Source organism: Streptococcus sp. Z556, from assembly GCF_053010225.1.
Genome location: NZ_JBRKNU010000005.1, coordinates 1 through 57,671 on the forward strand (window position 1 = coordinate 1; position 57,671 = coordinate 57,671).

The following is a 57,671-nucleotide window of genomic DNA, read 5'->3' on the forward strand; positions in this document are numbered from 1 at the left end:
GCCGTGAAAAGGCGGTGTCTTAACCCCTTGACCAACGGACCTGAGCTTTTCGACTCTTTCTATTATACCTTCTTTTCTCCCTTTGTCAATAGGTTTGTTAGATTTATTTTCGACTTTTATAATAAATTTTTTGAAGAGGTTATCCTAAACATTACTATCTTCTATAGTATTTTAGTCCCCTAGAAAGAACTTACAAGCTTTTTCGTTTCACCAACTTCACGACCGCTTCTGTCCGTGCAGTGTGGGGAAACATATCGACCGACTGGATATACTGGAGGTCATAGACTTTTACTAGTTTAACTAAATCTCGTGCCAAGGTTGAAACATTGCACGATACATAGACCATTTTTTCTGGAGCATAGGTCAGAATGGTATCCAGTAGCTTATCATCTAAGCCTGTACGAGGAGGGTCGACTATCAGGGCATCTGCTCGGTATCCTTCTTTGTACCAACGTGGAATAATCTCTTCTGCAGTCCCAGCTTCATAATAGACGTTATCAAATCCCATTCTCTGGGCATTTCGCTTGGCATCTTCAATGGCTTCCGGGATAATGTCCATTCCTCTGAGGCTCTTGACCTTCTTCGCAAAAGCAAATCCAATCGTTCCAACACCGCAATAGGCATCAATCAAATGATCTTCTTCACTAACATCTAGGGCCTTAACCACTTGACTATAGAGAATCTCGGTCTGCTCAGGATTGAGCTGATAGAAGGCTCGAGGGGAGAGAGAAAACTCATAGTCGAGTACTCCTTCTTGAATACTCTTTTGGCCCCAGATAATTTCTGTCTTTTCTCCATAGATTTCACTTGTTTTTGCTGTATTTGTATTGACTGCAATCGTGACAACTTCTGGAAAATCATTAACTAGGTCTTTGACTAGGTGATTCAAATTCAACTGGCGGTTAGTTACGACGATAATCTGGACTTGTCCAGTCTTTCTTGCTCGACGTACCATGATGGTGCGAACACCTAGTATTTTTCTCTCATCTGTAATTGGAATTTGGTGGTAAGTAAGAAGTTCAGCTAGGCGATTCGCAATCACTTGGGTTTCCTTATCTTGCACCAAGCAGTCTTTCAACTCTACGAGGTAATGAGAGTTTTGTGCATACAAGCCTGCCTTGACCTGATTGTTGAATTTTCGTGTTTGAAATTGCAGTTTTGCTCTGTAATATTTTGGTTCTGACATCCCGATAGTTGGACGTATTTCATAGTTTTCATATCCTTCAGGAGCAAATTTTTTCAAGGCTTGGTGGAGCAAATCCGTTTTGAACTCTAACTGTTTATCATAGTGAAGGTGCATGATTTGGCAACCACCACATTCATTATAAATCGTACATGCTGGTACGACTCGAAACTTGGACTTTTTATTTACTTTGAGTAACTTTGCTTCAACAAAGTTTCTTTTAATAGAAGTAATCTGACAATAGATATCTTCTCCCTTGAGGGCACCTGGCACAAAAACGAGGGTTTTCTGGTAAAAACCGATTCCCTCACCATTGATGCCCATACGCTTGATTTTTAAAGGTATTTTTTGTTTGACTTTTAGATTCATATGTCTATTATACCACGTAGTTTCTCAATGGTTAAGAATATGTTACAATAAAACCATGAATACAAAGACATCTCATTTTTCCCCATTAGATTTTCCTGAGCAATTACGAACTTATATAGAGGGAGCAACCCTTTCTGACAGCTCTTCTCATTCAGGCGCAACGGTTCTCTATCTTGATTCAGGTTACTATTTGAAAATTGATCAAAAGGGCAGATTAGAGCGAGAAGCTGCCATTGCAAGGTGGTTTGAAACTAAAGGACTGGGAACTCCAGTTATCGACTACTTATCTACAGATAAAGACTACCTTTTAACAAAAGAAGCGCCTGGCAAAGATGCCCTTGCCTTTCTGGATCAGCCAGAAACAATTTGCCGAACCATGGCACATGCCCTTAAAAAACTTCACAACTTACACCCACACAATTTTCCATCAGAAAATCATTTACAGACCTATAAAGACAGAGCTTTGAAAAACTATGAAAAAGGCGAGTTCTATTCCAAGGCCCTCCTACCCCAATTTCAGATTAATAGTCGCGAAGAGGCCTTCCAACTCATCCAAGAACAAGGACACCTTTTAAAGACTGATGCCTTTATTCACGGTGATGCCTGTCTACCGAATTTTATTCTCAAAGATGCGGACCACTTCTCTTGCTTTATTGATCTGGGCTTGGCTGATTTTAGTGATCGTCATATCGATCTCTTTTGGGTAGTTTGGTCTCTCAACTATAACCTAGATAACCCTAAATACGCTGAACTGTTTCTTGACTATTACGGCAGAGAAGAGGTCGACACAAACAAACTTCGACTCGTTGCTGCCTTTGAAGCATTTGGATAAAAGGTAAACCATGAAAATCACAAAACTTGAAAAGAAAAAACGCCTCTACCTGATGGAGCTAGATCATCAGCAAACCTCTTATATCACTGAAGATACCATTGTGCGTTTTATGCTATCTCGAGATAAGGTCATTAGTAAAGAGGAACTGACCGAGATTCAGGATTTTTCCCAGTTTTCTTATGGTAAGAATCTTGCTCTCTACCATCTATCCTTCAAGGCCCGTACTGAAAAAGAAGTGCGAGAGTATCTGGACAAGTATGATATTGAAGATACAATCGCTAGTCAAGTTATCGCTAATCTAAAAGAAGATAACTGGATTAATGACCATCAGTATGCTTATTCCATCATAAATGCCAATCAACTTTCTGGAGATAAAGGACCCTATTTACTAACTCAAAAACTAACTCAAAAAGGAGTTGCTAAATCAACTATTGAAGGTGTTCTAAAGGATTTTGACTATACAGAAGTTGCTCAACGTGTAGCTGAGAAACTGCTTAAAAAATACACCGGAAAGCTTCCTGTGCGCGCTTTGCAAGAAAAGATTATCCAAAACTTGACGAACAAGGGATTCTCCTATGCTGATGCTAAAAGTGCCTTTGATGACTTGGATAGTCAAGTCGACCAAGAAACGACTCAAGAACTCATTTTTAAAGAGCTAGACAAACAATATGCTAAGTATGCTCGAAAGTATGAAGGATACGAACTTAAACAGCGTTTAACCCAAGTTTTAGCTCGAAAAGGCTATGATTTTTCGGATATAGCTAGCGCTCTCAGAGAATATCTTTAATATTTTCGTGTAAAATTCAAAAAAATTAGACCGATTTATGATATAATAGTAAACGATAAACTTATAAATTGTAGAAAGTTGGTTAGTTATGAAACTTCCAAAAGAAGGCGACTTTATTACAATTCAAAGTTATAAGCATGATGGGAGTCTTCACCGTACTTGGCGGGACACCATGGTACTAAAAACAACAGAGAACGCCATTATCGGCGTCAACGACCACACACTTGTTACCGAAAGTGACGGTCGTCGTTGGGTGACTCGAGAACCGGCTATTGTTTACTTTCACAAAAAATATTGGTTTAATATCATTGCTATGATTCGCGATAATGGGATTTCCTACTATTGTAATATGGCCAGCCCCTACTATCTAGATGAGGAAGCCCTGAAATACATTGATTACGATTTGGATGTCAAGGTCTTCACTGATGGTGAAAAGCGTCTCTTGGACGTTGAAGAGTATGAGCGCCATAAACGCAAGATGAAGTATTCTGATGATTTAGACTATATTTTGAAAGAGCATGTTAAAATCCTTGTTGATTGGATTAACAATGGACGCGGTCCTTTTTCAGAGGCCTATGTCAACATTTGGTACAAACGCTACATAGAACTAAAGAATCGGTAAAGTTGTCAAACTGGGGTGAAAACCCTGGTTTTTTTATTTGAAAAACCCAGCTTTTCAGCTGGATTAATTGCTATATATCTAATTTAGTGACAGTAAACTTGATGTGGGAATAGTCTTTTTCAACATCCTTATCCAACAAGAAAGCCGTGGCATCCTTCTTAATCTGAACAAGATCAATATTCTGAGCTTGAGCTGCATAGACGCACCCACAATAACATTGACGATAGATATCATACTCCTCGCACATCTCAACTGAACGCTTGTAGCCTTGATTTTTCTTGAAATCACTTGGAAGATAGTGGGTGGTATAGATCTTTTGCACATCAATTCCGATGCTGTTGATGGTTTGAGAATTCTTATGGGGACTGATGGTCAAGGCTGAACCAAAGTAGTCAAAGCCCAAATCCATAGCCACTTGTGCTGTTTTGTCCAGACGGTAGTCAAAACAAACCTTGCAACGGTCACCACCTTCGGGTTCTTCTTCCAGTCCTCTGACTAACTTCCGGTATTCATTTGGTTCGTAGGGAGCTTCAAGGTACTGAACCGTATTACCTGTTCGCTCATTGAAATCACTGACAAATTTCTTGGTGACGTAAGCTCGTTTGTGGTATTCTGCCTTAGGATGGATATTGGAATTGGCAAAATAGATGGTCACATCAGCGTATTTTGTCAGGTATTCTAAGGTGTAGGTACTACAAGGAGCACAGCAAACATGCATGAGAATAGTTGGACGTTGCTCATTTTTCTCCCATACTTGTACCATCTTCTGCATGACACGGTCATAATTAATCTTCTGATTGGGGTTCATCTTGCTCAGAATTTCTTCTACATCGATCATGTTCTTCTCCTTTTTCTAGTCTTATTTTATCATATAAGTTAGGAGAGCTCAAATCTATTTAGAAGAGAAAACCTTAAAAGGAGGGATTATGTTCCCTCCTTTTGTGTTTTTTATAAGTTGCTTTTACATCATCCCGCCCATCATGCTTGGATCCATTGCTGGAGCTGGGGCTACTGGTTCCGGTTTATTGGCTACGACTGCTTCTGTTGTTAAAATCAAGCTGGCTACAGAGGCTGCATTTTGAAGGGCAGAACGACTAACCTTAACTGGGTCAATGATTCCCTCTTCAATCATGTTGACCCACTCGCCAGTTGCTGCGTTGAAGCCTGTACCAACTTCAGCATTCTTCAAGCGGTCAATAACAATAGAACCTTCGAATCCCGCATTGTGAGCGATTTGACGAACAGGTTCTTCCAAGGCGCGGAGAACAATATTGCGTCCTGTTGCTTCATCACCTGTCAATTCCAAATCAGCAACGGCTGGAATGACATTGGCAAGAGCAGTTCCACCACCAGCAACGATTCCTTCTTCAACAGCTGCACGAGTAGCGTTGAGGGCATCTTCGATACGAAGTTTCATTTCCTTCAACTCAGTTTCAGTTGCTGCACCGACCTTGATGACTGCGACACCACCTGACAATTTAGCCAAGCGTTCTTGGAGTTTTTCACGGTCGAATTCAGAAGTTGTAGTTTCGATTTGTGACTTGATAACCGCAACACGGTGAGAAATAGCTTCAGGATTTCCAGCACCTTCTACGATAACAGTGCTATCTTTGTCCACAGTCACTCTAGCAGCTTGACCAAGCGCCTCAATAGTGGCATCTTTCAACTCAAGACCAAGATCCTCTGTGATGACTGTTCCACCTGTCAAGATAGCGATGTCTTCTAACATAGCCTTACGACGGTCACCGAAACCAGGAGCCTTAACAGCAACTACATTGAAAGTACCACGAATCTTGTTCAATACAAGAGTCGGAAGAGCTTCGCCATCTACATCATCCGCAATAATCAAGAGCGGACGGTTGCTTTGGAGAATGCTTTCTAGGAGTGGCAAGATTTCTTGGATATTGGAAATCTTCTTGTCGGTAATCAAAATGTATGGATTTTCAAGGTTCGCCACCATTTTTTCGCTATCTGTCACCATGTACTGTGATAGATAACCGCGGTCAAACTGCATTCCTTCCACGACTTCAAGTTCTGTTTCCATACCACGTGACTCTTCAATAGTGATGACACCATCCTTGCCAACTTTTTCCATGGCTTCCGAGATGTATTCTCCGACTTTTTCATAACGAGAAGATACAGCAGCAACCTGAGCGATGGCTTCTTTATTAGCAACTGGAATGGCATTATTTTTCAAGGCTTCAACAGCAGTCGCAACCGCTGCTTCAATCCCACGACGGATACCAATTGGGTTCGCACCTGCCGTAACGTTCTTGATCCCCTCACGGACGATAGCTTGGGTCAAGACAGTCGCAGTTGTCGTTCCGTCACCTGCGATATCATTGGTTTTAGAAGCCACTTCTGATACCAATTTGGCACCCATATTCTCGAAATGGTCTTCCAATTCGATTTCTTTTGCGATGGTTACCCCATCATTGGTGATCAATGGTGACCCAAATGATTTTTCAAGAACAACGTTACGACCTTTAGGTCCCAAAGTTACTTTAACAGTATCTGCTAGAATATCAACGCCACGAACCATAGCTGAACGAGCGTCTGATGAAAATTTAATGTCTTTTGCCATACTTACTTTCTCCTATTATTCTTCAATGATTGCCAAGATATTGGCTTCTCCTACGATGATGTACTTTTCATCTCCATCTTTTACATCAAGACCTGCGTGAGCTTCAACTAAGACACGGTCTCCAGCCTTAACACTTGGAGCGACCAAGTCGCCATTCAAGGTACGAACACCTTGTCCTGTAGCCACTACTGTAGCTGTTTTTGTTTCTTCTTGGGCTGATTTTGCGAGGACGAATCCCCCAACAGTTGCTTCTTTTTCTTCAATTTTTAAGACTACACGGTCGCCTAATGGTTTCAACATTTGTCTTCCTCCATAATACAATCATATTATTAGCACTCTTTACGTATGAGTGCCAAACCATAGTTCTATTGTATCACTTGGTCAAAAATAGTCAAGAAAAAAGTCTGACTTTTCTCAAGATAAAAAAGCCTAAGATTGACTCAGGCTTTTCTATGCTTAAAATGGCAATTCCTCTTCTTCCAAAACCAAATCCGCCAAATCCTGACCTGCGTTATTTTCACGCATGACACGTTGGGCACGACTTTCCAAGAGTTGGAATCCTGTCACGAGAACTTCGGTCACATAGTTGGTCTGACCATTTTTCTCAAAGCGACGGGTACGCAACTCCCCATCAACGGAAATGAGACTGCCTTTGGTTGCGTAGCTTGTCAAGGTTTCAGCCAATTTCCCCCAAAGAACAAGATTGACAAAGTCGGCTTCGCGTTCTCCATTTTGGTCTTTGTAACGACGGTTCACAGCGATCGTTGCACGCGCTACTGACTTGTCATTGTTGGTTTTGTGCAATTCTGGTGTAGACGTCAAACGCCCAATCATGATAACTTTATTATACATATTTTCTTCCTCCTACTTATCTATTCGCAGGAAATCAAAAAAAGTTACAGAAACTTGTAACTTTTCGAGGAAAATTTTTTACTTTTTATGCACCATAAATCCAGTCGCCTGTTGATTGGCCATAATAGTCATATCTGTAATCTGCACACGGCGGGGTTGACTGGTCACATAAACTACCGTATCTGCGATGTCTTGTGCCTGCAAGGCTTCTATTCCTTGGTAAACGGACGCAGCTCTTTCTTTGTCACCGTGAAAACGTACTGTAGAAAAATCTGTTTCGACAATCCCCGGTTGAATGGTTGTCACCTTGATGTCCGTTGCGATGGTATCAATCCGAAGCCCATCTGAAAAAGTTTTTACTGCAGCCTTGGTGGCTGAGTAGACCGCTGCACCAGCGTAGGCGTAAATTCCTGCAGTAGAGCCCATATTGATGATATGACCTTGATTTGCCGCAACCATGGAAGGCAAGAAAGAACGAGTAACTGCCATCAAACCTTTGACATTGGTATCCAACATAGTCAGCATATCCAACTCTTCATAGTCTTGATAGGGAGCTAAGCCAAGAGCCAGCCCGGCGTTATTGACCAAGATATCAATTTGCCCTATCGTTTCTAGAATATCGGAACAAACAGTCTTTACCATGGTCATATCCGTCACATCCAGTGGAAAGGTCCAAACTGTTTGATTTGGAAAAGTTTCTGCAAACTCTGACTTGAGGGCCTCTAGTCTGTCTGTCCGTCGCCCTGTTAGGACGACATTCTCCCCCTGCTCCAGATAAGCACGCGCAATCGCTTCACCAATTCCTGAAGTCGCTCCTGTAATTACTACATTTTTCGCCATCTTATTTCCTTCTATCTGGTCTATCAGATGCTGACAATTTCCTAGGCAGTCCAGTGTTTGGCTGGGTCAAATGGAGTTCCAACAACTTGGTCTTCTGATAATTCAAGCACCCCTCGTTTTTGCGGAGCATTTGGCAAGGCAAGTTCACGAGGACTGCACATCATCCCAAAACTCTTTTCGCCACGAAGTTCGCCTGGGAAAATGAGATTGCCTTTTGGCATCATCGCTCCAGGAAGAGCTACAATGGTTTTCAACCCAACACGCGCATTGGGAGCCCCTGCAACGATTTGCACTGTCTTATCACTTGCGACTGCAACTTGGCAGATGTTGAGGTGGTCGCTATCTGGATGGGCTACCATCTCAACAATCTCACCGACAACAAACTTAGGTTCTTTGTCATTGACAATTTCTTCCACAAAGCCTTCCGCCTGCAATTCTTGGTTCAAACGAGCTACTTGCTCATCTGATAAAAAGACTTGACCGCGCTCTGCAATTTCAAGCAAACTTGAAAGGTCGAAAATATTCCAAGCCACTGTTTCTCCATTTTCTTTGAGAAAAACACGGGCTACCTTGCCTTTGCGCTCCACGTCCAACTTGGCATCGCCGCTATTTTTCACGATGACCATAAGGACATCGCCGACATGCTCTTTATTATATGTAAAAATCATTCTTTTCTCCTATTTCAGTCCTGCTAAAAAGTCGTTAATTTCTTCCTTGCTTTTACGATTACGATTGACAAAACGGCCGATTTCCTTGTCCTTTTCTAGCACAACAAGGCTAGGAATTCCGTAAACATCCCAGAGTTTAGCTAAATCCATAAACTGGTCTCGGTCCACTCGAATAAAGGTAAATTCAGGATTTTCTACCTCAATCTCTGGCAAGGCAGGATAGATATAACGACAATCGCCACACCAGTCCGCTACAAAAAGGAAAACCTTCTTGCCATCTTTTTCTACTAAAGATGCCAATTCTTCTAAACTTGCTGGTTGTATCATAAGACTTCCTCCTCATAGACCAGGTCTTCATTTTCATAGACAAAGGTATAGTGACGACCATCCTCGAAAATGACTCCTCCGACGAGTCGCTCTAGACTACTTTCGTAGACTTGAACATAGAGAGTCGCAATCTCGCCCATACCTGAGAAAAGTTCGCGCACGATAGCGGTCAACTCTTCTTGAGTCTTCATGAGTTTGTGGTTATCTGCTGCTTTTTTGGCACCCAAAGCGAGGGCACTTAGACCAGCCACTGTCAAGCCAGTCATCCATAATTTCTTAGCTTTCATACCATTCATTGTAACACAAAAAGGGCTCTAGGACAAATGGGGAAGCAGTATATGAGCAAGGAAAATCACTTCCCTCAGTGAGGAAAGTGAACTTCTGATTCTTATTGCCAGGCGCCTGAGTTGCCAACGTAGTAACCATCAGGTGTGTAGGTATTGCGAAGCATCTTACCTGATGAAGCTAGATAATACCACTTGCCATTATCTTTGACCCAATCATTCGCTAGCATGGCACCAGAAGAACTTACATAATACCATTCTCCCTTGTCATAAACCCAAGTGCTTGCTTTCATAGCTCCTGAAGTTGATAAATAGTACCACTTACCTTGATCATAAAGCCAATCACTAGCAATCATAGCTCCTGATGATTTAAAGGCATACCAGTTGCTACCTTGATAAAGCCAAGTTTGATTGAACATGACTCCTTTATCATTCATAAAGTACCAAGATCCCTTATCATAAACCCAATCGCTCTGCACTAATTGACCTTGTTTTTGATAGTACCAGGCTTCACTGTTATTCTTTTTTAGCCAGCTTTCTGCATTTACAATTGGATAAAGTTCTTTGAAAGATCCTCCATTATCATATTTATGACTGATAGTTCTTAGTTTTTCAAGCTTCAACTCACCATTGTCATGGTCTTTCCAAGCATAAACTTTTTGACCATTGATAGTCTCTGGTAAGGTAGCAGTGTAGGTCTTGGTTTGATAGTCCCATTTTGTATCAAGGTAGGTGTAATGGTCTTTTGATTCTTCAATACGGTAGTAGCCACTTTTCTCACCATTATATACATCATCTACCACTTTAGTGGACCAGGTCTTTACTTCATTTCCACTCTTGGCCTCGACCTTGATATCTCCTCTATAGCCATAAGGTACGTAGAAATTCAGGTAACGCCCCTCTGTACCGACCATAGACTTGTCCTTTTCTTGGCCTAGGAAATTGACTGTCTGATCTTGACCATTGAGACTGACCATCCACTCAATTTTCTCAGTTTTTGGCAAATCCAAGACTTTGATATCTACTTCATGGCCATTATTAAATCGAAGAATCTTGCCATCTTGATACTGCACTCCACACTTAATAACCCATTCTTCTTTAAGCTCAAATGCCTGCCCTGAATGAGGAAAAGTCAGTAAAGCTAGACCTGCTAGAGACAGACAAAATAGTGTGATTTTTTTCATTGTAGTTCCTCCTTAGGAATTATTATGTTAATTATATCACTATCTATTTTTTTTGCAAATCTTATCCTAAATATGCAAGCAAAAAACCTCTTAGATTGTTCTCAAAGGTTCGATTTTTACTAATTGCTGTTCTCAACTGCTGCAGTAACAAAGGCAGTGTAGAGTTCTTCTGGACGGTTTGGACGGCTGGAAAGTTCAGGGTGATACTGACAAGCTACAAAGAATTTATTTTCAGGAATTTCCACGATTTCTACCAAACGATTGTCTGGAGAAACTCCTGAGAAGACAAAGCCTGCTTCCTCAAACTGCTCACGGAAGGCGTTGTTAAACTCATAGCGGTGACGGTGACGGCGTTGCACCACTTCTTGATTATGATAAGCAGCCGCTGCCTTAGAGCCACGTTTCAACTTAGATGGATAAAGTCCCAAACGAAGGGTGCCACCCATATCCTCAATATCAACCTGATCACGCATGATATCTATGATAGGGTATTTTGTTTCTGGTGCAAGTTCAGCAGAATTGGCACCTTCAAGACCCAAAACGTGACGAGCAAACTCAATACAAGTCAACTGCATTCCCAAGCAAACTCCCAACATTGGGACATCATTCTCACGCGCATAACGGATGGCTTGGATTTTTCCTTCCGTACCACGTTGGCCAAAACCTCCTGGTACGATGATTCCGTCCGCATCAGACAAGAGTTCTGCCACATTCTCTGCTGTCACATCATTGGCGTTGATCCAATTAATCTTCACTTCTGCGTCGTTGGCATACCCAGAGTGTTTTAAGGCTTCGACCACTGAGATGTAGGCATCTTGCAACTCCACATACTTACCAACAAGGGAAATCTTAACTTGTTTTTTCAGGTTCATGACCTTGTCCACCATGGCTGACCACTCTGTCATATCCGCTGCTGGTGCATCTAGTTTCAAATGGTCACAGACAATTTGGTCCATGCCTTGTGCCTGCAAATTCAATGGAATTTGGTAAAGGTGTTCGACATCCAAAGACTCGATAACAGCTTCTGGTGCCACGTCACAGAACTGTGCTAGTTTATTTTTAATACCCTGACCAGCTGGTTTCTCCGTACGAATAACCAACATATTTGGCTGAATCCCCAAACCACGCAATTCTTTTACAGAATGCTGGGTTGGTTTGGTCTTCATTTCACCAGCAGCCTTTAGGTAAGGAAGCAAGGTTGTATGGATGTACATGACATTATCCGCACCCACATCTGCCTTCATCTGACGAAGGGCCTCTAGAAATGGCAAGGACTCGATATCTCCAACGGTTCCACCAACCTCTGTGATAATGACATCCGAGTCGGTCGTGACAGCGGCACGCTTGATTTTTTCCTTCAAAGCATCTGTGATATGAGGAATAACCTGAACAGTTGCCCCAAGGTACTCGCCACGACGTTCCTTACGAAGAACTTCACTGTAGATTTTACCAGTTGTCACGTTGGAGTATTTGTTGAGATTGATATCGATGAAACGTTCATAGTGGCCCAAGTCCAAATCGGTCTCAGCCCCATCATCTGTCACAAAGACTTCCCCGTGCTGGTAAGGGCTCATGGTTCCCGGATCGATATTGATATAAGGGTCAAACTTCTGAATAGTCACTTTTAGACCACGATTTTTCAAGAGACGCCCCAGACTTGCTGCGACAATCCCTTTCCCAATAGACGACACCACACCACCAGTTACAAAAATATATTTCGTAGACATAGATTCCTCTTTCTAAAATGCTCAAGGCCTTGTTGACTACGAGGGGAGATCGAAAACAAGACCCTTATGAATAACGACATTTCAAGAAAACTTCCTGAAAAAAAAAATAGCTCCCTAGTAACTAGGGAGCTCCGACCTCTAAAAGAGGTGCCCGAACAATATAATACCTCAAAGCAGATCATTTGTCAACCCGAATCGGTAAAACATGAAAAAAGAAGATTGTTTTCAGAAAACCAATTAAAGATCCGCATTCAAACGGATGACCTGCTCAAGGAATAAAAAAGGAGATCTTACGATCTCCTCTGTGAAGTCTTTTACTCTTCTTCACTCGTTTCAGCATCATCGTCAGAAAACTCGTCGTCTTCTTCGTTAAGATCCACGTCTTCACCTAAGTCATCAGGAGCGATTTCGTTGATTTCTGCATCGTAAGCTTCCACTTCATTTTTCTCATCATCTGGATTTTCATCATCATATGAAAGAGCTGGGTCTGCTTCGTATGCATCTTCATCTTCTGGATCATCTGCATTGTAGTCAATGGCATCTGAATCACCATCCATAAAGGCATTGACACGTTTTTTCTTAGCTTTTGGTGCTACTTCATCGTCGTCACTTTCTTCAAGAGCGATGATTTCTTCGTCGATTTCGTCCACACCATACCATGAACGAAGCCCCCATTTGTTGTCTCCAAGAGAGATGAAGCTACCGTCAAAGTTCAACTCTGTGTAGAACAAAGGCAAAGCTTCGCGGATATCGCTGTTTGATGTTCCAAGGTAGTTTTGAATTTCATTTACAAGATCGCTAAAATGCATCTCATGATCGCGACCACGAAGTTCCAAGATAGCACGCGCTACCTCAATCATAGATAGTTCACTTTTTTCTTGCCCAGCAAATACTTCTAATTCCAAAGCGTTTCTCCTCATTTTTACTACTATCGCCAGAGCGAACAGACTCTGAACTCATTTTATCATGTACTCTTTATTGTACGATAATTTTGCGGAATAGTCAAAGGTTAAATGGGAGAAAGTGATTCATATTACTCCTAAATAAATCGTAAGAGTATTTTTTAGAACAGTTATCTTATTTTTTAAAATTAGTAGTAAGTTTTATTCAAAAATTCTATAATATCTTTTTTCAAAGATACTAATTTCCGACGCTCTTCATCCAAGTTACTTTCCATAATTTTTATAGTGGAATCTTTAAGCGAACAAATATAGTATCCGTCCTCAGATGTAAATCCTTCCTCCACGTGAGCGAGAGCATTTCTTTTATCAATCAATTCAGACCATCTTTGTTTTAAACTCCTATACTTACTTTTTTTATCATTTGACAAGTTTGACCTTCTTAGATTAACTTTTTCTCTAAAAAAATCTTCAAATAATTTTCTATAAGAGTGATCTGGATTATCGTCGCTTAATTTTTCTCGTAACAAATGCTCTATCTCTGCATTTTCGCACATGAATCTCCCACGAATTGCATTTAATTCGTCCCAGCGACAAAGAATAACATTAATCGCATCCTCAAAATGTTTTTCCTCTAAACTATCAGAAACTGAAAAAAATGTGAAATTTGAAAAGATATCTAGATTTTTATGCTTTAGAATATTGATAACATCTGATTTTATAGTGTTATAATTATTATTAGAATACAAAATAACAAATTGTTTAAAACCATTTCTATTTCTTATTTCTTCAAGATAATTTAAACCTGTTTCAGATGCATCTAAGTTAAAATCTGAAATAAAAAAATCATATCTCTTAGCTGAAACCAACTCTTTTCTTGCATCTTCAAATGTTTTAAATTCTTTAATTTGTGCCTTATAGCCTTTATCTTTTAAGATATCCTCTACAAGCTCTTTTCTATAAGTATGGGCATCCATGGTTAAATCATCCTCCAACCACAGAATATTTATTTCTTGTCTCAATTTAAACCTCGCTAAACTCAATTTGAAAATCAACTATGTTATTATTTAGTTGGTGAACTGATATCTTCCAATTAAAATCCTTACAAATTTGCTGGCAAATATACATACCTAGCCCGGTTCCTCGCCGCTTTGATGTTACTCCAATGTTAAATATATTTTCAATAGGAACAATATCAATTGGTCCTGTATCTGAAGTAAAGTGCATTATTTTATTATCTTCATTAAAGAAAATATGTAGTTCTTTTGCATTACGTTCCTGGGCATTAATTATTAAGTTATCAAGTAGAGTACCAAAATCATAAACATTTATGTTTTGATATAGTTTTCCAACTCCTAAGCTAATCTTTACATTCACTGTATCATCGATTAGATTGTCTACATAGCTCTTTAAGTACGACTTCAATTCAATATTTTCAAGGTTACTAAAAGATTCAAAATTTAATCGTAATATTTGTTTTTTTATTGAAGATAGTTTATCAGAAGTTCTTCTAATTTTATAGATCGAGTTCGAAAATTTTTCGTACTCTTCTGGTGTCATAAGCCGAATCATTTTCTGTAGAGTAGCTGTTAGCTCTTTACCTGCTTTTCCTAATTCATGGAAAAGCATATCTTGACGCGCTGGTTTTTCATTTGAGATTAATTTCTCCTTAATCTCAATTTCATTTTTTAATCTACTATTTTCTCTATCAATTCTTTGATTTTCTTTTTTTACCTCTTGATTCTCTTTTCTTAACTCGACAGTGGCCTGTTTCAAACTCTTTTGAATTTCTTTTTTTTCAGAGGAGCTTGTATTCATATCATCGAGAAGTTCGAATTTTTTTTCTAGTGGTTGTGCGATTTTTGGGAGTTCATAAACTCTTGGAGCTACAGTAAACTTATACTTTTTAAATCTTTGAATTAGCTTTTGGATCGCATCATTGTCATCTGTTTCAATATCATCAATATCACTATTTCCAAACCTTGTCAATTGCATATAGGATTCTAATGGTCTGTGAACAAGTTCCATATATACTTTTTCAAATTCTATAGTATAAGAATTAGTAACAAATCCTCTATCACGAGATGTAACTTCATTAAAATGATTTTCAGAATCTGTTATGTTAATCCAACCTAGCAATTCCCTATGTCCTAAATATCGATTAAAACCTTGTGTTTTACGTAGATTTAAACCAAAGGAATCAAAATCAACTTCTCCATATGGAAAAATCCTAAAATTATTCTTATACAAGAAAATAGACCCATAATTTTTCGGTTCAGTTTTCATTATTTTTGTAAAATTATATTTAGCAGCAAAACTCATATAGTATATTTTAAAATAAATATCTTTTAAGATTGTATTATTCTCAATTTTTAAAGAGTAAATAATCTTTTCCTTATCAAATAAGGTAATGCTGATTTCTTTTTCTTTTATATCACACTCAATATATATAGTTTTTTTATCTAATACTGTAGCAATATGATTACTAATATATTCATCCAATTCAGCAATTCCCGAGGAGGATGAAATGTACTTAACATTAATCTTTATTTTACCATCATCCACAAATGGATTTACAAGTCTTTGAAGAGCTTCAATAACCCTATTAACTCTATTTAAGTCCCAAGTATCTCTCAAGTTGGAGATGGTTAAGATAGTCCCTGATTTTTGAATAAAACTATCTTCGATTACATCTAAGCTAGTATATGTGACGTCTAACTCTTCAAATTTTGTTAGAGAATTTTTTTCAAATTTACCCCAGTCAATTTTTAATTCACTAACTTCATCATCTTTATGACTAATAAGTTTAAGCTTAGTTCCTAATCTATCACAAGAAAAACGACCTATTCCCTTGGATCCAGCATATACCTTATCACTATCTTTTTTTTCTGAATGAGCAACAAACAGCCATTTATTTTCAATATCATCGCGATTCATTCCCTTACCGTTATCTTGAATGATAATGTAATTTTCATAACTGTTTATAATTAGATTTATTTCTGTTGCATCAGCATCATAACCATTTTTTACCAATTCGAAGATAGCTACTAATTCATTTGTAATCAGGTCTTTACCAATTATATTCTTTAAACCCGAACTAACTTTAAAGTGTAATTTTTCTTCCATCTCAACTCCTTATTCAGAGATTTTCAAAATAACTTCTCCAACTTGTTCCGCAAACAAAGGAGGAACAGCATTAGCAACTTGAGTATATCGAGGAACATCCGTTTTTCGTCGTTCACCTCCTGTAGTATATGGCCCTTTGAATTCATAATCATCTGGAAAACTTTGTATTCTAGCGTGTTCTCTAACTGTCATGATTCGAGGCTCATCATAATGTATATAATCATCTGGAATAGAAGTAATCGTATTACAAATCGAATTTTTCTTTAAAGGAGTTACTCCACGCTTCTTTAAACCTTCAACCAGATTCATAGATGGTGTAATTCGTATACTTTTTTCGGAAGCAGTCATTAAACGTTTAAATAAATCTATTGTTTCACTTTTATGTTTCACGAATCGATGACTATCAGGTAAAGCGCCTCGTTCAATGTTATTTCTCATTAATTTTTGATATGCTGAAGTTGCTCGACCATACTTCCCATTTTTAAATGCCTTAGTGTCTTTACTATCAACTTCTCCATGACTTTTTTTCAAATCATTAATAGCTTGAGAAATTGTAATTGGTATTTTTAGTCCTCTATCCCTCAAAAAACAATCTTTATTTTCCAATAATTCATCAAAAAATATCTCATAGGCCCCATTTTTTGATGCAAATAGAATGAACCGTTTCCTATTTTGTGGAACACCGTATTCTGACATAGTTATAATTTTATAGTCTAAGTTATATCCTAATTTATGCAACTCTGAAACAAGAATATCAGAATATTTTTGTTTATTCGTTTGATCCTTAAATTCTACAGTAAAGCCTTGAACATTTTCAAAAAATAACATAGTAGGTTGAACTAATTTGATAAACTCAATATACGAATGCATTAATTGATTTCTCATATCATCATTTTTTCTCTTTCCTGCCATGGAAAATCCTTGACATGGTGGACCACCTACAACTAAATCAACGGAACCGTTTAATGCAGCAAGTTCCTTACTATGAACTTCTAAAAGTTCATTTATATCCCAATTTTTCATGTCAAGCCAGTTCGGCCATGAAAAATGATTTCTTCTCTCAATTAAATTGTATTTTAAAGTACTAAAAGCATCTTTATTTTTTTCAACTGCAAATATTCCATGCAACCCAGCATTATAAAGCCCTAAGGATAAACCACCTGATCCTGCAAATAAATCTATGTATTTCATTCTTTCTCTTTCAGTCATTAAAATTTATTATCACAATTTTATCACAAACTAAAGAAAAAAACACGGCATTACACCGTGTTTCTATGTTTATTTCACGAGTTTCTTCATCTCATCAATACGTGCGACTGTCGCATCGTATTTCGCTTGGTAGTCGGCTTGTTTGTCGCGTTCTTTTTGGACGACTTCTGGTTTGGCATTGGCTACGAAGCGTTCGTTAGAGAGTTTCTTGCCGACCATATCCAGTTCTTTTTGCCATTTAGCTAGTTCCTTATCGAGACGAGCCAGTTCTTCTTCGACATTGAGGAGGTCTGCCAGTGGCAGGTAGATTTCTGCTCCTGTGATGACGCTTGACATTGCGAGTTCAGGTGCAGGGATGTTTGATGCGATTTCCAAATGTTCTGGATTTGTGAAGCGTTTGATGTAGTTGACATTGCTGTTAAAGAAGGCTTCCAAGTCGCTATCGCTTGTTTTAACAAGGATGGTGATAGGCTTGCTTGGTGCAACGTTTACTTCCGCACGCGCATTACGAACGGCACGGATCAAGTCTTTGAGGCTTTCGACACCAGTGTGAGCCGCAAGGTCTTCAAAGGCTGGATTGACAGTTGGGTATTCTGCTGTGACGATAGAGCCTTCTGAGATTTGTCCAAAGATTTCCTCTGTCACGAATGGCATGATTGGGTGAAGGAGACGAAGGATCTTGTCCAAAGTGTAAAGAAGAACAGAACGTGTGATGACTTTCTCTTCTTCGTTATCGCTATAAAGGACTTCCTTGGTCAATTCAACGTACCAGTCCGCAAACTCATCCCAGATGAAGTTGTAGAGGATGTGTCCAGCTACACCAAACTCAAACTTATCAAAGTTTTCAGTGACTTTGCCGATCGTTTCATTGAGGTTGTGGAGAATCCAGCGGTCAGTAACGTTTCCGGCTTCCTTGTTAACAACTTTTTCCACATTGGCAGTTGCTTGTTCAAGGGTCAAGCCCTCATTGTTCATGAGGATGTAGCGAGAGATGTTCCAGATCTTGTTAATGAAGTTCCAAGAAGCATCCATTTTCTCATAAGAGAAGCGCACGTCTTGACCTGGTGCAGAACCGTTTGAAAGGAACCAACGAAGGGCATCGGCACCATATTTCTCGATGACATCCATCGGGTCAATTCCGTTACCGAGAGATTTTGACATCTTGCGTCCTTGCTCGTCACGGATGAGGCCGTGGATGAGAACGTTTTGGAATGGCTGACGGCCAGTGAATTCCAAGGATTGGAAGATCATACGAGACACCCAGAAGAAGATGATGTCGTAACCTGTTACCAAGGTTGAAGTTGGGAAGTAACGTTTGAAATCTTCTGAGTCAACATCAGGCCAGCCCATGGTTGAGAATGGCCAAAGGGCAGAACTGAACCAAGTATCCAAAACGTCTTCGTCCTGAGTCCATCCGTCACCTTCTGGAGCTTCTTCGCCGACATACATTTCACCCTCAGCATTGTACCAAGCAGGGATTTGGTGACCCCACCAAAGCTGACGAGAGATTACCCAGTCGTGAACATTTTCCATCCATTGGAGGAAGGTATCGTTGAAACGAGGTGGGTAGAATTCTACCTTGTCTTCTGTATCTTGATTGGCAATGGCGTTCTTAGCCAATTGGTCCATCTTGACAAACCACTGCGTAGACAAGCGTGGTTCAACCACTACACCTGTACGCTCTGAGTGACCAACACTGTGGACACGTTTTTCGATTTTAACAAGGGCACCGATTTCTTCCAACTTGGCAACAACTGCCTTACGAGCTTCAAAGCGATCCATACCTGCAAATTCGAAGGCCAAGTCATTCATGGTTCCGTCGTCGTTCATGACGTTAACCTGTGGCAAGTTATGACGTTGACCAACCAAGAAGTCGTTTGGATCGTGGGCAGGCGTGATTTTCACGACACCTGTACCAAACTCAGGATCTGCGTGTTCGTCTCCAACGATTGGAATCAATTTATTAGCGATAGGAAGGACTACGTTTTGACCAATCAAGTCCTTGTAGCGTGGGTCTTCTGGATTGACCGCAACAGCAACGTCCCCAAACATAGTCTCAGGACGAGTTGTCGCCACTTCAAGAGCGCGTGAACCGTCTTCCAGCATGTAGTTCATGTGGTAGAAGGCACCTTCGACGTCCTTGTGGATCACCTCGATATCAGAAAGGGCTGTGCGAGCTACTGGGTCCCAGTTGATGATAAACTCACCACGGTAGATCCAGCCTTTCTTGTAAAGGTCCACAAAGACCTTGCGAACAGCTTTTGACAAGCCTTCGTCAAGAGTGAAACGCTCACGAGAGTAGTCTACAGAGAGCCCCATCTTGCCCCATTGTTCCTTGATAGTAGTGGCATATTCGTCTTTCCATTCCCAGACTTTCTCGAGGAATTTCTCACGACCGAGGTCATAACGGCTAATGCCCTCTCCACGCAAGCGCTCCTCAACCTTAGCTTGAGTTGCGATACCCGCGTGGTCCATTCCTGGTAGCCAAAGCGTGTCAAAGCCTTGCATGCGTTTTTGACGGATGATGATATCTTGCAAAGTTGTATCCCAAGCGTGACCAAGGTGGAGTTTCCCAGTTACGTTTGGTGGTGGAATTACGATTGAATAAGGCTTAGCCTTTTGATCGCCTGAAGGCTTGAAAACATCCGCATCAAGCCATTTTTGGTAACGACCAGCCTCAACCTCGGCTGGATTGTATTTAGGTGAAAGTTCTTTAGACATGTGTGTGTCCTTTCTCTATTGTATTCATTTTATTTTGAATCTGCTTTGCAACTTCTTCTGCAGACAGATTCGTATTATTTATTTTAAGGTAGTGGTACAACTCGTTCGGTTGATGTTGGGAATTTAATTGAAGTGTTTCAGCAGTCTCCAAAATTTCTCTTTCAGATACCTCAATATGTCGTTTTAAGGGTTTGTGCTTTAATCGATTCTCCGTTCGATTTCGATGTAAGCGCTCCTCAAGACTTGTTTCCAACTCAACAAACAGAATCTCTTGATGAAGGTTATCCAATAAATCCTGAATTTGTTTTAAATACAGTAGCTGGTACTGATTTGAAAAATCAATTACGTCTGTTAAAATCACAGATCGCTGATTCCTAGCACTTGCTCCAAGGAAAGAAAAGGTAATTTCACGAACAAATTCCCACATTTCCTCTGTATAGTCCTGATAGATTTCTAGTGCAAAATCGATGGCTTGATGGTTATAAAAGAGGGTAGCATTTGTCTTTCGAGATAACTCTTGGCCAATCGTCATTTTCCCAGAAGCCGGAGCCCCAATGATGAAAATGTGCATCAAACCACCTCCCACTCACTCTTCAGCAAGCCATATATGAGACTGTCACAGCGATTTCCCTGAGCATCTTTGCGGTCTCGAATGCTAGCTTCGAGGGTAAAACCAAGTTTCTCTGCGACTCGTTGACTTTGGACATTGTAGCCAAAGCAAGTCATCTCAATCTTATGAAGATCTAGTTCTTGAAAGCCTAGGTCAATCAAGGCATACGCTGCTTCTGGTACATAGCCTCTGCCCCAATAGTCTGGATGCAAGATATAGCCAATCTCCAGCACATCATCTTCATGGCGATGGTTGAAATCAACAGAGCCGATGACTTTATCGGTTCCCTTGACGACAATTCCGTAGCCAGCTGGTAGATTTTCCTTTTGATTGCGCTCAGGAAGGATATGCTCCAGGTAATAAATCTCATCTTCCAAGGTCTGGACGGGCGGAAAGCCTGCTGGATAGGAGACTTCTGGCCGACTGGCATAGTCAAAGATATCCACTGCATCCGCCACTGTTCGGACTCGTAAGACGAGCCGATCAGTTTCTAATCGTTCTGGTAATTGTGCTTGCTCCATCTTCAGCCCTCACTTTCCATAAAAAAATGCCCCTGCCATCTACATGACAGGGACGAATGTGTTTATCCGCGGTACCACCCAATTTCGGGCAGAGACGCCCGCAACTCTCGTCTTTATAATAAAAAGACAATATTATTTCATTTTTCATCCATCAGCAACCAGTTTTGACACATTTATGGACTTCTCAGCACCGCCACTTTCTGTAAAATGTGGGATTCAAAACACCTCTAATGGCTCTATTGTAGCAAGTTTTTGACGGAAATGCAAGGAACAAGAAAAATTACTTGAAGCTGATTCCGTGTTCTTTTAATTTCTTAATCGTAGCTGGGCCGATTCCCTTCAAGGCAAGGAGTTCTTTTTCAGTCCAGTTTTTGAAGTCAGAAGCTGACTTGATGCCTTCATCATAGAAAGTCTTAGCGCGATCTACTGAGAGGCCACCCAAAGTAGCTGCGAAATCTTCTACTGAATTCGCCACTTTTTGAGCTTGTTCCTTGGTCGCTTCTACTGCTTGTTCTACTTTTTTAGAGACAACTTTTCCTGCTTGGCTGGCAGATTTTTCTGCGTGTTTCACGACTTTCTTGGTCTCTTCTACAACCTTGGTCACTGTAGTTGAAAATGCACCTGAACGACGAAGGCTATTTCGTAATTGTTTTTTACGTTGGAGTTTCTTTGACATGATAAAATCCTTTCAATAAAAAATCCCTGCTCTGACAAGGATTTAATAAAGATATTCTATCAAGATTTTGGCAAAAAATCAAGAAAGTATCTGAATTTTAATAGTTTCGCTCACCAAACAAGCCTTCTGGCAGATCATGAAATCCCTTGCCTGCTTTGAAGTTTTCAAACTTACCCAGCAAGAACTGGTAGGCATCCAAGCGGCTCTCGTAGCGAATCATGGCATCTTTGGCACGTTCGTCTTGGTCTTCTTCGTAAACCTTTTGACTTTCCTTGTGCGCCATGTCGTTGATCATGATCTGGGTATTAACCCAGGCTTCAAATTCCTTCATAAATTCTTGTTCGTAACTCATTGATTCTCCTTATTCTAATCCACGGAAGTAGTCCGTATCGATCTCACGGTAGGGTTGGATATCCTGAACATACTCTAGCACGCCTTGAAATTCCCCATTCTCATCGTGTACTGCAGCGTAGGTGATGTGGACAAACTTGCCTCGCGACTCAGACTTGAACCACATTTCATACTTGTCTTTGACCCCTTCACGAAGACCTTTCATAACGGCCTTCACCTTTTCTAGGTACTTAGGCGGATGGCAAAGTTCTACATTACGCCCGACTTGGGACGGCGTCCGTTTGAAAATCATCTCATCAGCTGGCGTATTGTCATTGTAATACTGGAAAATATCGTCTTTATTGACAAAGGTGATCTCCATGGGGAGGTGATTGAGGATGAGGTTGGCCTGCTCGACGGAGAGATAGCCATTGCCAAAAGCCTGTTGACTATGACGGTCCAGCACCGCTTCCTTTTCCTTAGGGGTAAAGGTAATGATAAACTGGCCTTCTGGTGTATCGATAACTTGATGCACTGGGCCTTCAGCAGTGTCTAGCTGCACGGGCTCCTCTGCACTCTTTTCCTCAACAAAGCTCTGACGTTCTGGAACCCATTTCTCAGACGGACGGATGATGGCGTAGCCATAGGCGTCACTCTCCTCCGCAATCTGAAGCCAGTCATCCTGAGTAAAGGACTCAAGGAGAATCATGAGGAGGATGGACTCTTCCTTGAAAATCATACTTTCAAACTCTGTCGCAAAAGCTTCAAAATCTTCTTTTACACTGCTGATCGACACTTCTGGTAGTGACTTGGCTGTCGTTAGAGCTGTTTGAAAGAGTTCTCTGATCTGGTCATCCACTCCCCACATAACTTTTGGAGGTGAATCGTGTCCATAGCGCTCCATGATAGGAAAGAAGAGCTCTTCCTTGCGCTGGTAGTGGAGATCAAATTGCCCCAAAAGCCCCATTTGACGGACCAAACCCTTGCGCATCTCTGCCAGCATTTCCTCGTCTTCCATAGACTCATAGGTATCTAACAATCTCCGAATGCGAATCAAGGCAGCACGGAGGGCCAGATTTTCATCCTTGAAGACGCGAACGGGGTGGCCAGGATGCTCGGTATCCTCTACTTCAACACCCTTAACAGCGTTTTTAAAAAGATTGGCATGGACATCACAGAGCTCCATAACGTCTTCAAAGGTGACACCTGAGTCTGAGTTCATCAGCTCGTGCTCCATGAGGGAAATCTCGATGGCTGACACACCTGTAAAGGTCGCATCAAAACGCTCCTGAACTGACTCAGGAGAGGCGCCATTGTGCAATTCTAACAAAATATCCCGTAGGATATGAATCCGTTCATCTGCCATTAGTCTAATCCAATCACTTCGTAGCCATTCGCTTCCAGTGTGCGGACAATCTTGTCCATAGGAGTTCCTTCAAGCTTAGAACCCTGTTTGAGCGATACCTTACGACCGACTGTGTTGCGCATCAAGGGATTAGCAAGTGGTTTAAAACCCAGCTCCACTAGGATTTCCAAGACTTCTGGATGCTTGTCCACCACTTCTGCAACGGGAATTGACACATCGATGATATTGTCCATGACGACCTCCATGTATGTTCTAATACTCAATGAAAATCAAAGAGCAAACTAGGAAGCTAGCCGCAGGCTGTACTTAAGTACGGCAAGGTGAAGCTGACGTGGTTTGAATTTGATTTTCGAAGAGTATAAAATGATTTTACTGCTTATATTATACCATATGGAAAGAGATTAAAAAACTAGCAGCGGAGTTCCTGCTAGTTTCTTTCATTTCAAGTTATTCCTTATCATCTGGTTTTGCTAACCAGTGAGCCGTATCCATTAACTTATCTACAAGAAATAACTTCCCTAGACCAACAACAAGATTGTCATCTTTTTTCATTGTTTTCATCACTTTTAAACCTTGCATCGTAAAAAAGTAATTCCCGTAAGTTTTAGCTAACATTTTTATGAGACCCATGTTACTCTCCTTCGATGATTTCAGCTTCTTTTCGGATAGTTTCTATGTCTTCTTGATATTGCTCCTCATTATAGTTAACTAATTTAGATAACTCCTGTTGCAAGCTTTCCCCCATCGGTTTCATGGTCGCAAAGGTTAATCCTCCTGAAATAATACCGCCTAGGATAGGAATCACTTTTCCCATTCCTTTGGCTAAACCTCCTTTTGTCAGATTGACACCAAAAATTTTCAAAACTTTTTCTAAAATCGGATACCAAAGGGTCTTTGTCAAAGCTTTCTTATTCACTACTTTTATGACTTGTTTGGCTACTGTCACACCGCCTGATCGAAGCAGAGCGCCTGCACCATTTACTCCCAGCATCACACCGAGATACAGTAGGAGTGTGTTTTTAGCTTCCTCGCTTAACTCATTGCGCGATGCCCAGAGATCATCAAATCCGTAAATATACCCTAGTTCCTGAGCTAGTTTTAATGAAAAACCATAAAACTGAGCTACGTCTGTCGGGATAGTGATCGCCATGAGAATCCCTCCAGGTAGACCTGCCAAAACCGAAGTTCCACTGGCTAACAGGACATTATCCTTAATACAGGCCTTGGCCACGCGATCCAAGCTTTCTTGAGGCATCAAAGAAGTCGGTCCTTGTTCAATCAAAGTTGAAATATCCTTACGGTCTAATTCCTTTGAAAACTTTTCTACTAAAAATTTCTCTCGATCAACTTTGACTACGGGTAATTTCACCACTTGTTGCAGTACTTGCATAGCTATATCTTGTTTAGCCATATATCTCTCCGTTTTTCATTTATATCAAGCTTTATCATATCATACTATTTAAAATTTACAAATTTTTTAAACCGATTTTTATCAGATAGATATATCGTCAAATAGTAATGATCATACTGTGGCAACAAAAAAGAGGGTTGCCCCTCTTTCTTAGTTCTTATCCAGATTGCGTAGCATCTCGTCAATCTTGTTTCCATATTCAATGGATTCGTCTTTGACGAAAGTTAAATCTGGGATTTTGTACAATTTCAAATTGCGACCAAGTTCACGTTTGATGGTACCAGTTGCTTTCTCAAGCCCGATTTGAGCTTTTTGGTTATCCGAAGCAAGGTTACTCAAAATAGTGTAGTAAACCTTAGCAACGGATAGGTCACCCAGCATCTGAACATCTGTAATGGTCACACCTTGGACACGCGGATCACGGACTTTCTTTTGCAAAATCTCATTGACTTCACGCTTGATTTCCATGCCCACACGATCCGTACGGAAATGATTTGCCATGATATTCCTTTCTCTACTTTGAACCAAAAGCTAGGCCAGCAGACCTAGCTATTTTTAAATTTATTGATTTTCAGCTCAAATTGAAACGAAGTTCAATTTGAACTCATCCGCTTCTTTCGCCGTGGTGAAAGTGATTGGACTGATAATTCAGTTCAATCACAGGGGATTTTTGAGACACTAGGCTCAAAAATAAGCAATGAAACCGTCGGTTTGCTTGCGTCCCTCACCACCTAAGAAAGGAGCAAAAATCTTAACGTTTAATTTCTTCCATGACGTATGCCTCAATCACATCATCCATCTTGATATCATTGTAGCCATCAATCATCAATCCACCTTCACGACCGTTCGTAACTTCTTTGACGTCGTCTTTGTAGTGTTTCAAGCTTGCGAGTTCTCCGTCATAGATAACAACACCGTCACGGATAACACGGACTTTCGAGTCACGGGTAACTTTACCGTTGATAACCATGAATCCACCGATGGTTCCCACTTTAGATACCTTGAAGGTTTCACGGATAAGAGCTTCACCGATAACTTTTTCTTCGAATTCTGGATCAAGCATCCCTTTCATGGCTTCTTCCATCTCTTCGATAACCTTGTAGATAATGCTGTGGAGACGGATTTCGACATCGTCAGCATCTGCTTGTTGACGAGCTTGTGGTGTAGGACGTACGTTGAAACCGATGATAAAGGCATTTGAAGCTTCCGCAAGAGTAACGTCCGATTCGTTGATAGCACCGACTGCTGAGTGAACGATGGTAACTTTTACACCTTCTACATCGATCTTTTGAAGTGAGGCAGAAAGGGCTTCAACCGAACCTTGTACGTCGGCCTTGATGATAACGTTAACAGACTTGAGTTCACCCGCTTTAAGCGTATCAAAGAGGTTTTCAAGGCTGACACGTTGGGTAGCTTGACGTTGTTTCATAAGGGCACGTTTGGCACGTTCTTCACCTGCTGCACGCGCAGATTTTTCATCTTCGTAAACGGCAAAATGGTCACCCGCCATTGGTGCTTCGTTCAAACCTGTGATAGAAACGGGCGTTGATGGTCCTGCTACCTTAACACGACGACCAAGATCATTTGTCATAGCACGGACACGACCGAAGGTATTTCCGACAACGATAGGGTCTTGGACATTCAGAGTACCTTGTTGCACAAGAAGGGTTGCGACCGCACCTTTCCCTTTATCCAAACGAGCTTCGATAACCGTACCGATCGCACGCACTGTTGGATCTGCCTTGAGTTCTTGGATTTCAGCCACAAGAAGGACCGTTTCCAAGAGTTCATCGATATTTTGGTTGAACTTAGCTGAAATTTCGACAAACTCAGAATCTCCACCCCAAGCAGTTGACATGACACCGTGTTCTGCCAATTCACCGATAACGCGTTCTGGGTTGGCACCTGGTTTATCAATCTTGTTGATGGCAACGATGATTGGAACGTTGGCTGCTTTTGAGTGGTTGATGGCTTCGATAGTTTGAGGCATAACCCCGTCATCTGCCGCTACAACCAAGATGGTGATATCGGTAACAGATGCACCACGAGCACGCATCGATGTAAAAGCCGCGTGTCCTGGTGTATCAAGGAAGGTAATCTTCTTGCCGTTTTCAACGATTTGGTAGGCACCGATATGCTGAGTGATACCACCTGCTTCTCCTGTTGCAACACGAGAGTTACGAAGGGTATCTAGAAGGGTTGTTTTACCATGGTCAACGTGCCCCATGATGGTCACAACTGGTGGACGCTCAACCAATTCATCTTCATTAAGATAACCATCTTCGACGAAGAAACGTTCGATGTCCGCATTGTCCACTTCAACCTTTTGTTTGGCTTCGATACCATAATCTACCAATAGGAGTTCAATGGTGTCACCATCCAAAGATTGGTTTTGTGTGGCCATAACCCCCATCATAAAGAGTTTCTTAACGATTTCAGCTGGTTCACGTTTAATACGTTTTGCGATTTCCGCAACAGTCATACCATCTGTATATTCAAATTCTGTTGGCAATTCGTGGAACTTACGTTCTGTAACAGGTTTTGGTGCCTGATTGCGGTTATTTTGCTTGTTGCCTTTTTTATTCTTTTTGTTGTTATTCCAGTTACTATTTCTTTGATTTCTCACTTGATTCTGACTACTTCGATTCTTTTGTTGTTTTCTAGGACCATCTTCTTCGTGATCATAATCGTCACGTTCTTTGTCTGGTCGAGCTTGTTTTTTACGACGTGTATCCACTGGCGCTTCTTTAGCTACAGGAGCTACTGCTACGGCTGGCTGCGTTTGTTCAGCTAACTTAGCAGCTTCCTCAAAGATTTCCTCAGGTTCCTTGCGTTTATTAGCTTGAGCCAAAGCTTCTTTGGCAGCTTGCGATTGCTTGAAGCGCTCCTCGCTTGAGCGTGCGTACTCTGCATTTTGCTCTGCTTTTAGGGCTGCTGCACGGGCTTTAAAGTCAACACGTGGCCCAGCTGGTTTTGGCTGGAAGTCTTGTTGCTGACGGCGATCATTGCCACGATTTCCTTGACCTTGTGGTTTCTTCCCTTGGTCGTTAAATCGGCGATTGTCGCGGTTTCCTTGACCAGGTTTGCCACCATTACGGCCGTCGTTTTTCTGACGGTTGCCGTTTTGTTGTTGGTCACGGTTGTTGCCCTTGTTTTGTTTGCGTCGCTCTGCCTGCTCTTTGGCACGTGCCTCACGCTCCGCCTTGAAGTTTCGACTCTGTGGTCTTGCGGCCACCACTTTTTCTTCCTTAGGAGCTGCAGGTGTAGCTGGTTTGCTCTCTTCCTTTGCGACAGCTGGTTTAGCTGATGCAGGCTTTTCAACTTTCTTTTCTACACTTGCTTTTGCTGCTACAGGTTTTGCTTCTGCCTTAGGAGCAGGTGCAGGTTTAAAGCTAGCTGCGATTTGTTCAGCAACAGCAGCTTCCACGCTCGATGAGTGGCTTTTTACATCCAAGCCCAACTCTTTTGCACGCGCTACAACTTCTTTACTTTCTTTCCCAAGTTCTTTTGCGATTTCGTACAATCTTTTCTTAGACAAATCATGTCCTCCTCTTCTATTCCATAAGAGACCTCATTTTCTTTGTAAATCCAGCATCTGTCACAGCCAAAACCTTTCTCGATTTTCCGACTGCTATGCTTAATTCCAGTGTTGAAAACACGGTTATAACTTCTACTTGATAATAGTCACTTTTATCTTGAATCTTCTTGGTTAGATTGGGACCAGCATCATGAGCTAGAAAGACTAGCTTGGCTTTCTGGTCTTGAATGGCCTTGACCACCAATTCCTCACCCGATATGATCCGGCCTGCTCGTTGAGCAAGACCCAAGAGATTGCTTACTTTTTGCTTATTCAAGTCCTAACTCTCTTCTTTTTACTTTGTGATCCACATAAGCGATCAACTCGTCATAAAAGCTTTCTTCCACTTCCATGTTAAAGCTGCGGTTAAAGACTTTCTTCTTTTTTGCCTCTAGGGCTTCTGCATTGTCTAGCTTGATATAAGCGCCACGGCCATTGGCCTTGCCTGTCGGATCGATAAAGACCTCTCCTTCTTTGTTCTTGACAATGCGGAGCAAATCACGCTTATCAATCACATCGTTGGAAACAACAGACTTGCGCAAAGGGATTTTTCTTGTTTTCATCTTTCCCTCCTCTAGCAATCTTATTCTTCAATATACTCTTCTGTTGTTGCGTAATCAACTTGACCTGCTTCTTCCATAGCTTCAAACTCACTGGCAGACTTGATATCGATACGGTAACCCGTCAAGTGAGCTGCCAAGCGAACGTTTTGTCCACGACGACCGATAGCAAGAGAAAGCTTGTTATCAGGCACAACGACCAAGGCACGCTTGCTGTCGTTTTCATCAAAGATAACTTGGTCAACCTCTGCAGGTGCGATGGCATTGTAGATAAACTCAGCTGGATCCGCTACCCACTCGATAACGTCAATGTTCTCTTCTACAGGAATCATACGGTCGCTCTTAGCGTCGTAGCGAGCTGGGTGGAACTTGCTAGTGATCTTCTTGATATTGGCACCACCACGCCCAACGATTGTCCCGATAGCATCCACGTTTGGATTGTGGCTACGAACAGCAACCTTGGTACGGTCACCTGCTTCACGAGCTACGCTCATGATTTCAACAGTTCCATCGTAGACTTCTGGGATTTCTTGCTCCATCAAGCGTTTGATCATTTCTGGATGGCTACGGCTAACAAAGACGTTGACGCCACGAGGATTGTCTTCGACCTTATAAACATAGACTTCGATACGGTCGTGAGAAGCAAAAACTTCTCCAGGAATTTGATCTTGTTTTGACAATTGGGCTTCGATGCTGCCAAGGTTGACATAGATGAAACGGTTGTCAAAGCGTTCTACAGTACCAGACATGATTTCTTGTTCATGTTCTTTGTATGTATTATAAGTGATGGCACGTATTTGCTTGCGCATTTTTTCCATAATGGTTTGTTTAGCAGATTGGGCTGCTACACGACCAAACTCAGCTGGTGCTTCTTCAAACTTGATTTTGTCACCAAGCTCATAGGCTGAATTAATGGCAAGGGCATCTTTCAAGCTGATTTCCAAACGGCTATCAAATACTTCATCTACAACTTCACGGACAGTATAAACTGTAAAGTCACCTGTTTTTTCATTGAAGTCAATGGCTACGCTATCAGATTGACCATAACGTCTGCGATAAGCGGAACGAAGCGACTCTACTACTGCGTCGATGATGTCTTCTTTTTTGATTCCCTTGTCTTCTTCCAAAATGCGGAAGGCCTCTAGCATTTCTTTACTCATGTTCTTTTTACTTTTGAATCCTCAAAAGCTATCCTTTCTTTTCTATAGTTTAACTGCTAAACGTGCTTTTGATACTAAACTGTATGGAATTTGGACAGTTTTCTTACGTGTCTTGTCCATATATTCCATGGTCAACTCGTCCTCTTCAAAGGATACCAAGGTTCCTTCAAAGACTTTTTGCTTGTCGATGGCCTTATAAAGACCAACGTGAATGTATTTCCCAACTGCTCCAGCTATAGCTTCTTTGGTTTTCAAAGGACGTTCCAAGCCTGGACTGGTAATTTCTAGGAAATATTGTTCTGGGAAGGGATCGGGCTTGATGGTGTCTAGGACAGGACTGATAATTTCTGTCAGGTCTGCCGTATCGTTCAAGGTAATTCCTTCAGATTTGTCTACAAAAATACTGAGAATCATGTCACTGCCAATCTTTCCATACTCGATATCCACAAGCTCGAAAGGCACTTGGATGACAGGTTCTACAACTTCTCTAACTAATTCTACGATTGTTGCGATTGCGTCCACCTCCTCATAAGCAAGAGGCGAAGATATTTCCCCGCCTCTCTTTCTCATATTCTTACTATCAGTATAGCACGTTTGTCAATTTATGTAAAGTATAAGCACTCAAACGGCTGGTTTTTAAGCTATTTCTTAAAATTCTGCCTCAACTCGGTAGATTACTTGACCCTTGTTGGAGAATTTTTGCTCATATTCCGTCATGACATTGCCTTCAAAATCACTGGCATGTAAGTCCAACCAAACCCCGTTCAGTTTCATCCCATACTGAGAAAAACTCACCAAGCTGTACTCAAACAAGCCACGATTGTCTGTCTTGAAATGGATTTCCCCATTCTCAGGCAAGATGCGCTTGAAGGTATCCAAGAAACTCTTGTATGTCAAACGACGTTTTTCATGGCGTTTTTTAGGCCAGGGATCAGAAAAGTTTAGGTAGAGACGATCAATCTCACCGTCTTCAAAGTAGTCTGTCAAATCTGAACCATCTACCCACAGCAATTTGATGTTGGGAACTCCAACTTCTAATACCTTGTCCAAGGCATAACTCAATACCGACTTTTGGATGTCAATCCCGATATAGTTGATGTCAGGGTTTTGCTTGGCCATTCCTGATACAAAGGCACCTTTCCCACTTCCAACCTCAACATGAATCGGATGATCATTTCCAAACAAGTCTCGCCATTTCCCTTTAGCTTCCGAGGGATTGAGGACCACATACTGGGGATTAGCCTCTAGTAACTCTGTCGCCCCTTTACGATTTCTAACTCTCATCTCTTCTTTCCATACTTGTCACGGAAGACACGCAAGGCATAAATCTCCCGGTTTACATTGTCTAAATCTTGATTTTCACAGTATTTGGCAATCTGGTTCAAATAAGAATACTGACCATACCAATACAATTTATCTAACACTGTCTGATTGTACTTATAGCCGTAGTCTCTCAACCATTGACGCCACTGATGATCTGGAATGTAGTGGCATAGCAAATGCGCCACATCAAACATACGATCCGTCAGACGAACCGAATCCCAATCCACTAGATAAACGAGTCCACTCTCTGTCTCAATCCAATTACTATGGCGAAGGTCTCCATGCACAATCGTTGCATGATCTTCCCTAAAGCCTGGAACCGTCTTACCTAGTTCAGCAATCACACTATTTAAGTAGTGATTCTGTTGCAAGATTTCTGGTACTTCTTGTTGCCAAGAACGCAACAAATCAACTGGTTTTTCCATGGTATATCCCAAACGACTCAACTGCTTCATCAAGGGACGCGAGCGGTGGAGACGGTTCAAGATTGTAATGATTTGTTTGCGATTCATATCGTAGGGAGTCAAGATTTTGCCAGTCAACCATTCTTGGGCACACATATCACGACCATCCGCTAAACGACGAGTCCATAGTAATTGAGGAGCGATTTGTTCTCTGGCTAGGCCAGGTAGGATTGGAGAGGTGTTCATTTTTATAAAGACGCGCTTCCCATCAGGGTAGCTTCCCATATAAGCCTTGCCGCTCTTCCCTGGTATCGGGGTCAGCGTTAGCTCAATATCACCCAAGTCCATTTCTTTCCTCCGTATAAAGTTTCCTTACTATTCTACTAGTTTTTTGTCTATTCGTCAACCAATCTTTTTAGTTGGTAAGGCAAATAAAACAATTGTAGGAAGAGACTAACACCTACAAGAGCCAACAAGGCTATTTTTTCTTGAAAAACTACTGCTCCGACTAGTAATTCCAACAAAAGAACGACACTTCCAACACCGAGCACTATCTGTTTCAAACCCTTCTCTTTCTCCCCTTTTTCTAATGGAAAGAGCTGGGTCAAGTACTGGTAGTCAAAGGCGTGATAGAGGGCCAGCAACTGAAAGAGTATGAGGTAGTTAAATAGAACCACCACTGCTGTCGCTATCCAAGTTTGCTCGATAAAGATCACAGCTAACAAGGATAGGAGCAAGAGACGCAAACTGAGGGCAAAGAGGTCTCCATTTCGCAGATATGAACGAAGATAGAGGTTTTGCCAAATCTTCCCTGGCACCTTTTGAACAGCATTTAAGATAAAGTCTAGATAAGCGCGACGCTTGACACTGTTTGAAACGCCCTTGACCTGAGTAAAGAGAGCAAAGAAACGAAGCAAGACTTGCTTTCGCTTGCTTTCTTGGGCAATCACATAGTCCCAGTCGAGGCCAGTCTCAGTATAAAATTTACTGGCTTTTTGGCGAAAGAGGAGATATTTCCCAGCTCCCAATAAAACCACATAGATGAGAAAGACTGGCAAGCCATAGCCCATGGCTAAAAATAAGGGCGCAAATAAAAGCAAGAAAAGGGTTTGGACAAAGAGCCAAAAGACCAGTGAACGTGACGTCTGCCCTTTGAGATAGGACTTGACCTCCTCTTCACTGACCAAGAGAAAGAGCTTGTCAGGTACTTCCATGTAGGTCGCGATTCCTCCCCAAGCCAAAAGCAAGGCAGATACAATTCCCAAAAACAAGAGGATGGGCCAATGATTTTCAGGAAAATCTTGCAAGAGTTGACTGTACTGGTAGGCTAAAAAACCGATGAGAACCAGCAGGAATAAGACAAAGTGGTCATTGAGAACATAACGCAGATAACCGACACACTCCTTACGAAAAGCCTGCTTTCGCTTTAAAAACAAGTCTTTCATAGCTCCTCCTCTTTGGTCAGAGCCAAGTAAATATCATTCAAACTCGCTTCAGGCATGTTAAAGGCTTCGCGGAGTTGCTGAAGGTTCCCCTGAGCTCGCACCTCCCCCTTATGAAGGATAACAAAGGCATCACACATCTTCTCCGCCGAATCCAGCACGTGGGTACTCATGAGAATGGACTTGCCTTTTTGCTTTTCTACTTCTAGAAGCTGAATCAAGTCAGAAATAGCCAGCGGATCGAGACCAAGGAAAGGCTCATCTACGATGAAAAGACTCGGATCTACGACAAAAGCACAGATAATCATGACCTTCTGCTTCATTCCTTTGGAAAAATGCACTGGAAACCAGTCTAATTTTTGGTCCAAACGAAACATTTTTAATAAAGGTTCCACACGATCAAAAGCCACTTTTTGCTCAATACCATAGGCCATGGCAACCGTCTCGATATGCTCCCTGAGGGTCAGTTCTTCATACAAGCTAGGCGTTTCTGGGATGTAGCCAATCTGTTTGCGATAGCTGGTCGCATCTTCTCGCAGGGTGAGACCGTTAATCTTAATTTCCCCACTGTAAGGTGTCAACAGTCCAATAATCTCATTGATAGTCGTTGATTTCCCAGCACCGTTGAGACCAATCAAACCGACCAACTGCCCACTTTCAACTGTAAAGGACACATCTTTCAAGACAGGAACATGGACATAGCCTCCTGTCAGGTTTTTAATTTCTAACATATTTTCTCCGAATCTGGTATAATGTAGCTATATTATATCAAAATTCAATACAGTAGAGGTGGATTTTATGTCAGATTGCATTTTTTGTAAGATTATCGCAGGGGAGATTCCTGCTTCAAAAGTATACGAAGATGAGCAGGTTCTTGCCTTTCTTGATATCTCTCAAGTAACGCCTGGACACACCCTCATTGTACCCAAAGAGCATTTTCGCAATCTTTTGGAGATGGACGCTGCCAGCGCTAGCCAACTCTTTGCCCAAGTACCAACAGTGGCTCAAAAAGTCATGAAGGCTACCAAGGCTGCCGGAATGAACATCATCGCCAACTGTGAGGAAGTTGCTGGTCAAACAGTCTTTCATACTCACGTGCATCTCGTACCTCGCTACGGTGCAGAAGATGACCTCAAGATTGACTTTATCGCCCACGAACCTGACTTTGACAAACTTGCCCAAGTCGCTGAAACCATTAAAAACGCTTAAGGAGATGCCATGAAACTATCAAATCTACTGCTATTTGCAGGAGCTGCAGCTGGAAGTTATTTTGTCGTGAAAAATCGCCAAGCCATTCAGGATGAAGTGCTAGATACAACTGACCGCGTCGAAGCTATCAAGGATGATTTGGATATCATCCAAAACAGCTTACAAATCATCGACCAACAAAAATCCCTTATCAAGGAATACCAAAAAGATTTAACCTATAAATTCAAAGTTTTAGAAAAAGATTTCCAAACTAGAATGGCTGTGATAAAAGAAACACAGGAATTTGAGGATAAGTAAAAAGAGCCAATCGGCTCTTTTTGCTTTATTCTCCTTCAAAGGCATCTTTAATATGGTCAAAGAAGCCTTTTTTCTTTGGATTGACTTTCAAGTTACCTGCAGCTGCGAACTCTTTAAGCGCTGCTTTTTGGCGGTCGTTCAGACCTGTCGGAGTCACGACATTGACAGTAACGTATTGGTCACCAACAGCACCGCCACGAAGGCTTGGCGCTCCCTTGCCCCGTAGGCGGAATTTCTTGCCAGTCTGAGTTCCCTCTGGGATAACCAATTCGACAGCGCCATGCACAGTTGGAATTTCCACAGTATCTCCTAGAGTTGCTTGGACAATATTGAGATTTAACTTGTAGAAAATGGTTGTTCCTTCACGTTCAAATTTATCACTAGCTTCAACTGAAACCACCACGTACAAGTCCCCGTAAGGTCCACCGTTAAAGCCTGCTTCACCTTGACCAGCTAGGCGGATTTGTTGGCCAGTTTCCACACCAGCAGGAATTTTCACATGTACGCTATGAGCTTGTTTTTCATGACCTGTTCCATGACAAGTTGTACATGGATCCTTGATTTCTTTTCCGCGACCATGACAGACATCACAGGTTACTTGGCGACGCATCATACCAAGAGGAGTCTGCGTATCAACGTTAATGACACCAGCGCCATGACAGCGTCCACAAGTGACTGGACTTGTTCCTGGCTTAGCACCAGATCCGTTACAGGTACGACAGCTTGCTTCACGGTTGTATTTCACTTCTTTTTCCGTTCCGAAGATGGCTTCTTCAAAGGTCAATTTCACACGGTACTGGAGGTCATCCCCTTGACGAGGAGCGTTTGGATTGCGTGAAGCTCCTCCTCCCCCGAAAAAACTTGAGAAGATATCTTCAAAACCACCGAAGCCACCTGCTCCGTCAAAGCCACCAAAACCGCCAGCACCACCAAAGCCACCGTTGGCACCCGCAGCACCATACTGGTCGTAGGCTGCACGTTTTTGGTCGTCACTCAAAGTCTCATAGGCTTCTTGAACTTCCTTGTATTTTTCCTCAGCTCCAGGCTCCTTGTTGATATCTGGGTGGTATTTTTTCGAAAGCTTACGATAAGCCTTTTTGATCTCGTCTGCCGAAGTGTTTTTTGACACCCCCAGACGATCATAAAATTCAGTATTGTTCATACAAGATACTAAGAGCGAACAGAAAGCGACTGAAATTTAGGAAACCGACAAGAAATCCTGATTTCTTAGGAGGTTTATCTAATTTCCAAGCTTTCCGCTCGGGTTCAATTACGAACACCCTTATTCCTTTCTGTTAATATTGCGGAACGAGACCACGATTTAGGTCGGGTTCAATTCCTTTCTTTTATATTGAGTCAGAAATTTTGGAACCCGTGTTCAGTTACGAACACTCTTTGTTCCTTTCTATAATTTATAGGTAAATCATTAGAGGGTATTTTCTATACTCTGCTTCACTTGATCAAACTCTTCGTCTGATAGAGTAAATATCAAATCCTCTTCAGCATACTCGTTCTGTTCTTTAAAATAGTTGTCCGTATTCTCTGCCAACCCTAAACCGAGAATCACTTTTCTCGCAAACTCTTGATGTGCAAAACCTACAGCCGTAATGATATGTTTATCTTGCACAAGAACTTTCGGTTGGAAATTTTCACGTGGAAGAAATTCAAAATAGTCAAAGAAGTTTTGCCAAATTCCACCTGTAAATTTCGTGTCGTTCAACAAGCCTGCTTTCGCCAATAAAACTGGCGCTGAAGAAATGGCTGCAATTAGGATATCTTGCTCATCAAGATTTCTCAAAAACGAAATCAATTTCTCATCTTGTAGAGCAGGACCTATATTTACCATTCCTGGCAAAATCACACAAGAATAATCTTCTATACGGATTTGACCCAATGTTTTCGTCGGTCGACAAGGCAAGCCATCCTCAGAAACCACCATTGAATGATCAGAAGCTACATAATCAATCGTGATATCAAAAGACAGAGCTAAAGTACTCGTTAAAGTGGTTATCTCATAAAGAGAAAAATTAGGATAAATGATACAAAGTACTTTTTTCATACACAACATCCTCTATTTTACCGAAAAACAGAGGCTGGGTTGCAACCTCTGGATTTCTTCCTATCACTACGACGTTCGAGTTTTAAAAATCAAACTAGTAATGCTAAATCGAGCACTCCCTAACCTCTTGGTGAAAAAGACAAATCTTCCTAGAAACTAAAGTTTCTGCGTCAGATTTCCTATTTTCACTGTGAGGTTTTAACGGGCTTTGCATCTTACTTTTCCGTAAACTCTCCGTCTACGACGTCATCGCCTGCGTTTCCTGTTGCTTGTGCGCCTTCTGCTCCTGCTTGAGCTTGTTGGGCTGCTGCAGCTTGTTCGTAGAGTTTAACAGCAAGTCCTTGAGCTTTTTCGTTCAATGCTTCAAGTTTTGCTTTCATTTCGTCCAAGTTGTTGTCTTCTTGGGCTTTCTTAAGGTCATCAAGGGCAGCTTGAGCAGCATCACGTTCAGCATCAAAACCTTTACCTTCAGTTTCCTTGATTGTCTTTTCAGTTGCAAAGATTGCTTGGTCTACTTCGTTACGAAGGTCAACTTCTTCTTTACGTTTCTTATCTGCTTCAGCATTCGCTTCAGCATCTTTCATCATGCGATCGATTTCTTCATCAGTCAAACCTGAGTTTGATTGGATGACAATAGTTTGTTCTTTTTGAGTTCCAAGGTCTTTGGCCTTAACAGATACGATACCGTTCTTGTCGATGTCAAATGTTACTTCGATTTGTGGAATTCCACGAGGTGCAGCTGGGATATCTGTCAATTGGAAACGTCCAAGAGTCTTGTTATCTGCTGCCATTGGGCGTTCACCTTGAAGAACGTGGATATCAACAGCTGGTTGGTTGTCTGCTGCAGTTGAGAAGACTTGTGATTTAGATGTTGGAATTGTTGTATTGCGCTCGATGAGTTTTGTAAAGACACCACCCATTGTTTCGATACCAAGTGACAATGGTGTTACGTCAAGAAGGACAACGTCTTTCACATCACCAGTGATGACACCACCTTGGATAGCAGCACCCATCGCAACTACTTCGTCAGGGTTCACTGATTTGTTTGGTTCTTTACCAGTTTCAGCTTTAACAGCTTCAACAACGGCAGGGATACGAGTTGAACCACCGACAAGGATGACTTCGTCGATTTCTGACAAGCTCAAACCTGCATCTGAAAGGGCTTGGCGAACTGGAGTTTTTGTACGTTCTACAAGGTCGCGAGTCAAATCATCGAATTTCGCACGAGTCAAAGTCATTTCCAAGTGAAGAGGTCCAGCCTCACCAGCAGTGATAAATGGCAAGCTGATTTGAGTTGATGTTACACCAGAAAGGTCTTTCTTCGCTTTTTCAGCTGCGTCTTTCAAACGTTGAAGAGCCATCTTGTCAGCTGACAAGTCGATGCCATTTTCTTTCTTGAATTCTGCTACCAAGTGGTCAATGATTTTTTGGTCAAAGTCATCACCACCGAGTTTGTTGTCCCCTGCAGTTGACAATACATCGAAGACACCGTCACCCAATTCAAGGATAGAGACGTCAAATGTACCACCACCAAGGTCGAATACCAAGATTTTTTCTTCTTTGTCAGTCTTGTCCAAACCGTAAGCAAGTGCTGCTGCAGTTGGTTCGTTAACGATGCGTTCTACTTCAAGACCAGCGATTTTACCAGCGTCTTTTGTTGCTTGACGTTGAGCATCGTTGAAGTAAGCTGGAACTGTAATAACTGCTTTCGTTACTTTTTCACCAAGGTAATCTTCAGCGTAACCTTTCAAGTATTGAAGAATCATAGCTGAGATTTCTTGTGGAGTGTATTCTTTACCGTTAGCAGAAACCTTTTCAGAAGTACCCATCTTAGATTTGATAGAGATCACCGTATCTGGGTTTGTAACTGCTTGACGTTTTGCTGCGTCACCAACGATGATTTCTCCGTTTTTGAATGACACTACAGATGGAGTTGTGCGGTTTCCTTCTGGGTTTGCGATGATTTTGCTCTCAGTTCCTTCAAGAACTGCAACTGCTGAGTTTGTTGTACCTAAGTCAATACCGATAATTTTAGACATGTGTTTTTCTCCTTGTTAGTTAATTTTCTATTTTCTTTTTGATACTCTTCTTAAGTGGCGACGCCGTCAGAGCTTGACTTCGTCAATCTCTTTGACTAAACTTTGAGCCTAATGTCTCAAAGTTTGCGAAAATAGCGCCACGGCGAAGAGTATCGCCTTTGGTTCGCTTCGCTCACTATTGCAAAGCTGAACAACTTTCTTAACTTTCTTCATAGTTTATCGTCATTTCGGACAAGTTTTCTATTATGTTACGACACGAGGAGTCGAAATCGATATTATTTCGACGACGAGTTAGTAAGGAGGCTAGGCAAACGCCATAGCGATTGCCGTTTTCTGACGAGTTGCTTTAGCTACCGTCAGAATTGCCTAATCAAACACGCCCTAAGCTCTGGGTAAAAAAGATAGATTTTCTTGTGTTCATCGAACACTTCGTCAATCTCCTATTTTTACTGTGAGCTTTTTACGGGTTTTGTATCTTAGTTATAAACCACCACCATGGCAGGGCGTAAGATACGATCATGGAGTTTGTAGCCTTTTTGGAAGACTTGTGCTATAGTGTCTGCCAGGTGTTCATCGTCTGCTGGGAGAGTTTGGATGGCCATGTGATAGTTATGGTCAAATTCGCCGTCAGCTGCGATTTCTTCAATTCCTTCGTCTTTCAAAGCGTGAATCAAGCTCTCTTGCACCATCTCCAATCCTTTTTTGACGTCGTCTGTCAAACCTTCAACTGCTAGTGCACGTTCTAAGTTGTCGAGCGATGGTAAGATTGCTTTTGCCAGGTCCTGGCTACGATAACGTTGCAAGTTTTGACGTTCTTCATTGGCACGGCGTTGAATATTTTGCATTTCTGCATGAGCGCGAAGGTATTTGTTTTCAAACTCATCCGCACGTTCATTTGCCAAGTCCAACTCAGACTTCTCAGGAGTTGTTTCTTCAGTAGTTTCCACAACTTCCTCTTCTTTCATTTCTTCGTTTTTTTTATCTTGGGCCATTTTCGCCTCCTTTAATGATTTCAATCTTAATGTACTTCGTAATGATTACTGCTGAGATAGCGGTAAAAATCTGTCAACTTCATGGTCAAAACACGATTGACAACATTGACTTGATTGACCAATTGCTGGTAGTCCAGATTGACCGGACCGATAATTGCTAGAATTCCAAAACCCCGATAAGGAATGAGGAATTTACTGCTAATCACTGCTAGATCAGCTAAACAGGATTCTTGACTGTCCGCAACACGGACATTTTGCATCTGATCTTCATGTAGACCCTCACGAATCTCCAGAGCCACCTTTTGTGGTTGGTCAAAGAACTGATAGGCTGCTAGATTGGCAAAGTTCAAGAGATTGACTTTGCCCGATACCACAATGTTTTCATTGAACATTTCTTTAAAAATGTGTTCAAAGAGATCCATGACATTGTCCGTTGTCGTAAAGTAACGCTGGATAATCTGCGGAATCTCTGTCCGAATCTTGTAGTGAATATCTAGAACGGTGTGACCGAGGAAACGTTCTTGAATCAAGGTCTTGAGGCGATTTAAATCTTCCTGCAAGAAGTTCCTTGGAATCAGAAATTGACTGGTAACCGTTCGGGACTCGTCTAGGGTAAATACTGCCAAGGCTGTATGTTGTCCCAAAACAACGATATCAAAGGCTGTCAACCGTTGTCTACTCGGCTCAACATCCAGTGCTATTACCGTACAGCCGCTCAGGTCTGTTAGTAGATTGGCGGCCTCTTGCAGAATATCCTCCAGTTTGAAGAATTCCTGATCAAAGGCTTTGACAATCTCATAAACCTCATTTTCAGCCAGTCGATCAAAAGCCAAGGAGTGTTTTACATAGTACTGAAAACCAGCCACACTAGGCATCCGACCACTTGAAGTATGAGCTTTCTCAAGCAATCCTTGTTTTTCTAGAGCTGCCATATCATTACGAATGGTAGCACTACTAGAATTAATAGACTCTTGTAGCGCTTTGGATCCAACAGGTTCGTGCGTTTTGGTAAAGATGTCAATAATCAGATTTAAAATATTCTGCTGACGTTCCGTAACCATCTCGTCACTCCTCTCTGATAGATCTTTTTAGCACTCGTAACCTTCAAGTGCTAACTTATGATTCTATTATACACCCTTAGAAGAGAATGTCAAGACAAAAACTCAAAAAATTAGCACTCTTTTATCAAGAGTGCTAAAAATCAGTCTAAAGACCTAGAACCCTACCTTCCATCTACTTGGTATTTCCTTTTAAGTCTGAAAAAACCATAGATTAGATAAGAAATCATGAGACCGTAAATACCGAAAATAAGGAAGAAAGATGAAGAGAGATTTTCTCTATATAAAATCAAACAAACAACAAGCCCACCCAAAAGGGTAGCCATAGAGGAACGGAGTCTAGAAATTACCATTTCCCATCTAAGACCATGATTCCTATAGAATACTTGATCCTCCGGAAGTAAATCAGAAGCCGGTTTCCGAAAAATAGAAGACGGACAAACCTCTACAAGCTTCCAACCTCTATCTTTCAAATTTTCTAGCTGATGATAATATTTCTTAAAAAACTGTTTACCACATACAAGGTAAATCACATCATCTGGCTCACTTTCTTCAAAATAGAAAATCCACCATCTACTCGTTTTATATCTCCAACCTTTTAAGTGCATCTCATGTAAATATTCTTCTTCCTTGTCCAAATCAACTATTGTAAAAATCCGAAATTGTACTTCACTATTCATTGTCTTACCTCCAGATTAGAAAACAGGTATTGCTTCATTTATCAGATAATTCTTTCCATTTTTGAAACAATCTCCAAAAAATATAAGAAATCTGAATCGCAAAAATAATTAATAAAACACAATCTATTATGAAAATCAAAAACAATTCCCAACTGAAAGAACTAGCTCCACTGACAAACTTTGAGAAAACCGGTAGTAGAGCTAAAAAGAGAAGCAAAATAGGAAGCATCCGCCTCGTTAAAATCCGTTTGACCACAGCTAACTTCCCGATCGCGTCATTATAAATTTCAAACTCAGCATCCGACTCAATTCCAGAATGAAGCTTTCTAAAGTAGGAAAACCCATTAAAGTCTGTAATATGCTCCCATCCACAGTCTTTAAACAGTTGCAAATAGGAGGCTCTCTCTGATTTTTTCATTGGATAAAAGTCTAACTGATAAGACACCTGCTCCGGTTGGCACTTTTCAAAGGTATACTTAACTGCAAACAACAAGATAGAGTAGGTTACTTCCTTGAGTTTCCAGCCCTTGGCATGCATTTTTCTAAGATATAAAGCCTCTCTATCATAATCCGCAATGGTAGCAATTCTATAAATAACCTTCTTTCCCATCATCCTTCCTCCCGACTGTTTCTGTAGAGCCGCTCAATACGTTTCAATTCAATATCTAAGACTTTGCGTCCCAAATCTGTTATCTGATAAATTTTCCGTTTTTCCTCTTCTCGGACAAAGAAAATCAAGCCATCCTTTTCCATCTTTGACAAGGTCCCATACATAGTTCCAGGACTAATCGAAACTTGCGAATCTGTCATCTCCTTGACCTTTTGTGTGATACCATATCCATGGTTCTCCTTCTGTAAACAAAACAAGATATAAAAACCCGTTTCAGTCATGGGAAGGTAAACACGCCTAATCTTATCTGTTAATTCCATTTAACCACACCTCCTATTTAATTCGATACATCGCGCTTCGTTATATAAACTATATCACAGCTCGATATAAAATGCAAAAAAAGATCACCCTCAGGCAATCTTTCTTCTATATTAGTAAAGATCAAGATAATTATCAACTTCCCATTGTGAAACAAAGGTTGCATAGCTAGCCCACTCGATACGCTTAGCTTCAAGGAAGCTCGTATAGATGTGTTCACCTAGGGCCGCCTTAACCACTTCATCCTCAGTCAAAGCTTTCAAGGCATTATGAAGAGTTGATGGAAGATCAGTGATTCCAGCTTCCTTACGCTCTTCTGCTGTCATGATGTAGATATTTTCTTCGATAGGAGCTGGTGCTTCGATTTTGTTTTCAATACCATGCAAACCAACTTCCAAAAGAACAGCCATAGCGATGTATGGGTTTGCCATTGGGTCTACTGAGCGCAACTCAAGACGAGTTCCCATACCACGTGAAGCCGGTACACGAACTAGTGGCGAGCGGTTACGACCAGCCCAAGCAATGTAAACTGGCGCTTCATAACCAGGAACCAAACGTTTGTAGGAGTTAACCGTTGGGTTCATGATGGCAGTATAGTTATAAGCATGCTTGATCAAACCACCAAGGAAATGGTAGGCTGTTTCAGACAACTGCATTCCCTTTGGATCGTTTGGATCAAAGAAGGCGTTATTCCCATTCTCATCAAACAAGGACATATTACAGTGCATACCTGATCCAGCAATACCAAATTTGGGTTTCGCCATAAAGGTTGCGTAAAGACCATGTTTGCGAGCGATGGTTTTTACTACAAGCTTAAAGATTTGAATCTTATCACAAGCACGGAGGACTTCATCATACTTGAAGTCAATTTCATGTTGACCAACCGCAACCTCGTGGTGACTTGCTTCTACTTCAAATCCCATTTTAGTCAAGACATTCACAATCTCACGACGCGTATTGTCCGCAAGGTCAGTAGGCGCCAAATCAAAATAGCCACCCTTGTCATTCACTTCAAGTGTCGGATCCCCATTTTCATCCAACTTAAATAGGAAGAATTCTGGCTCTGGTCCAAGGTTGAAAGATTTGAATCCCACTTCCTCCATGTGACGAAGAGCACGTTTGAGGTTGCCACGAGGATCACCTGCAAATGGTTCACCTTCTGTTGTATAAACATCACAAATCAAACCTGCAACACTTCCGTTTTCATCTCCCCAAGGAAAGACTGTCCACGTATCCAAGTCTGGGTACAAGTACATATCCGATTCGTTGATACGTACAAAACCTTCAATAGAAGATCCATCAAACATGGCTTTGTTTGACAAGACCTTGTCTAACTGTTCATCTGTAGCAGGAATTTCGACGTTTTTCATGGTTCCCAGAATATCTGAAAACATGAGACGGATAAAGGTAACATTTTTTTCCTTGACTTCACGACGAATATCTGCAGCTGTGATTGGCATGGGTTTTCTCCTTAATATATGACTACTTGCGATTGCCTAACCGCGACCAAAAGGTGACTGCGCTGAAGCAAAGCGTCCCTGCTGGAGGAGCTCATTATGAAGCGCACGACGTACTTCCGTTGGGCTCACTGCTTTCTTGGATTTCGCCTCACGTTCAGCATATTTCTTCTTAATGGCAGCGATATTGAAACCTTCAGAGATATAATCTTTGATCTCAAGCAATCGATCCATGTCATTCAAAGAATACATACGACGGTTCCCTTCGTTTCGATCAGGCTTTATCAACTCTTGATCTTCATAATAACGAATCTGACGCGCCGATAGATCGGTCAACTTCATCACACTACCGATAGGAAAAACAGCCATATTTCGACGAAATTCTTTTTCCTTCATTTACAATTTCCTTCTTTCTGTCTATTATAGTCTAAAAAAATCCATACGTCAATTAATAATGTCACAAAATATAACATTATTTTCTTTTTTTCTCTAAAAGATTTCTGAAACGATCAATATCATAATTTACGAGTATTGCTACAAAAACACCCATAAAAGTTTCAAATACACGAGCAAAAACGTACAAAATCGTCTCCCCGCTCGGTATCGATAGGGTAATAATCAACATTGCCGAAACTCCGCCGATAACTCCCGCCTTATTATTTATGGCGACATTTGTCATAATGGTTAACATGGTGCAGATTGGAACGATCAGCAAGGTCACCCAAAAGGCTTCTTGAAATAGAGTGTTTAAAAGGAAGAAAACAAGGGCGTAGAAACCTCCGATACTGTTTCCTAGAATGCGTGATGTCCCAAAATGAACACTCTTGTCAAAGCTTTCTCTCAAACTAAAGACTGCCGTCAAAGCCCCAATTTGAAGTCCCCTCCAACCAAAAAATCCAAAAATCAAGAGAACTAAAAAAACAGCAATTCCGGTTTTAAAGGTTCGTAGACCAAGCTTGAACTGTGACTTATCAAATTTATATTTTTTAAAATAACCCATAATCTCAACTTTCTATTTCCATTTTATCATAAATTAGTTGATTTTATGAGCCAAAATCAATAGGAAACGTTTTTAATTCAAACAACAAGAAAAAGAGGAAACTAAGTTCCTCTTTTCATCGTTTCGTTTACGAAAGCTTATTTTTCTGTAAGTGCTGCCAAACCTGGCAATACTTTACCTTCAAGAAGCTCCATTGAAGCTCCACCACCAGTAGAGATCCATGAGAACTTGTCTGCGCGACCAAGGTTGATCGCTGCAGCAGCTGAGTCACCACCACCGATGATTGATTTCACACCTGGTTGTTTCACGATAGCGTCCATGACACCGATTGTACCAGCTTGGAAGTCTGGGTTTTCAAATACACCCATAGGTCCGTTCCAGACAACTGTTTTCGCACCAGTCAAAGCTTCATCAAACTTAGCGATAGATTTTGGACCGATATCCAAACCAAGGAAACCTGGATCAACTGCTTCACCTTCAGTGTCTTTCACTTCAGTGTAGTCAGCAAATGCGTTTGCTTCTTTTGAGTCAACTGGCAAGATCAATTTGCCGTTTGCTTTTTCAAGAAGAGCTTTCGCAACATCCAATTTGTCTTCTTCTACAAGTGAGTTACCGATTTCGATACCTTGTGCTTTGTAGAATGTGTAAGTCATCCCACCACCGATAAGAACTTTATCAGCTTTTTCAAGCAAGTTTTCGATAACACCGATCTTGTCTGAAACTTTTGAACCACCAAGGATAGCCACGAATGGACGTTCTGGAGCTTCAACTGCTTCTTGGATGTAGGCAATTTCGTTTTCAAGAAGGAAACCAGCAACTGCTTTTTCAACGTTTGCTGAGATACCAACGTTAGATGCGTGTGCACGGTGAGCTGTACCGAATGCATCGTTTACGAAGATGCCATCTCCAAGTGATGCCCAGTATTTACCAAGTTCAGGATCGTTTTTAGATTCTTTCTTGCCGTCAACATCTTCGAAACGAGTGTTTTCAACCAAGAGAACTTGTCCATCTTCAAGAGCGTTAACAGCGGCTTCCAATTCAGCACCACGTGTAACACCTGGGATAAATTTAACTTCTTGTCCCAATTTAGCAGCCAAGTCAGCAGCTACAGGAGCAAGTGATTTACCTTCTTTGTCTGCCTCTTCTTTTACACGTCCAAGGTGAGAGAAGAGGATTGCACGTCCACCTTGTTCAAGGATGTACTTGATAGTTGGAAGAGCTGCAGTGATACGGTTGTCATTGGTAATCACGCCATCTTTAACAGGTACGTTGAAGTCAACACGAACGAGAACTTTTTTCCCTTTCAAGTCAACGTCTTTAACAGTTAATTTTGCCATTTGATATGACTCCTTCTTTTTTTATACGTGTTAATTATATCACAAAATCAGCAAAAGAGATAGAAAAACCCTAAACTTTTCTTGTTCTTTCTTGCGACTGAAATTAGGATTTTTTAAAATCAAATCTAGAAAAACCTTATCAAATAACTAATCAATGCGAGATAAAATAATCAAAACAAGGCCTGACCGACTTGCAGTCAAACCTTGTTTTTTTATTTTTATGAGAAAATCCAAGATTCGTAAATCCGATTAGTCTTCTCTCCTCTTTCCAGCAAGCAAGCCGTAGCCACTCATTACTCCGAGAAGACCCAGCGCTACTAGACTGGCATCTCTTGTCGCTCCCGTATTTGGCAGCTCTTTACTTACTTCTTCAACTTTTACTGGTGTAGCTAAAAGCGCTTGATCTCTTGTTTGTGAGTCTAGCTCTTCTTTTGTTCCAACTTCTGTGATTTCTGGGACAGCTTCCTTGAGAATTTCAGTTGAAAGAAGGGTGCGTTTGCCTTGGGCATCCACCTCTACAAAGTGACGAATTTGACCTTCTTCTCCTTTTTGGACAAGTTGACGTTGACCTTTCAGAAGGCTTGCATTTGGTTGCTCTTGACGTTCGAAGGCTACTGTATCCTCTTCAATTTCTAGTTTCGGAGTTGCTAGAACTAAATCTTTCACACCTTCAGCTGGTTGGTTACTTGACAGAACTTTTGTTCCAACTTCGGTAATTTCTGGGATAGCTTCCTTGAGAACTTCAGTTGAACGAAGGGTGCGTTTGCCTTGGGCATCCACCTCTACAAAGTGACGATTTTGACCTTCTTCTCCTTTTTGGACAAGTTGACGTTGACCTTTCAGAAGGCTTGCATTTGGTCGTTCTTGACGTTCGAAGGAAACTGTTCTCTCTTCAACTTCCAGTTTCGGAGTTTCTAGAACTAAATCTTTCACACCTTCAGCTGGTTGGTTACTTGACAGAACCTTTGTACCAACTTCAGTGATTTCTGGGATTGCTTCCTTGACTACCTCAGTCGAACGTAGAGTGCGTTTGCCTTGGATATCTACTTCTACAAAGTGACGATTTTGACCTTCAACTCCAGCTTGCACAACACGGCGTTGTCCTTTGAGAAGCTCGGCGTTTGGTCGCTCCTGACGTTCAAAGGCTGTTGTTTCAGTTTCAATAACTAGTTCAGGGAGGGCTTCAACTGTTGGAGCTACTTCACTTGGATCCATGCTTCCAACATGATGGTTTTCTTCTGCAGGTGCTAGTTTCTTATTCAACTTTTCTTTCATGTCGGCAAAAGCTTGTGGAGTTGGTGTTTGTGAAGACAACAAAGCTTCAGCTTGGGCAATCAACTCATCTTGAGAATCTTTTGCACGGACGGATTCGAGCAAGCCTTCCAATTCTTCTCTAGCAGTTTGATAACGTTGATTTCCATCCAAGTCCGCTCCAGCTTGTTTCAATTCATTCAAGGCTTTGTTAACGTCTTCTTGACTGGCATCATGGTTTTCTGCAACAGCTTTCGCTGCATTAAGTTTCTCTACTAGTACAGCTTGTTTGTCCTCACTTGAGAAGGTATAGGCAAGGGTTGACTGGCGACCTTGGGCAGCAGTGATTTCTTGTTTGAGGTACTCATCGTTGACAGCTACTTTTGGAGAAACCAAGACATCAAACTCAGCAGTGTGTCCCTTATAATGCAAGGTCAAGGTTTGACGACCAGTCTTTTGAGCATCGTAACCTGTAATTTCAACACCTTGATCCGTAAAGGCATGACTTTCTTCTGTCTCATCATCATAGAGAACACCGAAGCGACCTTCAGAGAGATCCAGTTGATCCCCTACTAGATAGTCTGTTTTTGGTTTCTTAGTAATATACAAGCCCGCTACTTCTTTTGGTTTTCCTTCATCCTGTCCTGTCACTTGGACTTTCAGATCACCTGACACTGGTAAACCAAGGTATTGAAGTGTTAGGTTTTGTTCCCCTTTTTGATGAGCATCGTATCCAGATACCGTCACACCTGAGTGAGTAAGGTTAATCAGCTCGTCGGCTTGTTCCCCTTCGTATTGAACACGGAGTGTTCCGCCTCTGAGGTCCAGTTTTTCTCCTTCTTTATAAACTGTCTTCTTAGGTCCTTTTTCAAGGCTAACAGATTTAATTTTTCTTTCATCCTGTGGAATCGCTACAGCCAAGGTGTTACTGATTTCTTTGCCAGGTAGTTGGGTACGATAATAGAGGAGATGTGGTTGCTTGTCAAAGGCCAATGGTGCAGTTGCTAGGTCGCCACCAGTTTCAGTCTTCAAGGTTGCAATTGGTGTTTGTGAATCTGCCTTGTCGTAAACGGTGATGGTTGCGCCTGCCGGAACATCAGAGAAGCCTAGTTGAACTTGGTGGTTTCCAAGTGAACGAGCAGCTACCTTAGCCATTGGAATATTTTGACTTTCTGTATCCAAGGTTTCGTACATCTTCCAGTTGTAGATACGAATGGCTTTCCAAGGTGTTCCGTTATCAGATGTAATGACATGCAAACGCCAGTCTTGGGCGGTTATTGATTTATCAAGAGTGATATCCGTAACGTGCGCTTTATTGCCACGGACTTCCTTAGCTAGTTTCCACTCGCCATCTGTATCCTTGTAGTAAAGATCAAAATCCTTAGTGTTCATCAGACCATCGTTAACAGACTCACCACCAGCTCCCGCATGATCCATGACCCATCTAACAACGGTACGTGGCTTGGTCAAGCGAATATCCACACTACCGCTCAACTGAGCTGAAGACCACTTGTCTGACAGGCTAGTAATGGTACCGTTCAACATACCTTCGATACCTTCGCCGCCTTCAGTATTCGGGAAAGTGCTACCAATAACCGTTGCCCCTGGAACAATATTTTCAGCCAAAGGTCTTGGGAGAGTCGTATCCTGAACTGTCATCCCCCAGTTAAAGGATGCCATCGCAGCTTCGGAACGGAGGCCATTTTTACCAACCGCAACGACTTTCAATTCCTGAGTCGTACCAGTCGTATTAGCAGAGCGGCTAACTTTTGGCAAGTAGATAGTGGAAGCAGATGATCCTGTCAATAAGCGCCAGTTATCCCCATCTTTTTCGTAGACTTCATAGAAATCTGCATCTTGGTTACCCGTAAATTGAACAACTGCTTCAGCTTCTTGAGCATTCTTAAGAGATTGCTTCACCACAGAGAGACCTGTAGGTGCTTGTGGCGCTTGGTGATTGTCCGTGATAGTTAATTGTCCTAGGTTGAACTGATAATCTTTTACAGCACCTTCATGTTCGAAGAAGAGTTTAACTGCATAGATGGTTTTACCTGCTAGTGAGCTAAGGTCAAATTCTTCATTCTTCCAGTCATTAGAGAGAGTCAGTTCTTTCCATGCCTCTGCATCCTCAAATTTGTAGTCTGGAGTCGTAGAGAAGGCCATATAAACTTTCGAGCCTTTTCCTCCCTTGTGGGCAACCCGAAGTTTGGTTTTCTCCGTTACTTCTAGTTTAGTAGAATACAAATTCACATCTTGGTCCGTCTTACCAGCTACATCACCTGAGAATTTAAGGGAGTTTCCGCCATTGTAGGCATCTGTAAAGTCATATTCTGCACGGAGTTTTTCACCTGTTGAAGTCTGCCACCAGCGCCACGTTGGCAAGACTCCTGAAACAGAACGGTAGTTCCATTCAGAATCCTTAGAAACTTTGCCATCTACAAACCACTTTCTACCATGACCTGTATTAAAAGAGGTAGTGAAGGTGCGTCCTACTGCTGGAGTGCGGTCCGCAACTAAATTGGCAATTCCATACCACTCTTTATCACCTGGTTTTTGAGCTGTTGGATCTCCTTGGTAACCTGTAAAGAAGATGTCCTCGTTCTTGTGGTAGTCTTCGCCTGTTTTTCCTAGACTGGTAATCGTATCTGGCGCAAAGAGTCCAAGTGATAAACGCAACTTGCCATTTTCATCTAAGAGAGCATCCCAGTTGACCTTGGTCTTATATGAACCACCTTGTTGCAATTCTAAGCCTGCAAAGACATCATACTGACTACGTTCTAGCCATTTTGCCATCTCTACAGAGTGGTCATTTTTTTCCTTGTTCCAGTTGAAGTTAGCAAAGAATTGATCTGCAGGGACCTTGTCACCTTCCTTTTGCATGAATTGGTAGTTGTAATCACCTAGACCATCTTCATGGTAACGACCGTATTTGTAGGTCATGGCATCGTACCAAGCATACTTGATTGGGTGGTTGACTTTGGCTGCGTATTCTTTGGTATAGAGCATGAATTGGCGCATTTTTTCACCAAGAGGTGCTACCAATTCCCCCGTTGTTTCTTGGTTGATGAAGTAGCCATCAAAGCCATAGTATTTAGCGAGATCAACAAGTTTACGTGCAATCGGGAAGGTGCCATCCTCATCTTGCTTCAAAGCCTCAGCAAACTTCTCTTGGTCGGCAATGCTGTTTGACCAGTTGAAGAAGAGGGTTCCATAAACAGGCACACCGTTACGGTGCCCGGCATCAATGACATCTGGAGTAGGGACTAGGCCTTCCCAGAAGACCATTGAATCCAAGTATTGCCAGTAATCGAAGGCGTAGGCCTTGAATTCTTCTCCACCAACAGAAGCGTGGTCTTTAGCCTTTGAGTTGGTATTTGCTAGCGCCTGAACTTTAGCTCTTCTGCTTGCTTTTTCGTTAACCAACTGACCTCTATGGCGCTTGGCGAGTTCAATTGAGGAACGATTGATGGGATCATCCTCACGCGCACCCGGTTCCCATTTCAACAAATCATCCCATGTATCAAATTTGATTTCTTTTGGTCGGAGACTCTTCTCTTCATTTTTAGGAACGTCTGCTAGACTTGGTTTGTCGGCTTTATTGTCAACCACTTGAGGAGCTTCCTCAGGCTTGACTCCTTCTTTGTCAGTTGCTGGGGCTAGCTCCTCAACTTTTTCTGTCGGAGCTGGCTTTGCCTCTTCTTTTTCATTGAGCAAATCAGCTATTGCTGGAGTGTTTTCTGAAATTGGTTGCTCAGCTACTTTGTTTTCAGTTTCCTCTAATTGCTTTTCGATGGCTGCGGTTTCTGGATTAGTCATTTCACTGGCACTTGTCGCTTGAGTGCTCGTACTAGCAGCTGTTTCAGGGGCAGCGACCTGTTCGGCAAGAGCTGGGCTCGCAAATAGAGCTGAACCAATCATCAAGGAACAAGCCCCGATTGACAGCTTACGAATACTGTAACGGCAACGTTTTTCAAAAAATAGATCTTTCATCTTATCCTCCTAATAAAATAAAAAGCAACTGTTCATAGTGGACACCACCCGAACAGGATCATTTTCATTTTATCTTATATGAAAGCGATGTCAATCTGTTTGACACAAAAACTATAACTAGGATAATAATCAGTAAAATTTGGACACAATCCTATCATTCGACTCTCTTACAGTAAATTTATCCTCTATTTTTAAAGAAAGTTACCTTTTTCTTATGAAAATTTCCATTAAACACTTGTTAGATTTCCTATTATCCTTTAAAATAGAATAGGAGAAATTCCGCGATTATTTTTCGGAGGAAAAAGAAATGTCCATTAATTGGCAGGAAATTTTATTTCACTTTTTAGGTGGTCTGGGACTATTTTTATATAGTATCAAGACCATGGGAGACGGTTTGCAACAAGCTGCTGGAGATCGCCTTCGTTTTTACATTGACAAATATACCAGCAATCCCTTCTTCGGTGTGCTGGTTGGTATCGGTATGACGGCGCTGATTCAATCAAGTTCTGGTGTTACTGTCATTACAGTGGGACTTGTCAGTGCAGGACTTTTGACCTTGCGTCAGGCTATCGGTATTGTCATGGGTGCCAATATTGGAACCACCGTTACATCCTTTATCATCGGTTTTAAGCTAGGAGATTACGCCTTACCTATGCTCTTTATCGGAGCGGTTTGTCTCTTCTTCACCAAGAATCGTTCCATCAATAACATCGGACGGATTATCTTTGGTGTTGGTGGTATCTTCTTCGCCCTCAATCTTATGAGCGGTGCAATGGAACCCCTAAAAGACCTTCAAGTCTTTAGAGACTACATGGTTGAACTAAGTAAGAGTCCTATTCTAGGTGTCTTTGTCGGAACTGGATTGACCCTACTCATTCAGGCTTCATCCGCCACTATCGGTATCTTACAGAATCTGTACGCAAGTGGTTTGATTGACCTACAAGGTGCCCTACCGGTCTTGTTTGGTGATAATATCGGAACGACCATTACAGCCATCATTGCTTCTCTTGGAGCCAATATCGCTGCCAAACGTGTTGCCGGTGCCCATGTCGCCTTTAACGTAATTGGTACGGTTATCTGTATTGTCTTCCTTGTACCTTTCACGGGCTTGATTCAATGGTTTGAATCGGCGCTCAATCTAGCTCCAGAAATGACCATTGCCTTTGCCCACGGGACCTTTAATATTACAAATACCATTATCCAGTTCCCATTCATCGGCGCCTTAGCTTACCTTGTAACCAAGCTCATTCCTGGTGAAGATGAAGTTGTTAAATACGAGGCTCTCTACTTGGACGAACAACTCATCAAACAGGCTCCTTCTATCGCTCTAGGAAATGCCAAAAAAGAACTGCTTCACTTGGGGAACTATGCTGCAAAAGCTTTTGACCTTTCCTACGACTACATCGTCAATCTAGATGAAAAACTAGCGGAGAAAGGCCACAAGACTGAAGAAGCAATTAACACAATTGACGAAAAACTCACTCGTTACCTGATTAGCCTTTCAAGCGAATCATTGAGTCAAAAGGAAAGTGAAATCCTAACCAACATCCTCGACTCGTCTCGTGATTTGGAACGGATTGGAGACCACGCAGAAGGGTTAATCAACCTAACAGACTATCTCCAACGCAAGAATGTTCAGTTTTCTGATGCTGCTTTAGAGGAATTAGCTGAGATTTATCAAGCAACAACTGCATTTATCAAGGATGCCCTCGATAGTGTGGAAAATAACGATATTGAAAAAGCTCAAAGTCTGATTGAACGCCATAAAGAAATCAACAATATGGAACGCATTCTCAGAAAGACCCATATCAAACGCCTTAACAAGGGTGAATGTTCTACACAAGCTGGAGTCAACTTTATCGACATCATTTCCCACTACACTCGTGTGTCTGACCATGCTATGAACCTAGCTGAAAAGGTCATTGCTGAACAAATTTAATTGGTAAGAAGCCACCTTAATTTAGGTGGTTTTTTTCGTCTCTTAATCAAGAAAATTTTTTCTAACGTAAAAAAAAATGCTTTGATTCACAATGGAATCAAAGCATTTTAAATAGCTCTCCAAACATAATAGCAGAAACCGCGGTTCCTCTGTACTTGGCTTCTTCTCTTTTGATAAAACGAGCCAAGTTTATCAATTCAGGTGCTGGGTGTTTGGGATTGGTGAGCAATTCACGGGTGACCAGTCCTGAGAGACGGACTGCTAGTAACTGCTCATTTGTAGTAGGCAGCTTCTTAGCAGTCTCTAGGAGAGCAGCAACTAAATCTTCACTCAAGCCCTGACGGGCATGATTGTAGAGGTCTTTTATAAGGCTTTCTAGATTTGCTTCTTCCATCCCGATCAACCTCCCTTATGTTTAATAATTTTTAATCAAATCAACCGTTGAACGATCCAATTTTTTCACCAAGGCTTGCAAGAAAGCTTGGGCTTCTAGGAAGTCATCCATAGCGTAGAGGGTTTGGTGAGAGTGGATATAACGTGCACAGACACCGATAGTTGTAGATGGGACACCACCATTTTTCAGATGAGCTGCTCCAGCGTCCGTTCCGCCTTTTCCACAGTAGTATTGGTACTTGATGCCAGCTTCTTCAGCCGTTGTCAAAAGGAAATCCTTCATACCTGGGAGAAGCAAGTGACCTGGATCGTAGAAGCGAATCAAGGTGCCATCCCCAATCTTGCCTTGGCCACCGTAGACATCACCAGCAGGTGAACAGTCAACTGCTAGGAAGACTTCTGGGTCAAACTTAGTTGTAGAAGTATGAGCCCCACGAAGACCAACTTCTTCTTGGACGTTAGAGCCAAGATAGAGTTCATTTCCGAGTTTTTGACCTGACAAGGCTTGAGCTAACTCGCTCACCATGAGAACACCGTAGCGATTGTCCCAAGCTTTGGAGATGATATTTTTTTCATTGGCTGTTAGGATGGCACTACTATCTGGAACGATAGTGTCTCCAGGACGGACTCCAAAACTTTCTGCTTCAGCCTTGTCCGCAAAACCGCCATCAAAAATGATATCCGAAATAGCTGGCATGGTTGGTCCACCTGTTCCACGTGTCAAATGTGGCGGAACAGAACCTGAAATCACAGGAATTTCACGACCGTCACGAGTAAAGAGTTTGAAACGTTGGCTGCTGACTACCATAGGGTTCCAGCCACCGATTTCAACGACACGGAAGGTACCATCTGGCTTAATCTCGCTGACCATAAAACCAACTTCGTCCATGTGAGAAGCGACCAAAACACGGGGCGCATCCGCAGCTTCTGAATGTTTAATTCCGAAAATACCACCCAAGCCATCTGTCACTACTTCATCCACGTGCGGGGTCAACTTTTCACGAAGATAGGTACGGACAGGCGCTTCATGACCTGAGATCGCAGCAAGCTCGGTCACTTCTTTGATTTTTGAAAATAATGTTGTCATATCAGTTCCTTCTTTCTGTCCTCCATTTTACCACTTTTTAGAGAAGAAGGGTAGTGGGAATCATCATTCCAACTTGAAACTGCTTATAAATAAAACGAATCACCATTGTAATTCGTTTTATTTATGATTTCGTTTGAGTGAAAAGTGATCTGGGACGGGATCCTTGCCTATTTTCGACCAGGGATGACAACGCAAAATCCGAGTCAAGCCCATCAGAACACCCTTGAAGCCATGTTTTTCAATAGCTTGAATCATGTAGTTGGAACAAGTAGGTTCAAAGCGACATGAGGGCGGAAAGGCTGGCGAGATAAAACGTTGGTAAAAGCGTACTGGCGCTATTAAGATTCGTTTCATTATTTCTTGGTTACCGCCATGGTGTGTAATTGGCTGATTTCTTTTTTGTTAAGGCGACGAGATTCTCCCGGACGGAGACCTGTCAAATCTAAGTGCCCAAAACGTGTCCGAGACAACTTATCCACTTGGAGGCCGACAGCTTCAAACATCTTTTTAACCTGGTGGTTACGCCCTTCATGGATAGTCAACTGTACCACAGAGCGATTTTTAACTGGATCCACTTTGAGAATTTCATAAACAGCTGGCTTGGTTTTCTTGCCATCAATCTCAAGACCACGAGTCAAGGGGCGGAGATTTTCCTTATTGGCTACGCCTTTAACACGCGCAACGTAGACCTTGTCAATCTCATTACGTGGGTGAATCATCTCGTCTGTAAAGTCCCCATCATTGGTCAAAATCAAGACACCTGATGTATCCCAGTCCAAACGTCCCACAGGGTAGATGCGCTCTTTGACATTGGGCAAGAGGTCAACAACCGTCTTGCGGCCCTTGTCATCTGTCACACTGGAAATCACACCGCGCGGTTTATTGAGAAGATAGTAGACCTTTTCTTCGTTGTAGATTGGTTGACCTTCCACTTCGACCTTGTCGCCTGACTTAATAGTCGTTGCGAGTTCACGCACCACTTGGCCATTGACCGTCACCAAGCCTTGCTTGATCAGCTCTTCTGCTTTTCTCCTACTGGCCACACCTGCGTGGGCAATATATTTATTGATTCTCATCTTCTTCTATCCTTTCACCAAATAATTGGCTTTCTTGGGCTTGAATCTCAAGCTCATCAATCACTGGCAATTCTTCTAAATGGTTTATCCCCATGTAATCTAGGAAATAATCCGTTGTTACATAGAGGTTTGGTCGCCCAAGAACTTCTTTTTTCCCATCTTCTCTTATCAATTCAAAAGCCTGCAACTTTGCCAAGGCCCCACTCGAGTTGACTCCACGGATAGCATCGATTTCTATCCGCGTAATCGGCTGCTTGTAGGCAATGATGGACAAGGTCTCAAGGGCTGCCCGAGATAAACTCTGATTGATGGGCGCCTTGGAGTATTCCTTCAAAATCGCTGCAAATTGAGGCTTGGTCACCAATCTGTAAGCGCCCCCTGTCTCGATCAGGGACAAGCTCGACTCTTGGTCTTTTTCATACTTTTGGGCTAATTTTTCTAAACTCTGCTGGATGCCTGTCGGGGGAAGTGAGAGGAGTTCAGCCAACTGACGGACTCGAATCCCATCTTCACCTGCTACAAACAAGAGCGCTTCTATTTCTGCTAAAGTACTCATCTTTCCTCTCTATCAAGTCTAGCTTTATGCCTCTTGACTTTCTTCCTTCTTTTCCATGAGATAGATATCTCCGAAACTCTCCTCTTGCACGAGGATCAGCTCCTGGGTTTTGATTAACTCTAGGGTTGCCAAAAAGAGGGTAATGACCTCTTGGACATTCTGGGCTTCCTTGAACAAATCCTGCAAACGCAACTGGTCTCGTCCAGTCAAGGACTCTTTTACAATGCCCATCATGTCCTCAATCTTATACTCATCCCGCAAGATGGTCGTGTGATTCTGAGCGAACTCCTCTTTTTTCTTGGCTAGGATATTTGAAAAAGCCAAAAAGAGGTCAATGGTCGTCCTATCATGCACAAGCTCCGCATCTTCGTAGATCAACTCTGTCGGCGCTTTGGAATAGTACTGGGCCCGATTTTGGTGCTTGGCCTCCAAGTGCTCACCCAGGAGCTTGAATTTGCGGTATTCTTCGATTTGAGAGAGAAGATCCTGCTCCAGGTCATCCTCCGAATCAGCCACTTCTGCTACCTTTGGCAGGAGCTTGCGGCTCTTGATCAGCATGAGCTGACTAGCCATGACCATGTACTCACCCGTCACTTCCAGACGCATGGCCTGCAGGGTTGAGACATAGGCTAGATACTGTTCGATGACTTCCGTAATGGGCACATCGTAAATATCCATCTGATACTTGGAAACCAGGTGCAAGAGCAAGTCCAGGGGCCCTTCAAAATC

The 57,671-nt window shown here is 41.8% G+C and carries 59 protein-coding genes (1 of these 59 running past the window's edge); 6 read left to right on the forward strand and 53 right to left on the reverse strand.

Features of this window, described 5'->3' with window-relative positions; all coding sequences use genetic code 11:
* Positions 1-190: 190 nt before the first annotated feature.
* Complete coding sequence (gene rlmD, locus ACVC7S_RS06555; RefSeq protein WP_447266592.1) at positions 191-1,552, reverse strand: 23S rRNA (uracil(1939)-C(5))-methyltransferase RlmD; 1,362 nt, start codon at positions 1,550-1,552, stop codon at positions 191-193.
* Between the two features lie 55 nt (positions 1,553-1,607).
* Here rlmD and ACVC7S_RS06560 point away from each other — a divergent pair, with 55 nt between their 5' ends.
* The 3 genes from ACVC7S_RS06560 (at position 1,608) to ntdP (ending at position 3,793) form a co-directional block, all read left to right on the forward strand.
* Positions 1,608-2,384, forward strand: a complete 777-nt coding sequence (locus tag ACVC7S_RS06560) for an aminoglycoside 3'-phosphotransferase (protein WP_447266593.1) — start codon at positions 1,608-1,610, stop codon at positions 2,382-2,384.
* Positions 2,385-2,394: 10 nt separating this feature from the next.
* The gene (gene recX / locus ACVC7S_RS06565; protein WP_447266594.1) at positions 2,395-3,171 is read left to right on the forward strand and encodes a recombination regulator RecX; all 777 of its coding nucleotides are present in this window, start codon (positions 2,395-2,397) and stop codon (positions 3,169-3,171) included.
* 88 nt (positions 3,172-3,259) lie between these two features.
* Positions 3,260-3,793 (forward strand): nucleoside tri-diphosphate phosphatase, encoded by a 534-nt coding sequence (gene ntdP / locus ACVC7S_RS06570; protein WP_000775318.1) that lies wholly within the window; start codon positions 3,260-3,262, stop codon positions 3,791-3,793.
* Positions 3,794-3,863: 70 nt separating this feature from the next.
* Here ntdP and ACVC7S_RS06575 read toward each other — a convergent pair whose 3' ends face one another.
* The 33 genes from ACVC7S_RS06575 to ACVC7S_RS06735 form a co-directional block, all read right to left on the reverse strand.
* Positions 3,864-4,631, reverse strand: coding sequence for an epoxyqueuosine reductase QueH (locus tag ACVC7S_RS06575; RefSeq protein WP_000567566.1), 768 nt, complete (start codon positions 4,629-4,631; stop codon positions 3,864-3,866).
* A 123-nt stretch (positions 4,632-4,754) separates the two neighbouring features.
* Complete coding sequence (gene groL, locus ACVC7S_RS06580) at positions 4,755-6,377, reverse strand: chaperonin GroEL (RefSeq protein ID WP_447266595.1); 1,623 nt, start codon at positions 6,375-6,377, stop codon at positions 4,755-4,757.
* Positions 6,378-6,392: 15 nt separating this feature from the next.
* The gene (gene groES, locus ACVC7S_RS06585; RefSeq protein ID WP_447266596.1) at positions 6,393-6,677 is read right to left on the reverse strand and encodes a co-chaperone GroES; all 285 of its coding nucleotides are present in this window, start codon (positions 6,675-6,677) and stop codon (positions 6,393-6,395) included.
* A gap of 156 nt (positions 6,678-6,833) precedes the next feature.
* Complete coding sequence (locus ACVC7S_RS06590; RefSeq protein ID WP_447266597.1) at positions 6,834-7,229, reverse strand: single-stranded DNA-binding protein; 396 nt, start codon at positions 7,227-7,229, stop codon at positions 6,834-6,836.
* Positions 7,230-7,307: 78 nt separating this feature from the next.
* Complete coding sequence (locus ACVC7S_RS06595) at positions 7,308-8,069, reverse strand: SDR family NAD(P)-dependent oxidoreductase (RefSeq protein ID WP_447266598.1); 762 nt, start codon at positions 8,067-8,069, stop codon at positions 7,308-7,310.
* A 41-nt stretch (positions 8,070-8,110) separates the two neighbouring features.
* Positions 8,111-8,737, reverse strand: coding sequence for a YtpR family tRNA-binding protein (ytpR, locus tag ACVC7S_RS06600; protein WP_447266599.1), 627 nt, complete (start codon positions 8,735-8,737; stop codon positions 8,111-8,113).
* Between the two features lie 9 nt (positions 8,738-8,746).
* A complete protein-coding gene (locus tag ACVC7S_RS06605) occupies positions 8,747-9,064 on the reverse strand; it encodes a thioredoxin family protein (protein ID WP_447266600.1) in 318 nt (105 codons plus the stop codon).
* Complete coding sequence (locus ACVC7S_RS06610) at positions 9,061-9,360, reverse strand: DUF4651 domain-containing protein (protein ID WP_061853098.1); 300 nt, start codon at positions 9,358-9,360, stop codon at positions 9,061-9,063. Before ACVC7S_RS06610 ends, ACVC7S_RS06605 begins: the two co-directional genes overlap by 4 nt.
* Positions 9,361-9,452: 92 nt before the next feature.
* On the reverse strand, positions 9,453-10,532 hold the full coding sequence (locus ACVC7S_RS06615) for an N-acetylmuramoyl-L-alanine amidase family protein (RefSeq protein ID WP_447266601.1): 1,080 nt from the start codon (positions 10,530-10,532) through the stop codon (positions 9,453-9,455).
* Positions 10,533-10,651: 119 nt separating this feature from the next.
* Positions 10,652-12,259 (reverse strand): CTP synthase, encoded by a 1,608-nt coding sequence (locus ACVC7S_RS06620; RefSeq protein ID WP_447266602.1) that lies wholly within the window; start codon positions 12,257-12,259, stop codon positions 10,652-10,654.
* Between the two features lie 314 nt (positions 12,260-12,573).
* Positions 12,574-13,164: a DNA-directed RNA polymerase subunit delta gene (gene rpoE / locus ACVC7S_RS06625; protein WP_000418415.1), complete on the reverse strand. Its 591-nt coding sequence runs from the start codon at positions 13,162-13,164 to the stop codon at positions 12,574-12,576.
* Positions 13,165-13,349: 185 nt separating this feature from the next.
* The gene (locus ACVC7S_RS06630; RefSeq protein ID WP_447266603.1) at positions 13,350-14,180 is read right to left on the reverse strand and encodes a hypothetical protein; all 831 of its coding nucleotides are present in this window, start codon (positions 14,178-14,180) and stop codon (positions 13,350-13,352) included.
* Position 14,181: 1 nt separating this feature from the next.
* Positions 14,182-16,284, reverse strand: coding sequence for an ATP-binding protein (locus ACVC7S_RS06635; RefSeq protein WP_447266604.1), 2,103 nt, complete (start codon positions 16,282-16,284; stop codon positions 14,182-14,184).
* 9 nt (positions 16,285-16,293) lie between these two features.
* Positions 16,294-17,475 carry a DNA cytosine methyltransferase gene (locus ACVC7S_RS06640; RefSeq protein ID WP_447266605.1) on the reverse strand — a complete coding sequence of 394 codons (1,182 nt, stop codon included), beginning with the start codon at positions 17,473-17,475 and terminating at the stop codon, positions 16,294-16,296.
* Positions 17,476-17,562: 87 nt separating this feature from the next.
* The gene (locus ACVC7S_RS06645; RefSeq protein ID WP_447266606.1) at positions 17,563-20,214 is read right to left on the reverse strand and encodes a valine--tRNA ligase; all 2,652 of its coding nucleotides are present in this window, start codon (positions 20,212-20,214) and stop codon (positions 17,563-17,565) included.
* On the reverse strand, positions 20,207-20,785 hold the full coding sequence (locus ACVC7S_RS06650) for an AAA family ATPase (RefSeq protein WP_084921622.1): 579 nt from the start codon (positions 20,783-20,785) through the stop codon (positions 20,207-20,209). The genes ACVC7S_RS06645 and ACVC7S_RS06650 overlap by 8 nt, the downstream gene beginning before the upstream one ends.
* Positions 20,785-21,345, reverse strand: coding sequence for a GNAT family N-acetyltransferase (locus ACVC7S_RS06655; RefSeq protein WP_447266607.1), 561 nt, complete (start codon positions 21,343-21,345; stop codon positions 20,785-20,787). The genes ACVC7S_RS06650 and ACVC7S_RS06655 overlap by 1 nt, the downstream gene beginning before the upstream one ends.
* A 280-nt stretch (positions 21,346-21,625) precedes the next feature.
* Positions 21,626-22,021 carry a helix-hairpin-helix domain-containing protein gene (locus tag ACVC7S_RS06660; RefSeq protein WP_042902047.1) on the reverse strand — a complete coding sequence of 132 codons (396 nt, stop codon included), beginning with the start codon at positions 22,019-22,021 and terminating at the stop codon, positions 21,626-21,628.
* A 97-nt stretch (positions 22,022-22,118) separates the two neighbouring features.
* The gene (locus tag ACVC7S_RS06665) at positions 22,119-22,373 is read right to left on the reverse strand and encodes a DUF1912 family protein (protein WP_000119707.1); all 255 of its coding nucleotides are present in this window, start codon (positions 22,371-22,373) and stop codon (positions 22,119-22,121) included.
* Between the two features lie 9 nt (positions 22,374-22,382).
* Entirely contained in the window at positions 22,383-23,717 is a 1,335-nt protein-coding gene (locus ACVC7S_RS06670) for a DUF438 domain-containing protein (RefSeq protein ID WP_447266608.1), read from the reverse strand.
* Entirely contained in the window at positions 23,717-23,950 is a 234-nt protein-coding gene (locus ACVC7S_RS06675; RefSeq protein WP_000368739.1) for a DUF1858 domain-containing protein, read from the reverse strand. Before ACVC7S_RS06675 ends, ACVC7S_RS06670 begins: the two co-directional genes overlap by 1 nt.
* Before the next feature lie 214 nt (positions 23,951-24,164).
* Positions 24,165-24,347 carry a hypothetical protein gene (locus ACVC7S_RS06680; RefSeq protein WP_180833506.1) on the reverse strand — a complete coding sequence of 61 codons (183 nt, stop codon included), beginning with the start codon at positions 24,345-24,347 and terminating at the stop codon, positions 24,165-24,167.
* Between the two features lies 1 nt (position 24,348).
* Entirely contained in the window at positions 24,349-25,128 is a 780-nt protein-coding gene (locus tag ACVC7S_RS06685) for a hypothetical protein (protein WP_447266609.1), read from the reverse strand.
* Between the two features lie 150 nt (positions 25,129-25,278).
* Positions 25,279-25,629: a 30S ribosome-binding factor RbfA gene (gene rbfA / locus ACVC7S_RS06690; RefSeq protein ID WP_001273601.1), complete on the reverse strand. Its 351-nt coding sequence runs from the start codon at positions 25,627-25,629 to the stop codon at positions 25,279-25,281.
* Between the two features lie 250 nt (positions 25,630-25,879).
* Positions 25,880-28,666 (reverse strand): translation initiation factor IF-2, encoded by a 2,787-nt coding sequence (gene infB, locus ACVC7S_RS06695; RefSeq protein ID WP_447266610.1) that lies wholly within the window; start codon positions 28,664-28,666, stop codon positions 25,880-25,882.
* Positions 28,667-28,682: 16 nt separating this feature from the next.
* Entirely contained in the window at positions 28,683-28,982 is a 300-nt protein-coding gene (locus ACVC7S_RS06700) for a YlxQ-related RNA-binding protein (RefSeq protein ID WP_016466786.1), read from the reverse strand.
* Positions 28,975-29,268, reverse strand: a complete 294-nt coding sequence (gene rnpM / locus ACVC7S_RS06705; protein ID WP_004251817.1) for an RNase P modulator RnpM — start codon at positions 29,266-29,268, stop codon at positions 28,975-28,977. The genes ACVC7S_RS06700 and rnpM overlap by 8 nt, the downstream gene beginning before the upstream one ends.
* Positions 29,269-29,288: 20 nt before the next feature.
* Positions 29,289-30,425 carry a transcription termination factor NusA gene (gene nusA, locus ACVC7S_RS06710; protein ID WP_447266611.1) on the reverse strand — a complete coding sequence of 379 codons (1,137 nt, stop codon included), beginning with the start codon at positions 30,423-30,425 and terminating at the stop codon, positions 29,289-29,291.
* A 42-nt stretch (positions 30,426-30,467) separates the two neighbouring features.
* On the reverse strand, positions 30,468-30,947 hold the full coding sequence (rimP, locus tag ACVC7S_RS06715) for a ribosome maturation factor RimP (RefSeq protein ID WP_447266706.1): 480 nt from the start codon (positions 30,945-30,947) through the stop codon (positions 30,468-30,470).
* Between the two features lie 126 nt (positions 30,948-31,073).
* A complete protein-coding gene (gene trmB / locus ACVC7S_RS06720) occupies positions 31,074-31,709 on the reverse strand; it encodes a tRNA (guanosine(46)-N7)-methyltransferase TrmB (protein WP_447266612.1) in 636 nt (211 codons plus the stop codon).
* Positions 31,706-32,500, reverse strand: coding sequence for a cell cycle regulator CcrZ (gene ccrZ, locus ACVC7S_RS06725; protein WP_447266613.1), 795 nt, complete (start codon positions 32,498-32,500; stop codon positions 31,706-31,708). The genes trmB and ccrZ overlap by 4 nt, the downstream gene beginning before the upstream one ends.
* A gap of 47 nt (positions 32,501-32,547) precedes the next feature.
* A complete protein-coding gene (locus ACVC7S_RS06730; RefSeq protein WP_447266614.1) occupies positions 32,548-33,597 on the reverse strand; it encodes an ABC transporter permease in 1,050 nt (349 codons plus the stop codon).
* On the reverse strand, positions 33,594-34,325 hold the full coding sequence (locus ACVC7S_RS06735) for an ABC transporter ATP-binding protein (protein ID WP_447266615.1): 732 nt from the start codon (positions 34,323-34,325) through the stop codon (positions 33,594-33,596). The genes ACVC7S_RS06730 and ACVC7S_RS06735 overlap by 4 nt, the downstream gene beginning before the upstream one ends.
* A gap of 67 nt (positions 34,326-34,392) precedes the next feature.
* On the opposite strand from ACVC7S_RS06735, the gene ACVC7S_RS06740 reads away from it, so the two are divergent.
* Together ACVC7S_RS06740 and ACVC7S_RS06745 are read left to right on the forward strand one after the other, a co-directional pair.
* Positions 34,393-34,803, forward strand: coding sequence for an HIT family protein (locus ACVC7S_RS06740; RefSeq protein ID WP_001278305.1), 411 nt, complete (start codon positions 34,393-34,395; stop codon positions 34,801-34,803).
* Between the two features lie 9 nt (positions 34,804-34,812).
* Positions 34,813-35,100: a hypothetical protein gene (locus ACVC7S_RS06745; RefSeq protein ID WP_447266616.1), complete on the forward strand. Its 288-nt coding sequence runs from the start codon at positions 34,813-34,815 to the stop codon at positions 35,098-35,100.
* Between the two features lie 25 nt (positions 35,101-35,125).
* On the opposite strand, the gene dnaJ is transcribed toward ACVC7S_RS06745, so the two are convergent.
* The 13 genes from dnaJ to ACVC7S_RS06810 all read right to left on the reverse strand — a co-directional run bounded on the left by dnaJ (position 35,126) and on the right by ACVC7S_RS06810 (position 51,891).
* Positions 35,126-36,262, reverse strand: a complete 1,137-nt coding sequence (dnaJ, locus tag ACVC7S_RS06750) for a molecular chaperone DnaJ (RefSeq protein ID WP_447266617.1) — start codon at positions 36,260-36,262, stop codon at positions 35,126-35,128.
* A 264-nt stretch (positions 36,263-36,526) separates the two neighbouring features.
* Entirely contained in the window at positions 36,527-37,159 is a 633-nt protein-coding gene (locus ACVC7S_RS06755; protein WP_447266618.1) for a DJ-1/PfpI family protein, read from the reverse strand.
* 215 nt (positions 37,160-37,374) lie between these two features.
* Positions 37,375-39,198, reverse strand: a complete 1,824-nt coding sequence (gene dnaK / locus ACVC7S_RS06760) for a molecular chaperone DnaK (RefSeq protein ID WP_447266619.1) — start codon at positions 39,196-39,198, stop codon at positions 37,375-37,377.
* A gap of 476 nt (positions 39,199-39,674) precedes the next feature.
* Positions 39,675-40,190: a nucleotide exchange factor GrpE gene (gene grpE / locus ACVC7S_RS06765; protein ID WP_447266620.1), complete on the reverse strand. Its 516-nt coding sequence runs from the start codon at positions 40,188-40,190 to the stop codon at positions 39,675-39,677.
* 26 nt (positions 40,191-40,216) lie between these two features.
* On the reverse strand, positions 40,217-41,251 hold the full coding sequence (gene hrcA, locus ACVC7S_RS06770) for a heat-inducible transcriptional repressor HrcA (protein ID WP_447266621.1): 1,035 nt from the start codon (positions 41,249-41,251) through the stop codon (positions 40,217-40,219).
* A gap of 161 nt (positions 41,252-41,412) precedes the next feature.
* Positions 41,413-41,928, reverse strand: a complete 516-nt coding sequence (locus ACVC7S_RS06775) for a DUF2812 domain-containing protein (RefSeq protein ID WP_447266622.1) — start codon at positions 41,926-41,928, stop codon at positions 41,413-41,415.
* A 34-nt stretch (positions 41,929-41,962) separates the two neighbouring features.
* Entirely contained in the window at positions 41,963-42,538 is a 576-nt protein-coding gene (locus ACVC7S_RS06780) for a DUF2812 domain-containing protein (protein WP_447266707.1), read from the reverse strand.
* Entirely contained in the window at positions 42,538-42,858 is a 321-nt protein-coding gene (locus ACVC7S_RS06785) for a PadR family transcriptional regulator (protein ID WP_000423976.1), read from the reverse strand. The genes ACVC7S_RS06780 and ACVC7S_RS06785 overlap by 1 nt, the downstream gene beginning before the upstream one ends.
* 111 nt (positions 42,859-42,969) lie before the next feature.
* Positions 42,970-44,316: a type I glutamate--ammonia ligase gene (gene glnA / locus ACVC7S_RS06790; protein WP_042902032.1), complete on the reverse strand. Its 1,347-nt coding sequence runs from the start codon at positions 44,314-44,316 to the stop codon at positions 42,970-42,972.
* Positions 44,317-44,352: 36 nt separating this feature from the next.
* Positions 44,353-44,709, reverse strand: a complete 357-nt coding sequence (gene glnR / locus ACVC7S_RS06795; RefSeq protein WP_000659541.1) for a transcriptional repressor GlnR — start codon at positions 44,707-44,709, stop codon at positions 44,353-44,355.
* A 76-nt stretch (positions 44,710-44,785) separates the two neighbouring features.
* Positions 44,786-45,313: an FUSC family protein gene (locus ACVC7S_RS06800; protein ID WP_447266623.1), complete on the reverse strand. Its 528-nt coding sequence runs from the start codon at positions 45,311-45,313 to the stop codon at positions 44,786-44,788.
* Between the two features lie 137 nt (positions 45,314-45,450).
* On the reverse strand, positions 45,451-46,650 hold the full coding sequence (locus ACVC7S_RS06805; RefSeq protein WP_001096770.1) for a phosphoglycerate kinase: 1,200 nt from the start codon (positions 46,648-46,650) through the stop codon (positions 45,451-45,453).
* A 249-nt stretch (positions 46,651-46,899) separates the two neighbouring features.
* The gene (locus ACVC7S_RS06810; protein ID WP_447266624.1) at positions 46,900-51,891 is read right to left on the reverse strand and encodes an endo-beta-N-acetylglucosaminidase; all 4,992 of its coding nucleotides are present in this window, start codon (positions 51,889-51,891) and stop codon (positions 46,900-46,902) included.
* Between the two features lie 307 nt (positions 51,892-52,198).
* Between ACVC7S_RS06810 and ACVC7S_RS06815 the strand changes: the two genes are divergently transcribed.
* Positions 52,199-53,830, forward strand: a complete 1,632-nt coding sequence (locus ACVC7S_RS06815; RefSeq protein ID WP_447266625.1) for a Na/Pi cotransporter family protein — start codon at positions 52,199-52,201, stop codon at positions 53,828-53,830.
* Between the two features lie 97 nt (positions 53,831-53,927).
* Here the strand turns inward: ACVC7S_RS06815 and ACVC7S_RS06820 are convergent, their stop codons facing one another.
* The 6 genes from ACVC7S_RS06820 to ACVC7S_RS06845 form a co-directional block, all read right to left on the reverse strand.
* Positions 53,928-54,224 (reverse strand): bacteriocin immunity protein, encoded by a 297-nt coding sequence (locus tag ACVC7S_RS06820; RefSeq protein ID WP_447266626.1) that lies wholly within the window; start codon positions 54,222-54,224, stop codon positions 53,928-53,930.
* Between the two features lie 21 nt (positions 54,225-54,245).
* On the reverse strand, positions 54,246-55,310 hold the full coding sequence (pepA, locus tag ACVC7S_RS06825) for a glutamyl aminopeptidase (protein ID WP_447266627.1): 1,065 nt from the start codon (positions 55,308-55,310) through the stop codon (positions 54,246-54,248).
* A gap of 117 nt (positions 55,311-55,427) precedes the next feature.
* Positions 55,428-55,664: a membrane protein insertion efficiency factor YidD gene (yidD, locus tag ACVC7S_RS06830; protein ID WP_447266628.1), complete on the reverse strand. Its 237-nt coding sequence runs from the start codon at positions 55,662-55,664 to the stop codon at positions 55,428-55,430.
* Positions 55,664-56,386 carry a pseudouridine synthase gene (locus ACVC7S_RS06835; RefSeq protein ID WP_001222230.1) on the reverse strand — a complete coding sequence of 241 codons (723 nt, stop codon included), beginning with the start codon at positions 56,384-56,386 and terminating at the stop codon, positions 55,664-55,666. The genes yidD and ACVC7S_RS06835 overlap by 1 nt, the downstream gene beginning before the upstream one ends.
* Positions 56,373-56,942, reverse strand: a complete 570-nt coding sequence (gene scpB, locus ACVC7S_RS06840; RefSeq protein ID WP_000105289.1) for an SMC-Scp complex subunit ScpB — start codon at positions 56,940-56,942, stop codon at positions 56,373-56,375. The genes ACVC7S_RS06835 and scpB overlap by 14 nt, the downstream gene beginning before the upstream one ends.
* A gap of 24 nt (positions 56,943-56,966) precedes the next feature.
* A protein-coding gene (locus ACVC7S_RS06845; RefSeq protein WP_096406065.1) for a segregation/condensation protein A crosses the window boundary here: on the reverse strand, positions 56,967-57,671 show its 3' portion. 18 nt of this gene lie beyond the right edge of the window; 705 of the gene's 723 nt are visible here — the last part of the coding sequence; the start codon falls outside the window, past its right edge; the stop codon is at positions 56,967-56,969.

Excerpts from the sequence above, each read along its gene's own strand:
- rbfA (WP_001273601.1), bottom strand. The coding sequence starts at position 25,629 with ATGGCAAATCATTTCCGTACGGATCGTGTGGGCATGGAAATCAAGCGT.
- ACVC7S_RS06785 (WP_000423976.1), bottom strand. The coding sequence starts at position 42,858 with ATGGAATTAACAGATAAGATTAGGCGTGTTTACCTTCCCATGACTGAA.
- scpB (WP_000105289.1), bottom strand. The coding sequence starts at position 56,942 with ATGAGTACTTTAGCAGAAATAGAAGCGCTCTTGTTTGTAGCAGGTGAA.
- hrcA (WP_447266621.1), bottom strand. The coding sequence starts at position 41,251 with ATGGTTACGGAACGTCAGCAGAATATTTTAAATCTGATTATTGACATC.
- dnaJ (WP_447266617.1), bottom strand. The coding sequence starts at position 36,262 with ATGAACAATACTGAATTTTATGATCGTCTGGGGGTGTCAAAAAACACT.
- ACVC7S_RS06835 (WP_001222230.1), bottom strand. The coding sequence starts at position 56,386 with ATGAGAATCAATAAATATATTGCCCACGCAGGTGTGGCCAGTAGGAGA.
- groES (WP_447266596.1), bottom strand. The coding sequence starts at position 6,677 with ATGTTGAAACCATTAGGCGACCGTGTAGTCTTAAAAATTGAAGAAAAA.
- ACVC7S_RS06755 (WP_447266618.1), bottom strand. The coding sequence starts at position 37,159 with ATGAAAAAAGTACTTTGTATCATTTATCCTAATTTTTCTCTTTATGAG.
- ytpR (WP_447266599.1), bottom strand. The coding sequence starts at position 8,737 with ATGATTTTTACATATAATAAAGAGCATGTCGGCGATGTCCTTATGGTC.
- ACVC7S_RS06605 (WP_447266600.1), bottom strand. The coding sequence starts at position 9,064 with ATGATACAACCAGCAAGTTTAGAAGAATTGGCATCTTTAGTAGAAAAA.
- ACVC7S_RS06685 (WP_447266609.1), bottom strand. The coding sequence starts at position 25,128 with ATGGCTAAACAAGATATAGCTATGCAAGTACTGCAACAAGTGGTGAAA.
- ACVC7S_RS06800 (WP_447266623.1), bottom strand. The coding sequence starts at position 45,313 with ATGGGTTATTTTAAAAAATATAAATTTGATAAGTCACAGTTCAAGCTT.
- rlmD (WP_447266592.1), bottom strand. The coding sequence starts at position 1,552 with ATGAATCTAAAAGTCAAACAAAAAATACCTTTAAAAATCAAGCGTATG.
- ACVC7S_RS06650 (WP_084921622.1), bottom strand. The coding sequence starts at position 20,785 with ATGCACATTTTCATCATTGGGGCTCCGGCTTCTGGGAAAATGACGATT.
- ACVC7S_RS06640 (WP_447266605.1), bottom strand. The coding sequence starts at position 17,475 with ATGAAATACATAGATTTATTTGCAGGATCAGGTGGTTTATCCTTAGGG.
- ACVC7S_RS06610 (WP_061853098.1), bottom strand. The coding sequence starts at position 9,360 with ATGAATGGTATGAAAGCTAAGAAATTATGGATGACTGGCTTGACAGTG.
- ACVC7S_RS06560 (WP_447266593.1), top strand. The coding sequence starts at position 1,608 with ATGAATACAAAGACATCTCATTTTTCCCCATTAGATTTTCCTGAGCAA.
- ACVC7S_RS06780 (WP_447266707.1), bottom strand. The coding sequence starts at position 42,538 with ATGGGAAAGAAGGTTATTTATAGAATTGCTACCATTGCGGATTATGAT.
- dnaK (WP_447266619.1), bottom strand. The coding sequence starts at position 39,198 with ATGTCTAAAATTATCGGTATTGACTTAGGTACAACAAACTCAGCAGTT.
- ACVC7S_RS06775 (WP_447266622.1), bottom strand. The coding sequence starts at position 41,928 with ATGAATAGTGAAGTACAATTTCGGATTTTTACAATAGTTGATTTGGAC.
- trmB (WP_447266612.1), bottom strand. The coding sequence starts at position 31,709 with ATGAGAGTTAGAAATCGTAAAGGGGCGACAGAGTTACTAGAGGCTAAT.
- ACVC7S_RS06620 (WP_447266602.1), bottom strand. The coding sequence starts at position 12,259 with ATGTCTACGAAATATATTTTTGTAACTGGTGGTGTGGTGTCGTCTATT.
- ACVC7S_RS06815 (WP_447266625.1), top strand. The coding sequence starts at position 52,199 with ATGTCCATTAATTGGCAGGAAATTTTATTTCACTTTTTAGGTGGTCTG.
- ACVC7S_RS06730 (WP_447266614.1), bottom strand. The coding sequence starts at position 33,597 with ATGAAAGACTTGTTTTTAAAGCGAAAGCAGGCTTTTCGTAAGGAGTGT.
- ACVC7S_RS06660 (WP_042902047.1), bottom strand. The coding sequence starts at position 22,021 with ATGTCAAAGAAACTCCAACGTAAAAAACAATTACGAAATAGCCTTCGT.
- ACVC7S_RS06590 (WP_447266597.1), bottom strand. The coding sequence starts at position 7,229 with ATGTATAATAAAGTTATCATGATTGGGCGTTTGACGTCTACACCAGAA.
- ACVC7S_RS06615 (WP_447266601.1), bottom strand. The coding sequence starts at position 10,532 with ATGAAAAAAATCACACTATTTTGTCTGTCTCTAGCAGGTCTAGCTTTA.
- ACVC7S_RS06820 (WP_447266626.1), bottom strand. The coding sequence starts at position 54,224 with ATGGAAGAAGCAAATCTAGAAAGCCTTATAAAAGACCTCTACAATCAT.
- ACVC7S_RS06635 (WP_447266604.1), bottom strand. The coding sequence starts at position 16,284 with ATGGAAGAAAAATTACACTTTAAAGTTAGTTCGGGTTTAAAGAATATA.
- ACVC7S_RS06675 (WP_000368739.1), bottom strand. The coding sequence starts at position 23,950 with ATGGACAATATCATCGATGTGTCAATTCCCGTTGCAGAAGTGGTGGAC.
- ntdP (WP_000775318.1), top strand. The coding sequence starts at position 3,260 with ATGAAACTTCCAAAAGAAGGCGACTTTATTACAATTCAAAGTTATAAG.
- ACVC7S_RS06680 (WP_180833506.1), bottom strand. The coding sequence starts at position 24,347 with ATGGGTCTCATAAAAATGTTAGCTAAAACTTACGGGAATTACTTTTTT.
- recX (WP_447266594.1), top strand. The coding sequence starts at position 2,395 with ATGAAAATCACAAAACTTGAAAAGAAAAAACGCCTCTACCTGATGGAG.
- pepA (WP_447266627.1), bottom strand. The coding sequence starts at position 55,310 with ATGACAACATTATTTTCAAAAATCAAAGAAGTGACCGAGCTTGCTGCG.
- ACVC7S_RS06655 (WP_447266607.1), bottom strand. The coding sequence starts at position 21,345 with ATGGAGCAAGCACAATTACCAGAACGATTAGAAACTGATCGGCTCGTC.
- groL (WP_447266595.1), bottom strand. The coding sequence starts at position 6,377 with ATGGCAAAAGACATTAAATTTTCATCAGACGCTCGTTCAGCTATGGTT.
- ACVC7S_RS06740 (WP_001278305.1), top strand. The coding sequence starts at position 34,393 with ATGTCAGATTGCATTTTTTGTAAGATTATCGCAGGGGAGATTCCTGCT.
- yidD (WP_447266628.1), bottom strand. The coding sequence starts at position 55,664 with ATGAAACGAATCTTAATAGCGCCAGTACGCTTTTACCAACGTTTTATC.
- ACVC7S_RS06665 (WP_000119707.1), bottom strand. The coding sequence starts at position 22,373 with ATGAGTTACGAACAAGAATTTATGAAGGAATTTGAAGCCTGGGTTAAT.
- rnpM (WP_004251817.1), bottom strand. The coding sequence starts at position 29,268 with ATGAAAACAAGAAAAATCCCTTTGCGCAAGTCTGTTGTTTCCAACGAT.
- glnR (WP_000659541.1), bottom strand. The coding sequence starts at position 44,709 with ATGAAGGAAAAAGAATTTCGTCGAAATATGGCTGTTTTTCCTATCGGT.
- grpE (WP_447266620.1), bottom strand. The coding sequence starts at position 40,190 with ATGGCCCAAGATAAAAAAAACGAAGAAATGAAAGAAGAGGAAGTTGTG.
- ACVC7S_RS06745 (WP_447266616.1), top strand. The coding sequence starts at position 34,813 with ATGAAACTATCAAATCTACTGCTATTTGCAGGAGCTGCAGCTGGAAGT.
- ACVC7S_RS06645 (WP_447266606.1), bottom strand. The coding sequence starts at position 20,214 with ATGTCTAAAGAACTTTCACCTAAATACAATCCAGCCGAGGTTGAGGCT.
- nusA (WP_447266611.1), bottom strand. The coding sequence starts at position 30,425 with ATGAGTAAAGAAATGCTAGAGGCCTTCCGCATTTTGGAAGAAGACAAG.
- ACVC7S_RS06810 (WP_447266624.1), bottom strand. The coding sequence starts at position 51,891 with ATGAAAGATCTATTTTTTGAAAAACGTTGCCGTTACAGTATTCGTAAG.
- ACVC7S_RS06735 (WP_447266615.1), bottom strand. The coding sequence starts at position 34,325 with ATGTTAGAAATTAAAAACCTGACAGGAGGCTATGTCCATGTTCCTGTC.
- ACVC7S_RS06595 (WP_447266598.1), bottom strand. The coding sequence starts at position 8,069 with ATGGCGAAAAATGTAGTAATTACAGGAGCGACTTCAGGAATTGGTGAA.
- ACVC7S_RS06575 (WP_000567566.1), bottom strand. The coding sequence starts at position 4,631 with ATGATCGATGTAGAAGAAATTCTGAGCAAGATGAACCCCAATCAGAAG.
- ACVC7S_RS06805 (WP_001096770.1), bottom strand. The coding sequence starts at position 46,650 with ATGGCAAAATTAACTGTTAAAGACGTTGACTTGAAAGGGAAAAAAGTT.
- ACVC7S_RS06670 (WP_447266608.1), bottom strand. The coding sequence starts at position 23,717 with ATGGCAGATGAACGGATTCATATCCTACGGGATATTTTGTTAGAATTG.
- glnA (WP_042902032.1), bottom strand. The coding sequence starts at position 44,316 with ATGCCAATCACAGCTGCAGATATTCGTCGTGAAGTCAAGGAAAAAAAT.
- ccrZ (WP_447266613.1), bottom strand. The coding sequence starts at position 32,500 with ATGGACTTGGGTGATATTGAGCTAACGCTGACCCCGATACCAGGGAAG.